Origin of the sequence: Devosia ginsengisoli, assembly GCF_024707105.1 — a bacterium.
Taxonomy (GTDB): Bacteria; Pseudomonadota; Alphaproteobacteria; order Rhizobiales; family Devosiaceae; genus Devosia; species Devosia ginsengisoli_A.
The window spans coordinates 343,248-397,583 of sequence record NZ_JANQAJ010000011.1 but is presented as its reverse complement, the minus strand read 5'-3'; the positions used below and the strand labels follow the sequence as shown (position 1 = coordinate 397,583).

The window sequence follows — 54,336 nt, the reverse complement described above, 5'->3', positions numbered from 1 at the left end:
CCCAGGTGGTGACGTCCGATTGCCGGAATTGTTCCGATGCTTTAGCCAAAGCCGCTATCCTGCAGGCGCAGTCGAATCAGGCGCTGCGCCAGCATCAACCATGGGGCCGTCATTATGTGTTCGCCAACGGTTGTGTGCCATAATCTTGTGAAAATGCGGCTCGAAAAGACCGCGCGCCGGAGAAACCCTCATGACTGAGCTGCTGTCGATCATTCTTGCTGCGGGCGAGGGCACGCGCATGCGGTCGGCGGTGCCCAAAGTGCTGCATCCCGTGGGAGGAATGCCGATCATCGGGCATGTGGCGCGTGCGGCGCGCGAAGCCGGCTCGACGCAGATCGCGCTGGTGACCGGGCCCAGGCATGACGCCATCCGCAAGGCGGTGACGGCCCTGCATCCGGACGTGGTGCATTTCGAGCAGACCGAGGCCAAGGGCACGGCCCATGCCGCCTCCATGGCGCGCGACCTGTTCAGCAAGGCCAAGGGCTATGTTGCCGTGGTCTATGGCGACCACCCGCTGCTGCGCGGCATCAACTTCCGCGCCGTGCTCGACCGACTGGATGCGGGACTGGATGTGGCCATTCTCGGTTTCGAGCCCAAGGACCCGAGCGGCTATGGCCGCTTCATCACCGATGGCGACACGCTGCTGGCCATTCGCGAGCACAAGGACGCGACCGAAGACGAGCGGCGCATCCGGTTGTGCAATGCCTGTATCCTCGCCTTCCGGGCGGACGTGTTCCGCGACCTTATCGACAAGGTCGAGACCAATAATGCGCAAAGCGAATATTATCTGACCGACCTGGTCGGGCTGGCCAATGCGGCCGGCAAGAAGGTTGGCTATGGGCTGGCGCCGGAAAATGACGTGATGGGCGTCAATGACCGCAGCCAACTGGCCCGCGCCGAAGGCCTGTTCCAGGAGGTGCGGCGCGAGGACTTCATGAAGGCCGGCGTGACGCTCAAGGATCCCAAAAGCGTCTGGTTCTCCTACGATACCGAGATTGCCCACGACGTGACGGTGGAACCCAATGTGGTGTTCGGGCCGGGGGTGAAGATCGAGGAAGGCGCGGTGATCCATGCCTTCAGCCATATCGAGGGCGCCCATGTGGGCCGCAATGCCTCGGTAGGGCCCTTCGCGCGGCTGCGGCCGGAGGCCAATCTGGGCGAAGGCGCCAAGGTGGGCAATTTCGTCGAGATCAAGAAGGCCGAGATCGGCAAGGGCGCCAAGGTGAGCCACCTGACCTATATCGGCGACGCCAGCATCGGCGCCGAGGTCAATATCGGCGCCGGTGTCATCACCGTGAACTATGATGGCTACAACAAGCATCGCACCGTGGTCGGCGACGGCGCCTTCATCGGCTCCAATGCCTCGCTGGTGGCGCCGGTGACGGTGGGCGCGGGGGCTTTGGTGGCCAGCGGCAGCGTCATCACCGAGGATGTGGAAGTCGATGCGCTGGCGCTCGGTCGCGCGCGGCAGGTGGAAAAGCCGGGACGAGCCAAGGAAATCTTCGCCGCTGCGGCAGCCAGGAAGCAGGCAAAGAAGGACAAGTAGCATGTGCGGAATTGTCGGCATCGTCGGCAGCGAACCCGTTGCGGTTCGCCTCGTGGATGCGCTCAAGCGCCTCGAATATCGCGGCTATGACAGCGCTGGCGTCGCCACGCTGGAAGAGGGCGGCATTTCCCGCCGCCGGGCCGAGGGCAAGCTGGGCAACCTGGCGCAGAAGCTGAGCTTCGAGCCGTTGGCCGGTCGTATCGGCATCGGCCATACCCGCTGGGCTACCCATGGCGCGCCGACCGAGCAGAATGCCCACCCTCATGCCACCGACCGCGTGGCCGTGGTGCATAACGGCATTATCGAGAATTACCGCGACATGCTGGCCGACCTGGCCAAAGACGGCTACCTGCCCAAGACGCAGACCGATACCGAGGCCGTCGCCCTGTGGGTGACGCGGGAACTGGCCAATGGCGCCGACCCCGAACTGGCCGTGGCGCGGACGCTCAAGCATCTCAAGGGTGCCTTCGCGCTGGCCTTCCTGTTCAAGGGCGAGGAGGGCCTGCTGATCGCCGCCCGGCATGGCGCGCCTTTGGCCATCGGCTATGGCACGGCCGAGATGTATCTGGGCTCCGACGCCATGGCGCTGGCCCCGTTCACCTCGCGCCTGACCTATCTCGAAGACGGCGACTGGGCTGTCATCACCCATCAGGGCGTGACCATCCGCGATGGCAAGGATGCCATCGTGCAGCGCGAGCTGCAGGTGTCGCAGGCCTCGGCTTTGCTGGTGGACAAGGGCAACCACCGCCATTTCATGGCCAAGGAAATCTACGAACAGCCCGAAACCATCTCGCATACGCTGAGCCACTATGTGGATATGGGCGCCGAAAAGGTCGCCATCCGCGAGGCTCTGCCCTTCGACTTCGCCGACCTGAGCCGGCTGACCATCAGCGCCTGCGGCACGGCCTATCTGGCTGGCGCCGTTGCGAAATACTGGTTCGAGCGCTATGCGCGGCTGCCGGTCGATATCGATGTGGCGTCCGAATTCCGCTACCGCGAGCCGCCGCTGGAAAAGGGTGGGCTGTCGCTGTTCATCTCGCAGTCGGGCGAGACGGCCGACACTCTGGCCGCCCTGCGCTATTGCGCCGGCCAGGGGCAGCATGTGGCGTCGCTGGTGAATACCCTGGAATCCACCATTGCCCGGGAATCCGGTGTGGTGTTCCCCATTCTCTGCGGACCAGAAATCGGTGTCGCCTCGACCAAGGCGCTGACGGCGCAACTGACGGCATTGGCGAGCCTCGCCATCGCTGCCGGCCGGGCGCGCGGCGTGCTGGATGCGGGCAAGGAGCAGGAATTCGTACAGGCACTGACCAGCTTGCCGGCGGCCGTCTCGCAGGCATTGGCCACCGAAGACCAGATCATGGACATCGCCAAGCGCCTCTCCAAGGCCAAGGACGTGCTCTATCTGGGGCGCGGCCCGATGTTCCCCATCGCCATGGAAGGTGCGCTGAAGCTCAAGGAAATCAGCTACATCCACGCCGAAGGTTATGCAGCAGGTGAACTCAAGCACGGCCCCATCGCCCTTGTCGATGAGGACATGCCGGTCATCGTGGTGGCGCCCTCGGACGAGCTGGTCGACAAGACGCTGTCCAACATGCAGGAGGTGGCGGCGCGCGGCGGCAAGATCATCCTGATCACCGATGCCGAGGGCGCGGAAACCGTCGGGCATGGCGTGGCGGATATCATTGTCATTCCACACGTTTCGAGCTTCGTTGCGCCGATCCTGGCCTGTATTCCCGTGCAGCTACTGGCCTATCATACGGCCGTATTCATGGGCACGGACGTGGATCAGCCGAGGAACCTGGCGAAGTCGGTGACCGTAGAATAATCGCGAACGGGTGGGGCGGGATAAGTTTTCCGCTATCCGGCCCGGATCAGCGGGATCGCCAGGTCTTTCCTGAACAAATACAACAGGGTACGCGCAGCGTCACCCTCCACCCCCGACAGGCCCGGGTTACGCGCGAGGAGCGCCTTGGCTTCGTCATGGGCGTAGTCGAGCAGATGCCGGTGCACGTCCGGGACGGCGAGGCGGTAGCCGGGCATGCCGGATTGCCTGGTGCCGAGCACGTCGCCCTGGCCGCGCAGTTCGAGGTCCTTTTCAGCGATCTCGAAGCCGTCTTCGGTCGATTTTATCGTTTCGAGACGGGCCTTTGCAGTTTCGCTGAGCGGGTCCTTGTAGAGCAAGAGGCAGGCCGAGCGGGCCGAGCCGCGACCGACGCGGCCGCGGAGCTGGTGGAGCTGGGCCAGGCCGAAACGTTCGGCATGTTCGATGATCATGATGGAAGCATTGGGCACGTCGACGCCGACCTCGATAACGGTGGTGGCGACTAGCAGCTTGAGTTCATTGGCGGAAAACCGCTGCATTACCGCCTGCTTGGCGGCGGTACTCATGCGGCCATGCACCAGGGCGACCTGGTCGCCGAAGACTTTTTGCAGTTCGGCAAAGCGATCCTCGGCGGCGACGACGTCGAGATGTTCGCTCTCCTCGACCAAGGGGCAGACCCAGAAGGCCTGGGCACCTTCGGCGAGACGGGCCTGGAGGCGGGTGATGACGCGGTCGTAATCGCCGATGGAAAGAACTGCCGTATCAATGGGTTGGCGGCCGCGCGGCTTTTCGCGGAGCACGCTGACTTCCATGTCGCCGAAATGGGTAAGGACCAGCGTGCGCGGGATGGGCGTGGCGGTCATGACCAGCAGGTCGGTGTGCTTGCCCTTGTCGGAAAGCGCAAGACGCTGGTGGACGCCGAAGCGGTGCTGCTCGTCGACCACGGTGAGGCCAAGATTGTGGAATTCGACGCCGGACTGGAACAGAGCGTGGGTGCCGACGACGATGTCGGTCTCGCCGCTGGCAATGGCCGCGAGCTTGGCGCGGCGCTCGGCGGCGGGCATCTTGCCTGTCAGCAATTCGCAGCCGAGGCCGGCGGAATCGCATAGCGGTTTCAAGGTCTTGAAGTGTTGCGCGGCCAGCAGTTCGGTAGGCGCCATCATGGCGGACTGGGCGCCGCTTTCGGCCATGGCGGCCATGGCCATGAGCGCGACGACGGTCTTGCCGGAGCCCACATCGCCCTGCAGCAGGCGCGACATGCGGTCGGGCGAGGCGAGATCGGCGCGGATTTCACCAATGGCCTGCAACTGTCCCTCTGTGAGGGAAAAGGGTAACACACTGCTAACCTTTGCCGTCACCTTCGAGGTGAAAGTGCGACTGATGCCGCGCGCCGCGACCATGGTCGAGCGGATCAGTTGCAGCGTAAGCTGGCCGGCAAGATATTCATCATAGGCAAGGCGTTGGCGCGCGGGCGCCCAGAGCTCGGCTTCGCCGGGACTGGTCGGCAAATGGACCATGCGCATGGCATCGTCGAAGCTCGGCCAGTTGCGCTCGGCCATTGTATCAGCCGCGATCCATTCGGGGATATCAGGCAGGCCATCCACCACCTGCCGCACCAGCTTGGCCAGAGCCTTGGAACTGAGGCCCTGAGTGAGCGGATAGACCGGCTCGACCAATGGCAGTGTGGCGAACTTGTCAGGTTCGACGATGTAATCGGGATGGGTGATCTGCTTTTCGCCATTGAAGAAGCCGATCTGGCCGGAAACGAAGCGCTCTTCGCCCACGGGCAGGGCTTTTTCCACCCAGCCGCCCTGGGCGCGGAAGAAGACCAGTTGCACATCGCCGGTGTCGTCATGGGCGAAGACGCGGTGCGGGATGTGTTCGCGACCGCGCGGCGGGGGCAGGTGGCGGTCGATATGCAGGCGCAGGGTGACGATCTGGCCCAGATAGGCCTCGGCTATGCCCACCTGCCGGCGCCGGTCGACCACGCCTGACGGCATATGCATGAGAATGTCGAGGGCGATGGCTTCCTGTCCCTCGGGCGCGCCGAAATAGCGCGTCAGCAGCGCGGCCAGCTTGTCGCCGACACCCTTGATGGAATGCAGCGAGCGGAACAGCGGCGAAAGGGCTTCGGGGCGGGACAAAGGCGGTGATTCTCCTCAAGGTGAGGGTGGCACAAGCGCGAAGGCTTTCGAACACCCTGAACGCTCAGTCGTTTTCCTTCCCTCTTGTGGGGAGGGAGGCCGACTGAGAGCCTCGCGCCATTGTCGCTGAACAGGGCGTGCATATAAGCTGTGAATGCTTGAATTTTAGCGAATTCCGCAAGCCGTCATTAGCAGAAATCCGCCACCCCTAGCAGGGTTACGGAGGTCGCCATGGAGCGCGTTTTTACCTGGTTGCTCGCTGCCGGCTATCCGGAGAAGGGCGTGGATTGGCTGCGCCAACGGCGCATGCTGGTGGTGATCGTGCTGGCCTTGCTGAGCTGGGCGCTGTTCATCGGCCTCGCCTGGCTGACACTGAACCTGTTGCTCTAGCGCAGCGGCTGAACCGGCGATTCCCGGGGCTGACACATCGGGCGAATGGGGCTAAACAGGGCGCTCAAATCAACCACCATTCGGAATCATGGCGTCAAATGACAGCCGGTGAAGACATTGCCATGCGCCGCAAGAAGCTGCGCTACCGCGCCTGGCACCGCGGCACCAAGGAAATGGACCTTATTCTGGGGCCCTATGCCGACGCTCATACCGAGGGCATGGACCAGGACAGGCTCGACCGGCTGGAAGCCTTGATGAGCGAGGAAGACCCGCCGCTGCTGACCTGGATCATGGGGCAGGCCGAGCCGCCGCCCCATGTCGACCGGGCGTTCCTCGACGAGGTGATTGCCGACCATTCCGCCCGGCTGGCCAAATGAACGAAATCGTCTCGCAGCGCCCGACGCGCACCATTGCCAATGTGCCTGATGGCATGCAGCCCATGGTGCTGGCGCGTCTGGTGCAGCAGCGCATCGAGGCGGCGCCGGAGGATGCGGCCAGCCTGGTTTTCGTGGCGCGCGACGGGCGGCGGATGCAGCGCATGGCCGACATTCTCGGCGCCATGCTGCCGGGGCACACCATCCTGACGCTGCCCGCCTGGGACAGCCTGCCCTACGACCGGGTGTCGCCCAACAACGTCACCATCGCCGCGCGGATGAATACGCTGGCGGCACTGACATCAGGTGCCAAAGGCGCCGTGGTGCTGACCGCGATCAACGCGCTGATCCAGAAACTGCCGCCGCGTGATGTGGTGGAGACGATGAGTTTTTCGGCGGCGACGGGCCGGATCGTCGATAGTGACAAGCTGATCGCCTGGGCGGCGAACAATGGCTATCTGCGCGTGCCGACCGTGCGCGAGAGCGGCGAATATGCCGTGCGCGGCGGGTTGGTGGACCTGTTCCCGGCGAGCGCCGAGGCGCCCTTGCGTTTCGATTTCTTCGGCAGCCAGCTCGAATCCATCCGCACTTTCGATCCGGACAGCCAGCGCACGACCGGCCAGCTCAAGCGGGTCGACCTGACGCCGATGAGCGAAGTGGTGCTGACCGAGACGACGATCCGGCGGTTCCGGCAGAATTATACCGCGGCATTCGGAGGCAATACGGTCGACGACACGCTCTATGCCTCGGTCAGCGGCGGGTCGCGTTATTCGGGCACAGAGCATTGGCTGCCGTTTTTCTACGAGCATCTCGATACGCTGGCCGACTATGTCGGTGACGCGCCATTCGTGTTCGACGAGCAGTCCGTGGATGCCTATGCCGAGCGGGTGACGCAGGTGCGCGACTATTACGAGGCGCGCGAAACGGCGCGGCTGGCACCTGTGGTTGCCGGGGCAGGGGCGCCCTACAAGCCGATCAAGCCGGAACTGCTCTATGAGGTAGACGCGCATCCCTATGCGCTGGCAGGGGCCTCGGTGATCCAGCTCAGCCAGTTCATGGCGCCGGAAACCCGGGCGAATGACGATGCCGGCGGGCATATCGCCCCCAGCTTTGCCGCCGAGCGGCAAGCGACCGACACCAACCTGTTCCAGGCGGTGGTGGACCGGCTTTTGGCCGAGCGGCGGGCGGGCCGGCGGGCCATCGTCGCCTGCTGGAGCACGGGTACGCGCGACCGCATGGTGCAGGTGCTCAAAGACCATGGCCTGACCAATCCGCGGCTGGCGGAAAACTGGCGCGATGCCGAGACGACGAGCGCCGCGACCACGTCGCTGGTGGTACTGCCGCTGGAGACCGGCTTCGAGACCAAGGACCTGCTGGTCCTGTCCGAGCAGGATATCCTCGGCGAACGCATCCTGCGGCCGCAGCGCAAGAAGAAGGCCAGCGATGCGCTGACCGAGGCGGCTTCGCTGTCGGCTGGCGACCTGGTGGTGCATGTCGATCACGGTATCGGCCGCTTCATCGGGCTCAAGGTGATCGAGGCGGGCGGGGCGCCGCATGAATGCGTCGAGCTGGAATATGGCGGCGACACCAAGCTCTACCTACCGGTGGAAAATATCGAGCTGCTGACCCGCTATGGCAGCGACGACGGCAATGTGACGCTCGACAAGCTGGGCGGCGTGGCCTGGCAGGCCAAAAAGGGCAAGCTCAAGAAGCGCATCCGCGAAATGGCGGAGCAGCTCATCAAGATCGCGGCGGCGCGGTTGCTGACGCGGGCCGATGTGGTCGAGATCAATCCGGGCGCCTATGACGAATTCGCCGCGCGTTTCCCCTATGAGGAAACCGAGGACCAGATGGCCGCCATCGAGGCGGTGTTCGACGACGTGACCTCGGGCCGCGTCATGGACCGACTGGTCTGCGGCGATGTGGGCTTCGGCAAGACGGAAGTGGCCCTGCGCGCGGCCTTTGCCGTGGCGCTGTCAGGCAAGCAGGTGGCGGTCGTGGTGCCGACGACCTTGCTGTCGCGGCAGCATTTCAAGACCTTCGCGGAACGCTTCAAGGGGCTGCCGGTGCGGGTGCGACAGGCGTCGCGCATGGTGCCGGCGGCCGAACTCAAGGCGACCAAGGACGGGCTGGCCGACGGGCAGGTCGACATCGTGGTCGGCACGCATGCGCTGCTCAGCAAAACCATCAGGTTCAAGGACCTGGGCCTTCTGATCATCGACGAAGAGCAGCATTTCGGCGTGGGCCACAAGGAGCGCCTCAAGGAGCTCAAGGCCAATGTGCATGTGCTGACGCTGACGGCGACGCCGATTCCACGCACGCTGCAACTGGCGCTGACCGGGGTGCGCGACCTGAGCCTGCTGGCGACGCCGCCGGTGGACCGGCTGGCCATCCGCACCTTCATTTCGCCCTTCGATGCCCTGTCGGTGCGCGAGGCCCTGCTGCGCGAAAAATATCGCGGCGGGCAGAGCTTTTATGTGGTGCCGCGCATCAAGGACCAGCACGAGATCGCCGATTTTCTCAAGGCGCAGGTGCCCGAAGTCAGCTTCGTCGTGGCCAATGGGCAGATGGCGCCGGGCGAGCTCGACGACATCATGAATGCCTTCTACGACAACAAGTTCGACGTGCTGGTGGCGACGACGATCGTGGAATCGGGGCTCGACATTCCCAATGCCAATACGCTGATCGTGCATCGGGCCGACCATTTCGGGCTGGCGCAGTTGTACCAGATCCGCGGGCGCATCGGCCGGGCCAAGGCGCGCGCCTATGCCCTGTTCACCGTGCCACCTGACAGAAAATTGACCGACACGGCCGAGCGGCGGCTGGGTGTGCTGCAATCGCTGGAAAGCCTGGGGGCAGGATTCCAGCTCGCCAGCCACGACCTCGACATTCGCGGGGCCGGGAACCTGCTGGGCGATGAGCAATCGGGCCATATCCGCGAAGTGGGCTACGAGCTTTACCAGGCCATGCTGGAAGAAGCGGTGGCCAACCTCAAGAGCGGCGAGGAGGAATACGAGGATCGCAACGAGTGGAGCCCGCAGATTTCGCTGGGCATGCCTGTCATGATCCCCGAGCATTATGTGCCCGACCTGCAATTGCGCATGCAGCTCTACCGCCGTCTGGGCGATTTGACCGATATCCGCGATATCGACGCCGCTGGCGCAGAATTGATCGACCGCTTCGGGCCGCTGCCGGAAGAGGTCGAAGCGCTGCTCAAGGTGATCCTGGTCAAAGCCTTGTGCCGGCAGGCCAATGTCGAAAAAGTCGATGCCGGACCGAAGGGCGCGGTGATCTCGCTGCGCAACAACGAATTCCCCAATCCGACCGCTCTGGTGCGGTTGGTAAGCGACCCGGCCAACCAGGTTCGCATCAAACCCGATCAGAAACTCGTGTTCGCCCGCAACTGGCCGACGCCCAATGATCGCCTCAAGGGGGCGGCCGCAATCCTGTCGCGCCTAGCAAAACTGGCAGAAAATGCGTCGTGACCGGCATGCATCAACCCTGTCCTGCCATAATGCTTTGGCAAGCAGTATCGGTCATGTTATTGCCCGAATTCAGCACTTGAAGGGCAGTTCAATTCTCAAGGTGGCACAAGGTCACCGGGACCGCCAAAGAAGCCAAGGAAATTCTATGAACATCAGGAAACCCCTCGTCGCCGGTTTCGCGGTGGCCGCGCTCATGCTGTCCCCCCTCGCGAGTTTTGCCCAGGAAGCCACGCCCGCCGAGGCGCCTGCTGCCGAAGCGCCTGCGGCCGCTGCCACCGACACTGCTGCGGCCAACCCGGCCAGCCAGAACTGGCTCAAGGTCTGCGACCCGCTGCCCGATGGCCAGCAGGCCTGCATCATGCGCCAGGTGGTGCTGGCCAATGGCCAGTTCCTCGGCTCCTTCCTGCTGCGCGACGATCCCGGCCAGGAAAGCCGCCTGCTGGCCGTGGCCGCCGTGCCGCTCGGCGTGCTGCTGCCCTTCGGCCTGACCTGGCAGATCGACGGCGCCAAGCCGATCCGCGTGCCCTATATGCTGTGTGACCCCACTTCCTGCGCCACCCAACTGGTCATCAATGAGCAGTATGTGAACTCGCTCAAGAAGGGCAACACGCTCAAGCTGACCGCCAAGAACCGGCAGAACCAGGACCTGACCATCGAAATCACCCTGGCCGGCTTCACCGCCGCCTATGATGGCGATGCCGCGCTGACCTTCGAGCAGTTCCGCCAGGAAACCTCGGGCGAGAACGCGCTGGAGCAGGTGCTGCAGGACCGCGCCGAAGAACTCCGCCGCCAGTTGGGCAGCGGCGCCGCACCGGCCGAAGGCGCTGCCCCGGCAGAGGGCGAGGCTCCGGCGGAAACGCCGGCCCAGTAGGGGCCTGCATTTTTAGATTATAAGGAGCGCGGGAAACCGCGCTCTTTTTGTTTGGGGATTGGTGCCACGCCCTCGTGGTTCGAGGCGCTGAAGAAGCGCACCTCACCATAAGGGCTACTCTTGGCTCGGTGTTCCAGTAGCCCTCATGGTGAGGCGGGAGCGCAGCGACCCTCGAACCACGAGGGCGTGGCACAGTATCAGCGGTTGCCCATGCCCACCGCAAAAGCCTGCCTGCGCAGACTCGGCGCCAGTTTCAGCGCCCACAACCCGCCGGCGCGCAGGGCCTGGGCGGGGAGCATGTCGGCCAGCAGCGAGCGGAACAGCGTGTCGACCATGCCGCCGGTACGGGCGAGGTCGGCGGCGCGGCGGGCGGTGTAGTCGGCGCTGACGCGGCCGGCCCAGTCCGGCGACGAGCGATCCGTGACGGCGAGGGATGCGGCGAGGTCGGCGACATCGCGCAGGCCCAGATTGAGCCCCTGCGCGCCGATCGGCGGGAAGGCATGGGCGGCTTCGCCCACCAGCACGACGCCATCGGTGCCGGCATGATCGACGCTGAGCGTGCTGAGCGGGAAGACGAAAGCGGGGCTGGCCAGCGTGATGGCGCCGAACAGGCGCTGCGATTTTTCGCGGAAAGTGGCGACGAGCGCATCATTGCCGCCTGACTTGGCGGCATCGAGCACGGCACGATCATCGATCCAGACGAGGTTGGCACGGTTGGCGCCGGCCGGGACCAGCGTGAACGGTCCCTGCGGATAGTGGAACTCGATGGAGGCGCCGCCGATGGGGCGGCCGAGATCGAGGTCGCAGACCAGGGCAGCCTGGGTGAAGGCATTTTCCCGCGCCGTGATGCCGGCAGCCGTGCGGACCAGCGATTTCTTGCCGTCGGCACCGACGATCAGCGGGGCGCTGAGGCGCGCGCCATCGGTGAGGGTGACGGTGGTGCGGGAGAGATCGGTAGCGCCTGCGTTACGGGTTTCGAGGTTGGGCAGGTTTGCCGCCACGGCATGGAAGCGCTCCATCAGCCGCAGATTGGCGAAATTCCAACCGAAGGCCGCCATGCCGGCCTCACTGGCGTCGAACAAGGTTTCGGGCGCACGGATGAGGCGGTTGGTAGCGTCGATGATGCGGATCTGCGTCAGCGCATGGCCGAGAGCGGCGGGATCGTCGATGAGGCCGGCAGTGCGGAGATAATCGACACTGGGCATCATCAGCGCCGAAGTGCGGCGATCGGGCGGGCCTGATGGCGCCAGGTGGATGGTCCTCAGACCGGCCTGGGCCACGGCGATGGCGGCGGCGACCCCGGCAAGCCCGCCTCCCACCACGATGGCATCGGCATCGACGGCGCTCATTGGGCATCCGCCAGACGGCGGGCATGGCCACTCGGTATGATGAGACTGCCGGCCAGCGAGCCGGCGAACATGGCCACAAGGAAAATCCAGAGATTTTCGGGCAGGAAGGCGATCAGCGAGATGGCGGGACCGGGGCAGATGCCGGCCATGCCCCAGCCGATGCCGAAGAGCACGGCACCACCGACCAGGCGGCGATCGACCTTGCGGTATTCGGGCTCGTGGAAGCTGGTGTCGAACAGCGGCGCCTGCCGCCCCTTGCCGATGCGGACGGCAATAAACATGACGATCAGCGCGGCCCCCATGACGAAGGCCAGACTCGGATCCCAGCCGCCTGATGGAATGGTGGTGAAATCGAGGAAGCGCAGGACCTTGAGGGGATCGACCATCTGCGAGACGTAGAGCCCGCTGCCGAAGAGGGCACCGCTCAAGGCGGCCGTGGCGAGATAGGGGAGCTTGAGATTGGCCATCATACGATTCCCGTAACGGTGACGGTGATGACGGCGACGCCGAAGAAGACCAGCACCGCCACCAGCGAACGCAGCGACAGCCTGGCCAGGCCGCAGACACCATGGCCGGACGTGCAGCCATTGCCGATCTTGGTGCCCAGGCCCGTCAGCAGGCCGGCAATGGCCAGCCAGACCGGCGTCGGTACGCCCCAGGCGGCAGGCGCTTCGACCAGACGGGCAGGGGTGTCGCCGCCCACGCCGAGCGTGGGGAAGAGCTGGGCTGCGGCAAAAGTAGCGGCAACTAGGGCCACGAGGAACACTACGCGCCAGACCACGGTTTGTGCTGGCGGAAGCAGTTGACCGAAAATACCGGATATGCCGGCAATACGGCCATTGCCCAGCCACAGCACGGCGGCGGCCAAGCCGATAAGGGCGCCGCCCAGGGCAGCGGTAAGCGGGGTGAACGATTCCATGGCTGTTACTCGCAAGCAGGTTGACCGAGGTTATCACCCGGCGCCGCGCCGAAGCCAGCACCGCCGCAGCGACTTTGTGCCGCCAGCCGCACGCTATGCGGAAAACTCTGCCATGCGGCCTTTTCTATGCGCCAAGGTCCGCTTAGATAGGCAGTCACAAGACTCGCATGGAGCCCACGATGCTTGAGCTGCTCGCCGATCCGAATGTCTGGGTCGCCTTCGCGACTCTCACGGTCATGGAGATCGTGCTGGGCATCGACAATATCGTCTTCATCTCGGTGCTGGTGTCGCGCCTGCCCAAGGAACAGGCCGATCGCGCCCGCAAGATCGGCCTGGCGCTGGCGCTGGTCTTCCGCATCCTGCTGCTGCTGGTCATTTCCTGGATCATCAGCCTGACCCAGCCAGTCATCTCGGCCTTCGGGCTCGACCTGTCGTGGAAGGACCTGATCCTGATCGCGGGCGGCGTGTTCCTGGTCTACAAGGCGACACATGAAATGCATGCGGCCATCGAGGAACCGCACGAGGCGGACATGGCGCAGAAGGCCACGGCCGCCTTTGCTGCCATTATCGGGCAGATCATCGTCATCGACATGGTGTTCTCCATCGACTCCATCGTCACCGCGGTCGGCATGGCCGAGCATGTGGAAGTGATGATCGCCGCCGTCATCGTGGCCGTGGGCGTGATGTTCGTAGCCTCGGGCCCGGTGGCCAAGTTCGTCGCCGACCATCCGACCACCAAGATGCTGGCTTTGGCCTTCCTGCTGCTGATCGGCGTGTCGCTGGTGGCCGATGGCCTCGGTTTCCATATTCCCAAGGGTTATATCTACGCCGCCATGGGCTTTTCGGTGCTCGTCGAGGCGGTCAATATCATCGCCAAGCAGCGCAAGCTGGCCCGTAAGGGCGCCCACGCGCCGGTGGCGCCGTTTACCGGGGCGGGCGGCTCGGTGACAGGCGGGGCGGGCGTGGCGGCAGTCAAGAGGCCGGGCGCCAAAGCCAGCCCCACCTCTCGCGCCCAGTCGCGGCCGAAATCGGCGCCGCGCAAGCCGAGGAGCACGAAATGACCCGGGCGGTTGTCGTCCACCACACCGGTGGCCCCGATGTTCTGACTGTCGAGGAGCGGACGCTGGGCGCTCCGGGACCGGGGCAGGTGGCTTTGCGCCAGACGGCTATTGGCCTCAACTTCATCGACACCTACCAGCGCTCCGGGCTCTATCCGATGCAGACGCCCTTCGTGGCGGGCAATGAAGGCGCAGGCGTCGTCACGGCTGTTGGCGAGGGTGTGACGGGGCTCAAGGTGGGCGACCGGGTGGCCTATCAGGGCCAGATCGGGGCCTATGCCGCCGAGCGGCTGATCGCCGCCGACCGCGTCGTACCCATCCCCGAGGGGATCGACGACCGCACGGCAGCGGCCATCATGCTCAAGGGGCTGACGGCCTATTACCTGCTGTTCAAGACCTGGGCCGTGGCCAGGGGCGAGATCCATCCTCTGGCACGCGGCGGCGGGCGGCACCGGGCTGATCGCCACGCAATGGGCCAAGGCGCTGGGTGCCACGGTCATCGGCACGGCCGGCAGCGCCGAAAAAGTGGCGCTGGCCAAGGCGCATGGCTGCGACCACGCCATCAACTACAACACGGAAGACTTCGCCGCCCGCGTGCGCGAGATCACCGACGGCAAGGGCGTCGACGTGGTCTATGACGGGGTCGGCAAGGCGACGTTCGAGAAGTCGCTCGATTGCCTGCGCCCCCGCGGGTTGATGGTGAGCTTCGGCAATGCTTCGGGCGTGGTAGCGATTCCTGACATCACCGTGCTGTCGCGCAAGGGCTCGCTCTATGTCACCCGGCCGACCGGCGTGCATTATCTTGCCAGCCGCGAGGAATTGCTGGAAGGCGCGGAACTGCTGTTCGCGGCGGTGAAGAGCGGCGCGATCAAGGTGGAGATCGGCCGGACCTTTGCACTGGACGAGGCGGCGGACGCGCATCGCGCGCTGGAAGGGCGGGAGACGACAGGCTCGGTGGTGCTCATCCCTTGAGGCATCGTGCCACGCCCTCGTGGTTCGAGGGTCGCTACGCTCCCGCCTCACCATGAGGGCTACTGGGAGCGCCGAGTTCGAAGTAGCCCTCATGGTGAGGTGCGCTTCTTCAGCGCCTCGAACCACGAGGGCGTGGCGCGATGCGAAAGTCTGCAGGTACGCCACTCTGGACAGCCCGACGCTCTGCCGCTAAAGCCTGAGCCCACGGAAGGGTGGCAGAGTGGTCGATTGCAGCGGTCTTGAAAACCGCCGATGTGCAAGCATCCGTGGGTTCGAATCCCACCCCTTCCGCCAGACCCACAAGAGGACGTGCCGTGAGCCGGAAGGAATTTGATGCGTCGCGGATGCGCCGGTTGAAGCGGCTGGCGGCGCGCTATGGGCTGACCATTCTCACCGATGAGAAGATGAAGGTGCTCGGGCATGCCGGCGGCCATGCCGTGCGCGACGACGAGAGCTTCAAGGTGATCTACGGGAATGAGCCGAAGCCCTTTTCGGCCAGCCTCGAAGACATCGAGATCCTGGCTTGAGGCAAACACGGCGCCGGAAGAGTAAGGCCCGCTGCCCTTTATGGCAATTGCCCGCAAACCGGGCAGAGGCCAATTTCCATTATTTATTCCGTAACGGGAATCGCCGCACACTCCTTCCATTGGCTAACTTGGAGGCGCGTTATTGTGTTCACTCTGATCAACGCCGACGCCGAAGACGACGACGCCGAAATCACCGATCCCCAGGAAATCGCAGAATTGTTCGCGGCCATCGCCGCCGTCGCCATCGAGGCGATCGGCGTGGGGCAGGCTAGGGAACTTTTCGATGCCGTGATCGAACAGGACGGCAAAGACCCCAACTGACGGACGAATTTTGATGGTCGCGCTTTCGAACCGCAAAGTGGTATCCACTTAGGCTGAAAGCGCTCCAGACGCCCGGCAGGTCAAATCCGGCCGCTGCCCGAGGGTAGTGGCGCTATCGAACGGTCTTCCGAGCGCGGCAGAGTTCCGCCGCTTATGGACCGGGTTGACTGATCCGGGCGGGTCCGACATGGACTGGCCGTGTGCTGCGGCCAAGGGCTGAACATGACCGGCTCGTCCGACCCCGAGACATTTCCCACGCCGACGATCATGCCGCTCGGCGATAGTGGCCTTCTGGTGCGCTTTGGCAGCGCGCTGACCGATGCAGCCAACCGGGCCGCGATTGTGCTGGCCGTGGCGCTGGAGCGCGACCCGATTGCGGGCGTGGTGGAAATCGTGCCCAATCTGGTCTCGGTGCTGCTGCGTTATGACCCGTGGGCTTCGGCGCCGGCGGCGATTGCCGGGGAATTGCGGCTGCGCCTGTTTGCGCTGGGCGACACGCCAGTGCCGGGGGCAAGCTGGACCATTCCGACGCGATTCGATGGGCCTGACCTCGATGAGGTTGCGGCTATGCTCGGCATGGCAGCCCCGGACTTCGTGGCGGCGCATAATGCCAAGCCACTGCGCGTGCTGGCGACCGGCTTTGCGCCGGGCTTTGTCTATTGCGGGCTGCATGGCGAGGGGCTGGTGGTGCCGCGGCGGACCGATGTGCGGCCGGCCGTGCCGCCGGGCAGCGTGCTGTTCGCGGCGGGGCAGACAGCGGTGACGGCCACGGAAATGCCGACCGGCTGGTATGTGATCGGACATACCGATTTCCGCAATTTCGATCCGGCCGGCGCGCCGCCGACCCGGCTGCGTCCGGGCGATATGGTGGCATTCGAGGCGGCACCATGAGTGCGATGCTGACCATTCTGCGGGCCGGGCCGCTGACCAGCGTTCAGGATGCAGGACGCTTCGGCATGTTGCGGCATGGCATCGGCGCCTCGGGGCCGATGGATGGTGGCGCCTTCGCGCTGGCAGGAGCGCTGGCCGGAGGAGGCTGCGGCAGTGTGGAATTCACCATGGCCGGGCTCGAAATCGGGGTGGCGAGCGGGCGATGCCGGGTCGGCTTTGCCGGTGGCGACTTTGTGGTGAAGCATAATGGCGTGGTGCTGGACTGGCCGGGCACGGCGATGCTGCGGGCCGGCGATACGCTGGCGGTGACGCCGGGGACCTGGGGCAATTACGGCTATCTTCGCTTCGACGCCGATATCGACCTGCCGCCGGTCATGGGCAGCATGGCGACCAGCAGTCGGGCCCAACTGGGCGGGCTCGATGGGCGGGTACTGCGGGCAGGGGACGCCGTCGCATTGCGAGGCGGCGGTGAATCTGCCACGCTGGCGACATTGCCTTCGGCCGAGCCGGCATCGGGACCGATCCGCGTGATCTGGGGACTGCATGCGGACCTGTTTCCACAGGCATTGCGTCAGCGTTTTCTCGCTGCGGAATTCGTCATCTCGTCGCGTCTCGACCGCATGGGCGTGCGGCTGGAGGATGCCGCGGGCGTCTTTGCCGAACCGGTGGCGCTGTCGCTCGTATCGGACGCCATCGTTCCGGGCGATATCCAGATATTGGGCGACGGCACGCCTATCGTGCTGATGCGCGATCACCAGCCGACCGGGGGCTATCCACGCATCGCCACCGTCATCAGCGCCGATCTCGACCGCTTTGCGCAGTTGCGGCACGGAACGCCGGTTGCCTTCGAGCCGGTCACTGTGGAACATGCGCACGCGCTGTTGCGGAGCCGCTGAACATGACGTCGATCGACCTCAACGCCGATCTGGGCGAGGGCATGGGGACTGACGAGGACCTGCTCGATATCGTGTCGAGCGCCTCCATCGCCTGCGGCGGCCATGCCGGGGATGCCCCGACGATCCGGCATATCCTCAAGATCTGCAAGGCGCGCGGCGTGCGGGCCGGGGCGCATCCGGGCTATGCCGACCCCAAAAGGTTCGGGCGCTTCCGCGTGGTCATGCCGCTCGATGAGCTGCTGGGGCAAATCCGCAGTCAGCTTTTTCTGGTGCGCTTCATCGCCGATGAGGTGGGCCTGCCGCTCAGCTATGTGAAGCTGCATGGGGCACTGGCCAACCAGACGGCGGAAGAGCTGGCCTTTGCCGTGGGGATTTTCGCCACCATCCAGGGCATGGACCCCAAAATGGCGGTGCTGGCGCTGGATAACAGCCAGCAGGTGCGGGCGGCCAAGGCGGTGGGCATGCCGCTGATCCGCGAAGCCTATGCCGACCGGGCCTATACGGCCGAGGGCTTGCTGGTGCCGCGGGCACAAGAGGGCGCGGTGATTCATGACGCCGAGGCGGTGATTGCGCGCTGCTTGCGTCTGGCCAAAGCCGGGGAGATCGTGGCGGTGGACGGCACGGTGCTCAAATCGGCGGCGCGTTCGATATGCCTGCATGGCGATACGCCCGGTGCGGTGGACCTGGCGCGGGATGTGCGCGATGCGCTGGAGGGCGAGGGGATCGAGATCAGGGCGAATGTGCCGGAAGAGGCTGACGCCGAGGGGTAGGGCTCTCCTCCCTCCGTTCAGCCAACGGAGGTTCCCGCTTTCGCGGGAATGACATCGTGTTTGCTGACGGTTAGCTGCCGTGCTGGGGAAACTTACCCTGGGCCTCTCTGGGGAGAGGTGAGATCGGCGGAATGCCTTGGTCGAAAGGCCCAGGGTAGCTTGGATCGCCGTTACCTAGATGGCCAGGTATTCGTGGCGAAGTTCGGTATTGTCGAGCACCTCTTTGGCGGTACCGGCGAAGGCGACTTCCCCGGTATCGAGGATGACGGCGCGGTCGGCCAGCTTGAGGGCGGCCACAGCGTTCTGTTCGACGATGATGGTGGTGATGCCCAGCGGCTTGATCGAGTGCAGGATGCGCTCGATCTCGTGGACGATGACGGGAGCCAGGCCCTCATAGGGCTCGTCGAGCAGCAGCAGCTTGAGGTCGCGCGCCAAGGCGCGGGCAATGGCCAGCATCTGCTGCTCGCCGCCGGAGAGGGTCACGCCCTCCTGCTTGCGCCGCTCGGCCAGGCGCGGAAAGCTCTCGTAGATCTGCTCGAGGCTCCAGCCATTGCCGGGCGCCACTTTGGCGAGGGCGATGTTTTCCTCGACCGTCAGGCCCGAAATGATGCGCCGATCCTCGGGCACGAGCTGGATGCCTGATCGAGCCGCTTCGTGCGACTTCATCTGGTGGATGGGCTTGCCGTCGAGCCAGATTTCGCCCTGCCGCATCTGCGGATCGTCGGTGCGGGCTATGGTGCGCAGGGTCGAGGTCTTGCCGGCGCCATTGCGGCCGAGCAAGGCCAGGATTTCACCCTGGCGGATGTCGAGCGAGACACCCTGCACGATATAGCTTTCGCCGTAATAGGCGTGCATGTCGCGGATCGAGAAGAAGGGCCGCGAGGTTTCGACCGAGGCGGCCTGACTATTGGTGACGATCTGGGTTTCCATGGCAATCGCACTCATCAATGGGCCCCTCCGAGATAGGCTTCCTGCACCTTGGGATTGCCGCGCACCTGGTCGGGCGTGCCGTCGGCGATGATCCGGCCCTGGGCCAATACGGAAATCTTGTCGGCCAGCGAGAATACCACATGCATGTCGTGTTCGATGATCACCTTGGTCATGCCGCGGCTCTTGATCTTCTTGAGCAGCTCGATCGTGGTGTTGGTGTCGTGGCGGCTCATGCCGGCGGTGGGCTCGTCCAGCAGCAGCAGGCGCGGATGCTGGATCAGGCACATGGCCAATTCCATGCGGCGCTTGTCGCCGCGGCTGAGGCTGCCCGCCGCCATTTCGCGACGGCTATGCATGCCGACATCTTCCAGCATGTCCTCGGCCTCCTGGCGGATGCCCGTCTCGCTGTCGAGCGAGCGCAGCAGGTTGAGCTTGAAGGCGCCGTCGCGCTTGGCCAAAGCCGGGATCATCACATTGTGCAGCACGCTGAGATCGGCAAAGATTTCCGGCGTCTGGAACACGCGCGCAATGCCGAGCTGATTGATCTCATAGGGCTTGCGGCCGGTAAGGATGGCGCCGTCGAACACCACCTGGCCGCTTGATGGCGCCAGCTTGCCGATGATGACATTGAGCAGGGTGGACTTGCCGGCACCATTGGGGCCGATAATGGCATGGGTCTGGCCCTCCTCGACCTGCAGGTCGATATCGGCCAGGGCATGCAGGCCCCCGAAGCGCTTGTGGACGTCGGCAACATGCAGGACGACATTGGGTGTGGTCATGGCTATCTCGTCCTATTCGGCAGGTTGCGGATGGGGCGTGGCCTTGCCCGGCTTGGTCGGCGAGCGGCGGGAGCGGTCGAACAGGTGCGCGATGCGGCGCACCCCTTCCATGATGCCACCCGGCAGGAACACCACGATCAGCACGAAGACCAGGCCCAGCGTGAGGAACCAGCCCTCGCCGACGAACTTGCTCGATATGGCGACCAGCACATTGTCGACGCCATCGGGCAGGAAGTCGAAGAAGCGGTGCAGGATATTCTCGTTGATGGCCGAGAAGATGTTCTCGAAATACTTGATCAGCCAGGCGCCGATGACAGGGCCGACCAGCGTGCCGGCACCGCCCAGGATGGTCATCAGCACCACTTCGCCCGAGGCGGTCCATTGCATGCGCTCGGCGCCGGCCAGCGGATCGGTGACCGCCAGCAACGCGCCGGCCAGGCCCGCATACATGCCCGAGATGACGAAGGCCGCCAGCGTATAGGGCTTGGTGTTGAAGCCGGTATAGTTCATGCGGGTCTGGTTGGACTTGATGCCCTTGAGCATCATGCCGAAGGGCGAGCTGGTAATGCGCTGCGCGATGAAGAAGGCCAGGATCAGGAAGCCCGCGCAGAAATAGAAGCCGGCAAAGCCGCCAAGCGACTGGCCGAGCAGGGTGGGCACCGGCTGGCCGGGCGCCGCCTCGAACATGGCGCGATCGAGATAGCGCGGATCGTTGAGGGTAAGCTGGAGGCCGGTTTCGCCATTGGTGATGGGCGTCAGCACCGAATAGGCGAGATTATAGCTCATCTGCGCGAAGGCCAGGGTCAGGATCGAGAAATAGATGCCCGACCGGCGCAGGCTCACATAGCCGATGATGAGGGCGAAGAGGCCCGAAATCACGATGGCGAAGATCATGGCCGGGATGGCGTCGAGGCTGAGCAGCTTGAACGACCACACCGCGGCATAGGAGCCCACGCCGAAAAAGGCGGCATGGCCGAAGCTGAGATAGCCGGTGAGGCCGAACAGAATGTTGAAGCCCACGGCGAAGATGCCATAGATCATGAAGCGCTGCAGCAGGTCCGGATAGGCCGCGCCGAATGGGTGCAGCCAGATCGGCATGGCCAGCACCACGACGGTGAATCCGAGGAAGAGCAGCAGGTCGTTGCGGGACATGACGGTCATATCAGGCCTCCATCACGCCACGCCGGCCGAACAGGCCCCGCGGCAATACGAGTAGAATGACGACGGCGACGAGATAGATGATGATCTGGTCGATGCCGGGAATGAGGGCCTTGACCTGCGTCATCGAGGCGAAGGACTGCAGGATGCCGAGCAGGAACCCGGCAGCCACAGCGCCGGGCAGCGAGCCCATGCCGCCCACCACGACCACCACGAAGCTGAGGACCAGGAAGTCCATGCCGATATGGTAGTTCGGCGGCAGGAGCGGCGTGTACATGACCCCGGCAAGCCCGGCGACCACGGCGGCCAGGCCGAACATGATGGTGAAGCGCCGGTCGATATTGATGCCGAGCAGGCCCACGGTCTCGCGGTCGGCCATGCCGGCGCGGACCACCATGCCGAAGGTGGTGAACTGCAGGAAGGCGAAGACCCCGCCGATGATGACGAACGAGAACAGGAAATAGATCAGCCGCCAGATCGGGTAGGTGATGACATTGGCCTGCATGCCCAGGAACGCGCCGATATCGGCAGCGCCGCGCAGGTCGGTGGGCATGGGCTGGGGAATGGGATTGGGTCCGAAGAAGGACTTGATGACTTCCTGCGCCACGATGGCCAGGCCGAAAGTCACAAGGATCTGTTCGGCATGCGGGCGTTTGTAGAAGTGCTTGATGATGCCGCGCTCGAGCGCGATGCCGACGAGCAGCATGATCGGAATGGTGATGATGATCGAGGCCGGGACCGAATAGTTGACCAGCACCGCGCCGAAATCGCCAAACCAGGCCTGCACCAGCGGCTCGCGTATTTCGAGCGGCGCGCCCCAGGGCGAGAGCTTTTCGGGATCAAGGGTGACGGTTTCCAGGGTCAGCAACTGGCGGAACATCACGGCGCAGAAGGCGCCGAGCATGAACAGGGCACCATGGGCGAAGTTGACGACGCCCAATGTGCCGAACACCAGGGTGAGGCCCAGGGCGATCAGCGCATAGGCCGCGCCCTTGTCCAGGCCATTGAGGAATTGCAGAAAGATGACTTCGAACATGGTGTGCTCCGATCAACCGCGCCGGCGAGGTGGTGCCTGCCTTGCGCAAGCGTCACCGCCAGGCTCGCCCGGCGGTCCATGCGATGGCTTGGCATCGGAATGGATTGTCCGGACGGACCGGGCAATGACGGTGGTGAAGGGGCAGGCGCGAGCCTGCCCCCGTCGCATCAGGCGCAGAGCGGTGCCGGTTCTGCCGGCCCAAGCTCGCCGCCGAACATGGCGGGATCATAGGCCACCTCGTCGCGCGGGATTTCCTGCACGATGTTGAGCACGTCATATTCGCTCGACGGGTTCTCGTTGCCCTGCACGACCAGCACGTTCTTGATGCACTGGTGGTCTTCGGCGCGATAGAGCGTGGGACCATTGCCCATGCCGTCAAATTCGTGGCCTTCCAGCGCCTTGATGACTTCGGGCGGATAGAAGGTGCCGGCACGTTCCACGGCATCCGCATAGAGCAGGGCCTGCACATAGGCGGTATGGGCGGCCTGGGACGGCGGGGAGCCATAGGCGGCGCCGAACGACTTGGTGAAGGCGATCGTGCCCGGATCCTGCAGGTTCCAGTGCCAGTTCGACGTCCCGAAAATGCCCTTGACGCTTTCGCCGGCGCCCTTGGCCATCAGCTCGGAGATGAGCGGGGTGACGATCTGGAAGTCCTTGCCGTTGGCCTGGCGGTCCCGCATGCCGAACTGGACCGCCTGGGTCAGCGAGTTCACCATGTCGAGCCCGTAGTGGTTGAGGATGAGCACGTCGGCGCCCGAATTGAGAATGGGCGTCAGGTACTGCGAATAGTCGGTGGAGCCGAGCGGCGTGCGAACGGCAGCCACGGTGTCCCAGCCCAGGGCCTCGGTCGCAGCCTTGATCGATTCTTCCTGGGTCCAGCCCCAGGTATAGTCGGCGGTCAGGTGATAGGCGCGGCGATCGCTACCGTATTCCTGGCCGAGTACAGGCGCGAGGCCGACGCCGGACTGGTAGGCGTTGAAGAAGTGACGGAAACCGTAGCGGCGCTTGTCCTTGCCGGTCGTGTCGTTGGAGTGGGTCAGGCCCGCCATGAAGATGACGCCCATTTCCTGGCACAGACCCTGCACGGCGATGGCCTCGCCCGAAGAGGAGCCGCCGGTGATCATGATGGCGCCATCGCGTTCGATCATGCGGGTGGCGCCGGCGCGGGCGACGTCGGACTTGGTCTGGCTGTCGGACGACACATAGCCGACCTTCTTGCCGAGAATGCCGTTGCCCTTGAGGGCCGTCGGGGCGAGCACGCTGATCAGGCCACCGTCGCCTTCGCCGTTGATGTGGGCAATCGCCAGTTCATAGGCCTTCTGCTCGTCGGCGCCTTCTTCGGCATAGGCGCCGGTCAGCGGCAGGTTGAGGCCGAAGGTTACCGTGTCGCCAGTGGGATTGTTGCAGAATTCCTGCGCCCAGGCGCCCTTGGTGAACATCAGAGGGGCAATGCCCGAGCCGATAATGCCGGCCATACCGGTCTGCAATACCCTGCGGCGAGACAAGCCACGCTTCAAAAGTGTCATTGATTTCCTCCTTTTGGCGCGGGGCGACTGATACTTGGCCAGCAGCTCACCGCAGCGGGATTATGGCCCCTAGAAGAAAATGGCGGCAATAGGGCATTGTAATTACAGCGATATTCTGTAAATTATTGTTCTTGAAAGACAGAAGATTAGTCAATTCGTTGACAGCAGGGAGGGCGTCATGCGCGCGCCAATCGGCTTTCGCATCAGCAACAGGCGGAAATCACTCAAGATTTCCCAGGCCGCACTCGCACGCCTGGTCGGTATTTCGCCGAGTTACCTCAACCTCATCGAGAACAACAAACGCGATATCGGCGGCGCTTTATTGAACCGCGTGGCCGCTCAACTGGACATCGACATCGATGAACTGGCCGGCCGGGCCGAACAGAAGCTGCTGCAGGACCTCGAAGAGGCCTTTGCCGACCCTATGGTCGAGTCGCTGCCGTTTCGCCCGGACGAGCGGCGCGAACTGGTGGCGCAATACCCGGCCAGCGCAGCGGCGCTGGCGCGCTTGCACCGGGCCTATTCGGGCGCCATCGCCAATGCCGATGCCTATGCCGACCGGCTGCGTTCGGACCCCTTACTGAGCCAGTTGCTGCACCAGATCCTGTCGGGCATTACCGCCGTGCGCTCCAGCGCCGAAATCCTGGAGGATGTCAGCGATCTTGACGAGGCCGAGCGGCGACGCTTCCTGGCCGCGATTGGACGCGACGCGCGAACGCTGTCGGATGTGGCGCGCAACCTGATCGGCCAGTTCGAGACCTCGAGCCGCAGCCGGCGCAGCGTCTCGCCGGCGCGGGAGATCGACGATCTCATCATCGAGCAGGAGAACCACTTTCCCGAGCTGGAGCAGGTTGCCGATGCGCTGCGGGCCGAGATTGTCGGGGCAGGGCCCTTCGGCATCGCCACGCTGACCGAACTGCTGGACAGCAAGTTTGGCGTGTCGGTGGTGGTGGGCGGTCCCCCGCCCGATCCCGATTTTCCCGGCCAGCACCGGTTCGACGCGGCGCGGCGGGTCATGTGGTTCCAGGGAGCATCCACGCTGGCGACGCGGCAATTCCAACTGGCCCGGCTTTATGGCGAACTGGCCGCGGCCGACGCCATCGCCCACACGCTGGAAAGCGCTACCCTGTCGACCCCGACGGCGCGGCGGCTGGCAGCGCGGGCCGTGGGCTCCTACCTGGCCGGGGCCATGGTCTTTCCCTACAGCAAGGTGCTGGAGGATGCCGAGGCCGCAGCCTATGACATCGACCATATCAGGCAGGTCTACAATGCCAGCTTCGAGCAGGTGGCGCATCGCCTGGTGACCCTGCGGCGCAAGGGTGAGGAGGGGCTGCCCTTCGGCTTCCTGCGCTCGGACCCGGCCGGAAGGCTGACCAAGCATTTTCCGCTGCCCGGCCTGCTGCTGCCCAATAGCGGCCATGCCTGCCCACTCTGGGCGATCTACGGCGCCTTCCGCAAGCCCGATTCCCTCCTGCGGCAGGTGGTGCGTTTCTCGGACGGGTCGCGCTACCTGTTCCTGGCGCGCACCGTGCAGAAGCGGGCCGGCTCGTTCCGCGAGCAGCCGGCTTTGTCCTCGGTGATGCTGGCCTGCGACGTGCTGCATGCCGACCGGACGATCTATGCCTCGGGCCTCGACCTGCTGGACCTGTCGGCGGATATTCCCGTGGGGCCGAGCTGCCGGCTCTGTACGCGGCGCAACTGCGCCAGTCGGCAGGAAGAGGCGCTTTCGCCCGGCGGAAACCGCGTCGAAATCGGTGCCCCGCTGCTGCCGGCCGATTTGGCCCTTGGCGATCCGGCGTGATTGCGATTTAGTGGCATATCGCTCGCGGAGGGGAGACCGTAGGCGTTTGAGGGGGGATTTTGGCAGTCGATATACTCATCGCCGAGGATGAACCGAGCATTCTCGAATCGCTCGACTTCATCCTGCGGCGCGCAGGCTGGACGATTAGCGCCGTGACCGATGGCGAGGCGGCGATCGAAGCGGTGCGCCGGCTCAAGCCACGCGTGCTGGTGCTCGACGTCATGCTGCCCAAGCGCAGCGGCTTCGAAGTGCTCAAGCAGATCAGGGCCGATGCCGAGACCCATGCCTTGCCGGTGCTGATCCTGACGGCCAAGGGCCAGCAGCAGGATCGGCGCATCGCCGAGGAATTCGGCGCGGACGAATTCGTCACCAAGCCCTACGCCAATGCCGAAGTGGTCGGCGCAGTGCGGCAATTGCTGAGTAGAAATGGCGGAACGGCCTAGGCTCCAGGGCGGCATGCTGCTGCTGACCGTGCTCGGCGCCGCACTGATGCTGCCGCCGCTGGTCTATGTGTTCGACCAGCCCATCGCCCATTTCGGCATTCCCCAGATCGTCGTCTATCTGTTCGCGCTGTGGCTGCTGCTCATCGTCGGCACGGCGGTGCTGACCCATGCACTGCCGCGCGAGGAACCCGGCAGCGACAAGGGCGAGGGTGAACGCTGATGCTGTCGGCCGATTTCGTCATCGCCACGGCGGTCGGCTATGTCGGGCTGCTGTTCGTGCTGGCCTATTTCGGCGACCGGCGGGCGCGGGTCAACACCCGCTCGTTCCTGCATTCGCCGGCGGTCTATACGCTGTCCATCTCGGTCTATTGCACCAGTTGGACCTTCTATGGCGCGGTCGGCAATGCGGCGCGCAGCGGGCTCGAATTCCTCACCATCTATCTCGGGCCGACGCTGGTTTTCGTCGGCTGGTGGTTCCTGTTGCGGCGCCTGGTGCGCATCAGCCACAACCAGCGCATCACCTCCGTCGCCGACCTGTTGTCGTCGCGCTTCGGCAAGTCCAACCGGCTCGCCATACTCATCACCTGCATCGCCGTCATCGGTATTGCGCCCTATATCGCGCTGCAACTCAAGGCCGTGACATCGTCCATCCAGGCGGTGGCCGGCTCATCCGAATTCGGCCGCGGCAGCCTCAAGGGCATCGACGATGTGGGCCTGGCCTTTGGCGTCGCGGCGGCCATGGCGCTGTTCACCATCCTGTTCGGCACGCGGCATGTCGATGCCAAGGAGCAGCATCATGGCGTGGTCGCCGCCATCGCCTTCGAGGCGGTGGTGAAGCTGGCGGCCCTGGTAGCGGTCGGCGTCTTCGTCGTGTTTGTCGGCGGCGGCTTCGAGAACATCTTCAGCAAGGCGGCCGAGGCCGGCGTTACGGTGGATGCCAGCAACACCTTCGACTCGCGCTGGCTGACCACGCTGGCGCTGTCGGTCGCCGCCATTGTCTGCCTGCCGCGCCAGTTCCAGGTGACGGTGGTGGAGAATTCCGATGAGAACCACCTGCGCGTCGCCAGTTGGGCCTTCCCCGCCTATATGCTGCTGATGAGCCTGTTCATCCTGCCCATCGCCATCTTCGGGATGACGACCATGCCGGCGGGCTCCAATCCCGACATGTTCGCGCTGACCCTGCCCATGGCCTTCGGGCAGGACGCGCTGGCGCTGTTTGCCTTTATCGGGGGCTTTTCCTCGGCCACCTCGATGATCATCCTCGAATCCATCGCGCTCTCGATCATGGTCTCGAACCACATCATCATGCCGCTGATCCTGCGCTTCAGTTCGGGGGGCGGCGGCGATGGGCAGGGCGTGACCAGCATGGTGCTGATCGCCCGGCGCTTTTCCATCGTGCTGATCCTGTCGCTGGGCTTCTTCTATTTCTTCTTCACCCGCGATTCCGATGCCCTGGCGCCTATCGGGCTGATTTCCTTCACCGCCATTGCCCAGTTCTTCCCGGCTGTCATCGCCGCCCTGTTCTGGCGCGATGCCTCGCTCAAGGCGGCCACGGCAGCCATCGCGGCGGGCTTCGTGTTCTGGGTGTGGTGCAGCTTCCTGCCCTCGTTCGAATCGGTCTCGCCGCAGGTGGCGATGCTGCTGGAGAGGGGGGCCATGGGGTATTTCCTGGCTGCGCCCCGAAGCCATGTTCGGGCTCAACGGGATCGATCCGCTGGCCCATGCCGCGTTCTGGAGCCTGCTGGTCAATGTGGTGACACTGACGCTGGGTTCGCTCCTGACCAACCAGTCGGCCCTCGAACGCATCCAGGCCAGCGTCTTTGTCGATGTGTTCAGGCGGGGCCAGACCACGCGCGGCAATTTCGTGCGCGGCTCGGCCACCGCCAATGACCTGTTCTTCGTGGCCGAGCGCGTGCTGGGCGAGCGCCGCGCCGCGGCACTGTTCGAGACCGAGGCGCGCGACAGCGGCGTCGAACCCGACATGCTGGAGCCGTCGCCCCAGTTTATCGGCCGGCTGGAGCGCGAACTGGCCGGCTCCATCGGCGCGGCGTCGGCCCATGTCATGTTGTCCAAGGTGGTTTCGGGCAGCGAAGTGTCGCTGGAAGAAATGATGCAGATGGCCGACGAGACCCAGCAGGTCATCGAATATTCCCAGCAGTTGGAAAAGACCTCGGCCGAACTGCGCTCGACCGCGCGCCAGCTCGAGGATGCCAATGCGCAACTGCGCGAACTGGACAGCCAGAAGGACGAATTCCTGAGCCAGGTGAGCCACGAGGTGCGCACGCCGATGACCTCGATCCGCTCCTTCTCGGAAATCCTGCTCGACAGCGACGATATCGAGGTGGGGCAGCGCCAGCATTTCGTCTCCACCATCCACCAGGAAAGCCTGCGCCTGACCAAGCTGCTTGACGAAATCCTCGATCTGTCGGCACTGGAGCGGGGCGAGCGAACCTGGGACAATGTGCCCATCGATGCCGAAGCCGCACTCGACCGGGCGCTGGCGGTCTGCGAGGCGCTGCTGCGCCAGCGCGGCATGAAGGTGGAACTGGGCGACCGCGCGCAGCCGACCATGGTGGAGGGCGATGCGGACCGGCTATGCCAAGTGTTCATCAACCTCATCTCCAATGCGGTGAAATACAATGACTCGGACAAGCCGGTCATTCGCCTATCCTCGTCGGTCAAGGCGGGCAATTACGTGGCCGAGATCGCCGATAATGGGCCGGGCATCGCCAAGCGCGAGCGCAAGCTGATCTTCGAAAAATTCTGGCGTGGTCCCGGTGGCGTGGCCGATCAGGGCGGGGCGGGCCTGGGCCTGGCCATTTCGCGGCAGATCGTGGCCCGCATGAATGGTTCGCTCGACCTCGTGCCGGGGCCGCTGCCCGGCGCCTGCTTCCGCATCCGGCTGGCGGTGATGAAGTAGGGGTTAGTGGTGCCCCTCATCGGGGATGTTGAGCAGGTGGCCGCAGGCTTTGCAGTGGACGGCGTCCGGCTCATGCTTCTGCAGGCCGCATTGCGGGCAGGGGAAATGCACCTTGGCCGGCCGGAAAATCGCCTGCGCCAGCCGGACGAACAGCGATATGCCTGTAATCATGATGGCGATCGACGCCAGCTTGCCCCAGGTGCCCGGCAGCACGATATCGCCGAAACCGGTGGTCGTGACGGCGGTGACGGTGAAGTAGAGGGCATCGATATAGCCCTCGATGCTCGGCGCGTTGCCGCGATTGGCGAAGGCCGTATAGACGAAGCCGGTCACCACGAAGAGGAAAACCAGCAGGTTGATCACCGCCTGGACCGGTTCCTGATAGAGGCCGAGCCCGCGCTTGCGCAACGGCCGCCAGAACGTGTTCATGCGCGTCAGCGTCCACAGGCGCATGATGCGCAGGAAGCCCAGATTGACCAGCCAGGTCGGCGCCAGCAGTGTGGCCAGGATGAAGATGTCGATGATGACAGGCATCTGCCGCAGCCAGCGCAGGATATCGGTGGATGCCAGCGCCCGCGCCACGAGGTCCGCCAGCAGCAGGGCGGCGATGGAATAGTCGATCCACAGGAACGAGTCGTCATTGCGCAGCAAGGGTGTGGCGATGAAGAAGGCGATGATCGCCAGGTCGACCACCAGCACCGCGGCCTGGAAGCGCTGCGCTCCGGGCGCCTGGCTATGGTAGAGCAGCCGCAAGGTCGAGCGCAGCCGCGCAAAGCCCCCGATTTCCTCGTCATTGTCGCCGTTCACCGGCTTGTCTTGTTGCTTGCTCATACAACCGCCTTGCCAGCCATCAATGGCGGGCGCAGAACACTGTTCCCGTTCGGGGCGCGACAATCAAGGTGACTTTGCGATGACCATCTCCGTCTACGGCATGACCGTGCCGATCTTTACCCGCATGCTGACCAACCTGCTGGCCGTCATGGACAAGGCCGAGGCCAATGCGGCCGAGCGCAAAGTCGATATGCTGGTGCTGTCCAATATGCGGCTGGCGCCCGACATGATTCCGTTCCGCGGACAGGTGATGATCGCCACCGACCATGTGAAGGGCTGTGTGTCGCGCCTGGCGGGCAAGGAGGTTCCGTCCTGGCCCGATACCGAAGAGACGTTCGATGAACTCCGCGCCCGCATCCGCAAGGCGCTCGACCTGCTGGCGACGGTGCAGCCCGAAGATCTCGACGGTGGCGACGCGCGCGAGGTGACACTGAAGCTGGGCGGCAAGGATGTCGCCATGTCGGGCCAGGCCTACCTGACCGAGCGGGCGCTACCGAACTTCTTCTTCCACGTCACCACGGCCTACGCCATTCTCCGCCATGCCGGGGTGCCGATAGGCAAGCGCGATTATATCGGCTGAGACTCAGGGACGGGTCGTGGGGTTCCCTGGCGTCGGTGTCGGCGTTGTTGTCGGGGGCGTTGGGGTCGTGGTGGTGGGATTTGTCGGGCGGGTGGTCGGCGTCGTGCCGCCGCTCGAGCTTTCGTCACTCGATTCCTCCAGCGGCGGCTCGGCGCAGAGGGCAGCGCCGCTGACCCTGAAGGGCGGCAGCAGGGGCGCCTGGAAACGCGCATAGCGGAATTCGTAGCTCAGCGGCAGGCGCAATGGGTCGTTGCGCACGAACAGGTTCACCTGATCGCGGGCCGCCACGGCTACTTCGCAGCGCCGCGTCAGTTCCTCACAGACGCCACCGGCGTTGCAGATCTGCAGGGCGCCTTCATAGAGCATGACCCTGGTACTGGCCGGCTCGGCGATGATGTCGAATTCGGTGCCGCGCACGGCGATGGCGGCGGTCGGCGTCTTGATGGTATAGGCCGGTTTCGCGCTGTTGCCGGTGATGAAGCGGAACGAACCACCCAATGCGTTGATGGTCAATTGCTGGGCGGTATTGCTGCTGGCCATCAGATAGGTCTCGATCAGCAGCGCGCTGCGCGGACCGACGACCAGCCTGGTATCGTCGTCGAAGATGATCTGCACCTGTCCGGACGGACCGGTAACGATCCTCTCGCCCACCGATACATCGGCGCCGACCGCCAGGATGCGATCGGTCGAGTTGATCTGTGCCACCGCATCGGGGTTCACCCCGACAGCCGTGCCCTCATTGGCGGCAAAGGCGGCGGGCGCCGCGGCCGACAGCAGAAGGACAAGCAAGTGTCTGAACAGAAGCTGTTTCATCATGGCCCGCTTGTCGCAATCCGCAACTGAACACTGAATGAACGAGAATACTGCCCGGCCAGCCTAGCAAAGCCGGACGATCTCGGAAAGCAGGCGATTTTGTCCGCCGGCCGCGCCTAAGCTGCGGGAAACCCGCCGCCGTCTGTTGCCGTTGCGTCGGGCAGGGGCTATTTGCTGGCGATTGGGCAATCCGCCCTCGGCCCAGCAAGAGGCAGCCATGAGAAAACTGGCTTTCGTCATACCCGCCTATAATGAAGAGGCGCTGATCGGCAAATGCCTAGAATCGGTGGTGGCGGAAATCGCCCGCTCCGGCGCCGATGCCGAGATCATCGTGGTGAACAATGCCTCGACCGACCGGACGGGTGAAATCGCTCGCGGCTTCCCCACGGTGCGGGTGGTGGACGAACCCAAGAAGGGCCTGGTCAATGCCCGCGACGCCGGCTTTGCCGCCAGCGAAGGGTTCGAGCTGATTGCCAATATCGACAGCGACACCATCGTGCCATCAGGCTGGCTCGACACGGTGCTCGGCGAATTCGCGCGCGACCCCAAGCTGGTCTGCCTCAGCGGGCCCTATGTCTATTACGACATGAGCGCCTGGAGCCGGTTCCTCGTCAGCATGTTCTACGGGCTCACCTGGCTGATCTATGTGCTCAATCGCTATGTGCTGCGCGTCGGCTCGGTGGTGCAGGGCGGGAATTTCGTGTTCAAGCGCGCATCGTGGCAACAGGTCGGCGGCTATGACCGCTCCATCGAATTCTTCGGCGAAGATACCGACGTTGCCGTGCGGCTCTCCAAGGTCGGCGGCGTCAAATGGACCTTTGCGCTCAAGATGATGACCTCGGGCCGCCGGCTGGAGAAGGAAGGCGTGTTCCGCACCGCGGGCACCTATACCCTGAATTTCTTCTGGGTGACCTTCCGCGGCAAGCCGGCCACCAAGCAATATACCGATATCCGCCCCGACTGACGCGAGTGTGGTCGGCCGGTTTGGTCACTACGGCCTGGCTAGCGTGACGCCGCGGACCGCATTATCAATGTGGTGAGACAGACCGGGACCGAACGCATGGCCGACGACGATCCGACCATCCGCATTGGCCACGTGCCGCCGCCCGACGGCGCTGATCGGCTTTCCGCCATCCTGACCGCCATCGCCAAAGGCCAGCATCGCGAGCGCATTTCCATCGCCGACCTGCTGCATGCGCTGGAGCACCGGGCCATCGGCGCGCTGATGTTCATCTTCGCTGTGCCCAATGCCATCCCGGTGCCGCCCGGCGTATCGGCCATATTGGGCGCGCCGCTGATCTTCCTGTCGTTCCAACTGATGATCGGCCGCCGGCCCTGGCTGCCGCGCATCATCACCGACCGCTCGCTGTCGCGCGTCGATTTCGAGAAGGTGGTGGACCTGGCAGCGCCCTGGCTGGCCAAGGCCGAGCGCCTGATGCGGCCGCGCTTCGAATGGCTGGCCATGCCGCCGGCCGAATATCTGGTGGGCGCCATTTGCCTGGTGCTCTCGATCATCCTGTTCCTGCCGATTCCGCTGGGCAATATGCTGCCGGCCTTCACCATCTGCGTGCTGGCGCTGGGGGTGCTGGAGCGTGACGGCATCTGGATCGGCATCGGCGTCGCCTGCGCCATCGCTGCGGTGGCGATCGTTTGGGGCGTGATGCTGGCTTTGCTCTGGGGTGCGCTGTTCGTGCTCGGCAATCTGTTGGGAATCACGCTGGCCTTTGCTTAGCTCGTGTTAAGTTTCCTGGCAGGCGGGAATCATCTGGTGTTTCCGCTGCGCTAGAATGGGTTGCCGCATGGTGCGGCAGAGGGCCGGAACGCCATGTCGATCCCCTCGCAATTGCCCCAGTTCGTCACGGCGGCCCGCCCCGGCGTGCTGCAGGCTTTGGCTTTGCAGTCGGGGCAGGTGCTGGACGCAAGGATTGTCGGTGCCGGTGCCAATGGCCTGACCCAGGTCGAAATCCGCGGACAATTGCTGAACCTGATGCTGCCGACGCCGGCCAGGGCTGGGGAAACCATCCGACTGGAAGTGCAGGGCGCCGGTACGCAGTTGCGGCTCGCGCTGCTGCCGGCAACAAGCCCGGCCGCCACGCCACCCGCGCAGTCCATACCGGCCACGCAGGTGAGCGTAGCCGTGCCGCAAGGCAATCCTGCGCCTGCGCCGCCGCCGGGGAATGCTCCCGTGCCGCCTGCTGCCACTATCGCCCGGCCAGTTCCGCAAGCGGTGATGCAGGCGCCGCCGCAGCCTGTCGCGATGCAGACCACCATTCCATCCGCACCAGCTCCGGCTGCCCCGCCCGCGGTGACGGCGTCGCCTAGCGCCGCCGCCCCCGCGGTTCTGGCATCTCAGGCGCCAATTCCGGCAGCCACTGCCCAACCCGTTGTCGCCCAGCCTGCCGGCATGCCAGTGGCGCCAGTGCCGGCTGCGACCTATCCACAAGCGGCCATGCCCGCTCCACCCAATCCGCTGGCCGCAGCCGCTGCCGCCACGGCGACGGCGCCGCCACAACCGGCTGCGCCTGCTGCCGTCGCCGGCCCGGTGCGTCCGGTCGTGGCGACGACGGTCACCGCCAATGCGACGGCTCACGCGCCGCCGGGAAATGCCGCTCCACAACCCTCCGCGCCGCCGCCGGCAACGCCGCAATCGGCTCTGGCTCAAATGGTGCAGGCCGCCGTGCCGCGGCAGGGTTCGATCACGGCTTTGACCACGGCGCTTTCCGCCATTGCCGGCCGGGTGATCCTGCCCGAACCGGTAGCGCGGGCGGCACAGCAGGTGCTGGCCGGGCGGGTGGCGATCGATGGCGCACGCTTCGACGGCACGGCGCTGCAAGCAGCCATGCGTGGATCGGGCGTGTTTCAGGAGGCCAATCTGGCCAGGGGGCAGGGCCTCTTGCAGCCGGACATGAAATCGGCCTTGCTGACCTTGCGGAATGCGCTGACCTCCTGGCTGGGCCAGCAGGCGCCTGTGGCTCCGGTGGCCCAGATTCCGCCCCGCTGCGCGGCAGCATCCCGCGGGCACGCGGCAACGAGGCGCCGCCGCTCGATCCGAATGCGGCACCGGACGAGATCGGCCGGCAATTGCTCGAACGCACCGAATCGGCGCTGGCCCGGATGCGCCTGCACCAGCATGCCTCCTTGCCCGACCCGACGGGCCGCACGGCGGATCTGAGCCTGGACCTGCCCGTCACGGTGGGGACGCACCAGACATTGATGCAGCTCCAGATCCATCGCGACCAGCACAATGAGGCCGAGAGTGCCGCCGAGCGTGGCTGGCAGCTACGCTTTGCACTGAATCTGCCTGACATGGGCGAGGTCGGCGCGCAGGTCACGCTGCGGGCCGGTTCCGTTGGGGTGATGCTCTGGGCGACCGAGCCCGCGGCGTCGGCCGCGCTGGATGCCGAGATCGGGGCGCTGCGGGAGGCATTGGCCGGTGCGGGCCTGCAACCGGGCGCCGTGCTGGTGCGGCATGGCGAGCCGCCAGCGGCACCAGCGGCGGCATCGGGCCATTTCGTGGATTCGCGCACATGACCGATGAGATCAAACCCCGCGCGCTGGCCGTGGCGCTGCAATATGAGAAGGGCACGCGGGAGGCACCGCGCGTTATCGCCAAGGGCCGCGGCCTGCTGGCCGATCGCATCGTCGAACTGGCGCAGGAAAACGGGGTCGTCATCGAGACCAATCCGGTGCTGGCCGAAGCGCTTGCTGGCGTCGAACTGGACGAGACCATTCCGCTGGAGCTTTACGAGGCCGTGGCCATCGTCATCGGCTACGTTCTGCGGGTCAGCACACAAAAATAAGCCCAGCAAACCAGAGGCTTGCGGGGCTTATTTAACACGTAACGTCGAGGTTACTGAACGCCAAGCATCTGCTTGGTGGCCTGCTCGGCCATGTCGCCGGCCTGCTTGACCTGCTCGTCGGTGAGACCCTGCGCCTTGGCGGCATCCTCGGCGGCCTTGCGGGCGGCGGCGATGGTCTCGGTCTTCTGCTCGTCGGTCAGGGTTGCGGCCTGGGCCTGGACAGCCTGCATGGCCTGTTCCGGCGTCATCGTGGTCGCGTCGGCGGCCGGGGCCATGGCGGGCTCGGCCGGAACTTCCGGAGCAGCCTCGGGGGCGGCTTCAGCAGCCGGTTCGGCCGGCGGAGCGACTTCGGTAGCAGGCGCGGTATCGGTCGCGGCATCGTCGGCCGATTCAGGGTTGCTGCAGGCGGCAAGGGCGAGCAGGGCGGCGGCGGCAAAAGGCAGGAGGAGCTTCGTGTTCATGATTTTTCCCTGTGATGTCGGCAGTTTACCGATCACGACCTCGTTACACCGGCAGTTCAGGCAAAGTTTTGGCGAAGCGATGGCAATTGTGAGGCAGCCAAAGGATTACCCGCCCATTGCAACGAAGCGATGGCTTTCCCACTTCTTCTGCATCACCAGCCACCCGGGAGTGAGCACATGCCGAACCAGCAAGACCAGCAGGCCATCAATGGGCTGTTCGACCGCATCGAGGACGTGGCGCGCAAGAGCCCGCCGCGCGACCGCGACGCCGAAGCGCTGATCCAGCAGCGGCTGCGCGACTATCCTCCGGCGCCGTATTACATGGCCCAGACCATCCTCGTGCAGGAACAGGCGCTGTTGCAGGCGCAGGAGCGCATCGAGCAGCTCGAGGCCAGCCAGCGGCCATCCGGTGGCTTTCTCGGCGGCCTCTTTGGCGACAATGACGAGCCGAGGCGGCGCCCGGCGCGCTCACGCGGCCCGTGGGATCGCCAGCAGGACGGGCAGGGCGGTGGCTTTCTTGCCGGCGCAGCGCAAACGGCCATGGGCGTGGCGGGCGGCATGCTGCTCGGCAGCGCCATTGCAGGCATGCTGACGGGCGGCGCGCATGCGCAGGATTATAGCGGCGGCGATCCGTCGGCCGATCAGGATTATGACGCCGGTGGCGACGATTTTGGCGGGGATGACTTCGACATCGGCGGCGATTTCTAAACCGCGGCTGAACGGGCGTTCCAGCACCGGTTCAGGCCGGTGCTGCCATACGCATGCTCATTGCAACGCCAATGAGGGTCATGGCCATGCTCACCACTACCAGACGGCGTCGCGCCTTGCTGCGCAATTTGCTGATTTTCGCCGGCTTCGCAGCCCTGGCTGTGCTGCTGGGCGTGCCGGCCAAGGCCTATGAGGCTCAGCAGTTCTTTGCCAATGACCAGGGGCAGGTCGAATTCGTCATGCCCTCGGGCAATATCGGCTGCATCTACACCCCGATCGGCGGGACGTCGGTCTACGAGACGGCTGACGGGCTGGCCGAAATCCAGTGCGACCGGGTCGAACCCAGCTATATCAGGGCCATTCTCGGCGGGCAGGGCGAGGGCTATCTGCTCGACAATGTCGGCGACGCCGGCTGCTGCTCGCTGACCCAGCAATTCGACTATGACCATGTGGTCACGCTCGGGCCGTTCCAGTGCCTGTCGGAACGCCGGGGACTGACCTGCGCCCGCCAGGACGGGCACGGCTTCTTCCTGAGCCGCGCCCTCGTGCAGGCCCGGTAATCAGAAGGTGCCGGGCGTGCGCTTCTCGTAGAACTCGTTGCCCCCCGCTTCGAGCACGTAATACATGTTGTTGTAGGGAAAGCGCAGGCCGGCCGTGTGGAAATGCTGGGCATTCTGCACGCCGGGATGCCGCGCGCCGCGCAACACCTGGTCGGCCACCTGCGATGCCAGGATAGCGCCGCTATCGGTCATCTTGCGGGTGAGCACGCCCTGGGCAAACTGGTTCTTCTGGCCCACCACGCCGCAGACGGACTTGGGATAGCGCGGGTCGTTGAGGCGGTTCATTACCACCGTGCCGACGGCGAGCATGCCTTCCGAGCTCGAACGGTTGGACTCGAAATACATGGCGCGCATCATGCATTCCTTCTCGGAAAGCTGCGCCATGCCGAAATTGAGGCCCAGGAAACTGCAGCCGCCCAGGCTCGTTGCGGCCACGGCCAGTGCGGCTGCGCGCAATATGGCTTTGGTAAACGCCATGGGGCATCTCCGGTCTGTTGCAATTGTGCAAGTTTGACCGAAAATGCCCCAACAGACTTAAGGAAGGTCTGACCGGGAAGGTTAACGAAACGTCAGCGCTGGTCGCGCATGAAGACCAGTGCCGAGAGCAGGGCGATGGTGCCGAGCGCCACGATGACCGGCACCGGATTTTCCCGATCGCCTTGCCGGCCACGCTGGCCTGGCGGTTGACTTCGCGCGCCACGACGGCGCTCTGGTGGCGCACTTCCTTGGCAAGGGCGCGTGCATTGTGCTGCACGTCGCCCAGCGTATCGCCGCCATAGTCGCTGACGGCCTCGGATATGGCCGCGATTTCCTTGCGCAGGGCGGCAAGCTGGTCGAACAGCGCATCCGAGACGCCTTCGCCGGTGTCTTCGATGGTTTTGATTGCACGTTTGGCGGCACTGGCCATGGGGACGCTCCGGATTGGTTGAAACTTGCTGGCTCAACTCGCCCATTGGCCGGAAGTTCCGGTGAATGGTGCGCGGGCATGCGTTTCAAGCCCGGTTCCCGCGAAAAAAGTGAGTGCGTCACCCTTGGACTGGCGTTTTCGCCATCCCAGATGCATTCTTGGAAAATAATCAGCCGAGGGGACCCGCCATGGCATCCAAGAGCCGTGCCCGCCTCAATCGCCAGTTCGACCGCCTGCAGCGCCGCATACCCCAATTTGCTGCACGCTGGCTGGAGCGCATCCGCCGCCCCGAGGCGCGCTGGATCCGCATTCCGCTCGGCCTGTTGCTGGTGCTGGGCGGCATTTTCAGCTTCCTGCCGGTGCTGGGCATCTGGATGCTGCCACTCGGCCTGTTGCTGCTGGCGCTCGACCTGGTGTTCCTGCAGGGACCCGTGAATACCGCCGTGGTGCGCGGCACGCGCAAATGGTCCACCTGGAGCCGTGCCCGCCGCGACAAGAAGGCCGCCGGCGGCAAGTCACAGTAACGCCAGCTCGGCAGCGTTCTGCGCCTCGATCAGATCGATGGCGGCGGCCAGTTTCTCATCGATGATATGCAGGTATTGCCGCCAGTCATCGACATGGCTGAGGTCCTCTGCGCCATCGGAAATGCCCCGCAGCGCCAGCAGGGGCACGCCAAAAGCCTGGCAGGCGCGCATCACGGCATAGGTTTCCATATCCACCATCTCGGCTTCGATACCGTCATAGGCGGTGCCTGAAACGACATTGGCGCCGGTCGACAGCGTGGCCGTGGGCAGGCCGGCAATGGTGTGCAGGGGCAAAACGGGCGGCAAGTCGAGCAGGGGCGTCTGGCCCTTGGGAAAGCCTAGGGCGGAGGCATCCATGTCCCGATAGGAGACGCTGCTGGCCTGATAGAGGCCGCATTGCTCCAGCACGCGCGAACCGGCCGATCCCAGGGAGACGACCATCTCGGGCAGGGCGCCTGCATGGCGCGCCTCGGCCAGGGCACGCGTCGCGGCGACGGCCGCCTCGACTGGGCCGATGCCTGTTATCAGGGGGGTGATGCGCGACCGCAGATGCGGTCCATATTCGGCCTCGACGGCCATGACATAGAGGATGCTCATGGTCGCGGAACCTAGCATGACGCCCCCGCCTGCCAAGCGGTTTCGTTACCGGTTCCGTAACGGAACCCTGGTAATCTGAGGCAATGGAGTAACCATCAGGGGACCGAAGTGCGTTTCGCGGAGATCGAGGAAAGCAGGGAATGGACGGAGCCGGTACGGCTCGTGATCAAGCCTGCACCGCCAGCCGTTCTCGTCGAGGATGTCGAAGCCGAGGCCCGGCGTCGCCTGCGCGCCTGTCGTCTCGATGAGTGGCGCACCCGCGAATTCATCACCGGCCGCCCCATGCCCCACGAAATCCGGCACTTCGCCCTGCAGGTGGAATTTGCCGCCAATGCCATATCGCAATTGTCGCCGATCCCCGACGATTATGACAGCGACGTCTATTGGCCGAAATTCTGGGCCTAGCCTCCCCATTCGCGGCCGAGTGGGGAGGCTGCGGCGCTTAATTTGACAGCGCCTCGGCCACGACTTCGAGGAAGGCCAACTGGCCACTCGGCGAACCATAGACCATCTCCATCTCGAACGGCACGATATGGCCCTTCCGGACGAAGTCCAGTTGCGCCCATACCGGGTTCCTGGCAGCGTCGGCCATCCGCTCCTCATGATCGGCCATGCCCGTTTCGCCGACGCCGACAGTGGTGAAGATGTAGTCGATGCCGGCGAATTCCCCGGCCTGCTCGGCGCCCAGCGACACGCCGTCGCCATCATTCGACAGGGCGCCCTCGAAGATGGTCAGCCCGAGGTCGCGGAAGACGGTACACTCGACGCCCGCATAGCAACTGGCGTTGAAGTTGCCGTCCCAATAGCTCAGTGGCGCGACGACTGCAGTGGCATTGTCCCCGATGGCTTCCTTCACCTCGGCGAGCCGCGTCTCGTAGATATCAAGCCAGGCCTCGTAACGGTCGAGGCGCCCTAACGCTTCGGCCGTTTCCCTGAAATGCTCCTGCCAGGAGCGGCCGTCGAAGGCGTTGACGCTGTAGGTCGGCGCGATCTGCGGCAGCCGCTCATTGACGGCCTCGTCATAACCCAGGCCGTTGAGGATGAAGTCGGGCTCGGCGCGCAATATCTGTTCGTAGCTGTATTCGGGATAATTGCCGAAGGTGGTTATCCCCTCGAGCGGCTCCGGCGGGAAGAAGCAGGGGAAGGTCTGGTAGCCACTGTCGCCGCGGATCGGCTGGCTGCTGGTCAGCGGATAGCCGAGCCAGATCAGAATATCGACATCGGTCGTGTACATGCCGAGCGCCGCTGCCGGGGCGGTGGGGAGTTCCACCGCGCCAAATTCGGAGGCAACAGTGGCAATGCCTTCGCCAGCCACGGTCGGCGTAAGGTCGGGAAAGGCAGGCGCCGCATAGTCGCCGCACTGGGCGGCACTGGCCTTGCCTGAGCCGGTTTCGGCCGCGGCTGCCGCTATCGGTGACAGGCAAAGAGCGACCGAGCCGAACAAGGCGAGCACCGGGCGGAGGGGCGAAGCTGCGAACATGGGTGGCTTTCATAAAAGATGAGTCTAAAAATCATCTTATTATGATCAGGCAGTTTCCGGCAATAAGCGTGCGAGCGGCCGGTCAATTTTGGCGGGCCGCTTCTGTCGGATCGAGCCGCTCCGGCGCGTCCTCAGGCGACGGCCACTGCTGACACGAATTGTCGGCGCAGCGCGTCATGGATTGAACTAATTTCGATTGCCAATAGTTTGGGCCGCCCGAGGAGCCGCGATGACCAAGCCATTCCATCAGATACTGGCCAACAATCTTGTGGCCAACATCACCAATTTCACCGTCTGGTTCGCGCTGACCTTCTGGGTTTTCATCGAAACACGCTCGGTCTTCGCCACTGGCATGATCGCCGGCGTCTACCTGGTGTTCACCGCCGGATTCGGCTTCTGGCTGGGCAGCATCGTCGATCACAATCCCAAGAAGCTCGCCATGATGGGATCGAGCGTCGTCTCTTTCGCCTTCTACGGGCTGTCGCTGGTCATGCTGCTGCTCGAGCCGGAGGGCGCCTTTACCGACCCGTACGGCTGGTATCTCTGGGCCTTCGTGTTCCTCGTCATGCTGGGCGTCATCGCCGGCAATATCCGCAGCATCGCCCTGCCGACGCTGGTGACGATCCTGATCCCCGAGGATGAGCGGGACAAGGCCAATGGCCTGGTCGGCATGGTCAGCGGCATCGGCTTCCTGACGACATCGGTGATATCAGGGTTCCTGGTCGCCTGGGGCGGCATGTATGCGACCATACTGCTGGCTTTGGCACTGACGCTGCTGGCCTTACTGCACCTCAATTTCGTGCATATCGACGAAGGCCGCGTCGAAGCTGTGCCGGGCGAACCGGCTGCGCCGAAGACGGTGGACATCAGAGGCACGATCCGCGTCATCGCGGCGGTGCCGGGGCTGTTCGCGCTGATCTTCTTTGCCACTTTCAACAATTTCCTCGGCGGCGTCTTCATGGCGCTGCTCGACGCTTATGGGCTCTCGCTGGTGTCGGTCGAGGTCTGGGGTCTGCTGTTCGGCGTGCTGTCGACAGCCTTCATCATCAGCGGCATCGTCATTTCAAAGACCGGGCTGGGCAAGAATCCGCTCCGGACCCTGCTCATGGTCAATGTCATCACCTGGTCGGTCTGCTGCATCTTCACGCTGCAATCCTCGATCTGGCTGCTGGCGGGCGGCATGTTCGTCTGGATGTTGCTGGGGCCTTATGCCGAGGCGGCCGAGCATACGACGCTGCAGAAGGTGGTGCCGCTGGAGCGGCAGGGGCGCGTCTTCGGCTTCGCCCAGTCCATCGAGCAGTCGGCCTCGCCGCTGACCGCCTTCCTGATCGGCCCGCTGACCCAGTTCTACTTCATTCCGCTGATGACCGACGGCGCCGGCGCGGACGTCATCGGCAGTTGGTTCGGCACCGGGCCGGAGCGCGGCATTGCCTTGGTGTTCACGCTGGCCGGCGTCTTCGGCGTGCTGGTGACCATCCTGGCGTTCAACTCGCCGCAATACCGCCAGCTCTCGGCCTTTTACGCCAAGGGCTCCGATGACGACGACGCGGCCGGAGGGGATGCCCCGGCCGCCAGTCCTGCTTAAGCCGGTTGCAATTGGCCTTCCTGCGGTGCCGATGGTCGCGGGAAGGTCAGCGCCACCAGTGCCGCGGCCAGGCCAATGCCGGCCGAGCTGATATAGAGCCACTGGTAATCGCCGAACGTATCGAAGATCCAGCCGCCGCCCACCGGGCCGAAGGCCATGCCGATGCTCGACGTCATCGTGATGCCACCCAGCACCGTGCCCATGACATGGGCCGGGAAATAGTCGCGGGCCAGCACGGCATAAAGCGGCATGACGCCGCCATAGGCCAGGCCCAGCACCATGGCCAGCATGTAGAACTGGGTCAGCTCGCCGATATAGATATAGGTGTAGATGCCCACGGCCTGCAGCACGAGCCCGCCGACGATGACCCGTTTGACGCCCAGCCGGTCGGCCAGCACGCCGAATAGCAGGCGGCCGAACAGGCCCGCCACGCCTTCCACGCTATAGATGCTGGCCGCCGCCAGTGCCGAGGCACCGCACAGCATGGCATAGCTCACCGTGTGGAAGATCGGGCCCGAATGGGCGGCGCAGCACAGGAAGAACACGCCAGCCAGCACGATGAATTGCGGCTTGCGGAACACGCTGGCAATGGAGGGGGCGTTCGGCCGGAACGGCCGCCGTACCATCCGCGGCTACAGCCTCACCCACCGCAGCAGGCGGGCGACGGATGAGCATGGCAGTCGGCAGGATCAGCACCGTCGCCACCACGGCGGTCGTCATCATCGCATTGCGCCAGCCCATCTGCTCGATGAGTACGGTAGCCAGCGGCGTGATCACCATGGGCGCGACGCCGCCACCGAGCGAGACCAGCGAGACGGCAAGGCTCCGGTGCTTGTCGAACCACCCGATGACAGTGGCCATCAGCGGCGCGAAAAAGGCGCCACCCGAGGCGCCGACCAGCCCGCCATAGGCGATCTGGAACACCAGCAGGTCATTGGCCCGGCTGGCGATGAACAGGCCCAGGCCCAGCGTCGTCGCCGCGATGAGCACCACCGGCCGCGCGCCGATGCGGTCGGTCAGGGTTCCCCACAGGAAACCCGCCACGCCCATGACGATGAAACCGATGGTCATGGCGCCGGAAATGCCGGCCCGTGTCCAGCCGGTCTCGTCGGCCATCGGTTGCAGATAGACGGGCAGGGCGAACATCGCGCCCATTGCCAGACAGGTGATCAGCGCACCGGCGCCGACGATGACCCAACCGTAATTCCGTTCCATTTTGCGTATCCCTCGCGCAGCATTCTATCTGCTAGACGAGCGAAGGGTAGCCGGCACGACAGCGCTGCGAGATTTATTTGTGCGACCGACCATTTGGCCCGCAGCGGTTTACATCTGAGCCTCAGTCCCTACATTGGACCCTCGCTGTCGCGCGCCGAAAGCGCGGCCTCACTGGAAGGGCGTCGAGCAATCCGCCCGCATTCACAGAAGGAAACAGCCATGACGGAAGCCAAGATGGGCGACGTCGTCCGTATCAACTATACCGGGCGCCTGACCAATGGGACGCAGTTCGACAGTTCCGAAGGCCGGGAGCCGCTGGAATTCACCATTGGCCTGGGCCAGGTGATCAAGGGGCTCGAAGCCCATGTCGCCGGTATGGAGCCGGGCAGCAAGAGCACCGTGACCATTCCCTGCGCCGAGGCTTATGGTCCGCATCGCGCCGAAGCCATCCAGACGCTGGACCGCGCCAAGGTGCCCTCGGGCATCGATGTGCGCCCCGGCACCCAGCTCCAGGCCCGCACCGCCGATGGCGGCGTGCTGCCGATCACCGTGGTGGAGGTGGACGAGCAAAGCGTCAGGGTCGACGCCAACCACCCGCTGGCCGGTCAGGACCTGGTGTTCGACGTCGAACTGGTCGAGATCGTCCAGGCCGCCTGATCGCGCCGGACACAATGCCAATGGCCCGTGACGCCCCGCGTCGCGGGCCCTATCATGCCTGCATCAAGACAGGAACAGACCAGTGAGCGTCGCCTTCACCAAGGAAGACAGTGCCGAGACAGCCTCGGAAACCATGCTGCCCGACCGTCCCATCCCGCAGGGCCCCAACCTCGTTACCGCTGGTGGCCTCGCGGCGCTGGAACGGCAGTTGGCCGAGGCCCGGGCCGCCTATGAAGCCGCCATGGCCATCGACGACATCAACGAAAAACGCCGCCAGGCTGCCAATCCTTTCCGCGACCTGCGCTATTTCACCGAACGGCTGCGCACTGCGCAGGTGGTGCCGGCGCCGGAAAGCAACGCCGTGGTGGCCTTCGGCAGCACGGTGACCTTCGAACGCGACGATGGCCGCATACAGACCTACCACATCGTCGGCGAGGACGAGGCCGATCCCAAGGCGGGCACGCTGTCCTTCGCCTCACCCATGGCGCGGGCGCTGCTGGGCAAGGGCGTGGGGGATGGCGCGAGTGTCGGCGGGAGCGAGGTGGAGATCGTGACGATCGGCTAGATCTCGCCCTCCCGCGCGCTGTCATCCAGCCGCTATTTCAGCGGCAGAAACAGCTCCAGCACGACTTCATGCGCCTCGACATTGGGGATGAGAGCGAGCTGGCGCCGGCTATACATCGGGAAGTCGCGCGCTTCCTCGCCGCTGGCCGGAAGCCAGTCGCGATAGAGAAAGAGCGCGGCCGGCTCGAGATTGGTGGTATTGCCGGGATAGCGCAGCACCGCACAGCGCCCGCCGGGAATTATGCCGGGCTTCATCTGGTCGTCATCGGGCGCAATCGGCAGGTCGGTGCCGATACACAGGTCCATGCTGTAATCGGCCGGCACCGCGGGCGTTCGTTCCGAGCGGAAGATCATGAAGGTTGGGCTGGTCTCGGGTGACAGGCCGGCCGCCTTGCGCCAGGCGGTAAAGCGCTGCCTTGTGTCGGGGATTGTCGACCGGTCGCCCCGATGCTCCAGGATCGCCACCGGCGTCGGGGGCACGTCGCGGATGGTTACGTCGTCATTGTCAAAGATGACCTGCATGAGTTTGCTTCTCGCATTGTCCAGAGGCCCGAAGGCGGTCAACCACGGCTCCCAGTCGGGAGATTTCCGGAACGAGGACGGTGATTGCCCCAGCCTTTGCCGAAAGGCGCGGGCGAAGGCATCGGGCGCATCGTAACCGGCATCCATCGCGATATCGGTGACGCTTTGGGCGCCCCTGACGGCCAGCCGGTGGGAAGCCCGCTTCATGCGGGCAAGCTGGACATAGCGATGCACGGACAACTCGAAAGTCGCCGTGAACTGCCGGTGGAAATGGAACTTCGAAAAGGCGGCGACCTTGCTGACCGTTTCCAGGTCCAGATCGCCATCGAGATGCTGGTCGATATAGTCCAGCACCCGCTGCATCCGGGCATGGTAGTTTTCAAGCGCTGCCGTCATTCTCGGTTCCTTCGTGGCAGCCTCATCTAGCCGCCCGGACCCATACCGCGCTCGACCGATCTTGCGGTTTAGCCATGCCTGAAGAGTACAGGACGAAGCCATATTATTCACCGGGCGGGGGCTGGCCGCGCCGAGACGCGTCGAAACGGGCAAGGCATGCCAAAACGCCGCCCGGCCAATTGGCGTCGCGGTTATACGGTAACGGGCGGCCATCGGGCCTTCCGAATAAGGGTAGAACGGTCCAATGGCCGCCCGTCACGAGCCGGTTTTGCGCAGGGTATGGTTCAGGCGACACCGTTATTGCAGGCGCGGCTGCCGTATTTCCCCCACTGGACAGGCGCCCCCATCCCCCGGTCCTCCCCCGCCCGGCCCTGCGTCGGGGCCGCGTGTATGGCGGGAATGGAAGAATGATGACATGGCTCCGACAGGCGGGGACAAGTTTTTCGCTTGAGCCTAATTGCCGTTGCCCGGCAGAGCTTTGCCCGCTTCCGTCAAGTGGGCATAACGCTCCTCGAAGGCGATCGAGGCGGCGCTCAGGCGAGCAACGATGATGACGAAATCGGCCATGCTGATCGAGTCGCGCGGATCGAACATCGCGAAGCGCGAAATGCCGGGCTCGCGCCGATAGAGGCGGTTGGCGAGATGCAGGGCCTTGTTGAGACTGCGCAGCGTGATCTCGCTGAGCGGGCCGGACGGCTTGGCGACGCGGGTGACATAATTGAGCGCGGCTACCTCCCGCGAAAGGCGATTATAGGCATTGATGGCGCGCGGGCCGAGGCGTGGTTTGTCCTGCATGTGGGGTCTCCCTGGTTGGGAGTGAGGATAAGGCAGGATGGTGGGGCGGGGAGAAGTTTGGCACCCGGGAGTTGAACGCGGCCCACAGCGATGCTCTTCTGCCGCGGAGGAGACACGACGATGCGACATATGCCGATGGCCCTGCTGCTGGGTGCGATCCTTGCCAGCAGCCTGGCTCCGGGGAGCATGGCGGCGCCGACAGACCTGGTCATCCACGGCGATAGCACGGGCCGGGGCGACGGCGCCCAGACCCGCTGGCCCGATCGGCTGCTGGCCGTGCTGGGCGAGCCCCGCGCCATCGAGAACCTGTCGGTCAGCCGGCAGGACATCCGCCGCATCGTGCGCGGCATGCTGACGCTGGCGCCGCATGATGGCGTGACCATCCTCTATGACCGCCGCAATGCCGGCGAAACGCCCGAAGCCTATCTCGACTACCTCAAGCAGGGCGTGGCCGCGCTGGGCTCGAACCGCTTCCTCATCATGCCGCAAGTGCCCGTTTCGGGCGGCGGCGAGGATCGCCTGACGCTGGAAGTGCTGCTCGCCATCAATGTCCTGCTCCGCGAGTCTTTCCCCGACAATACGCTCGATGCCGAGACCGAAGCGCGGCTGCTGGAGGCATTGCGCAGCGACGAGACAAGGTCCGACCGCGTGCATCGAAACGATATCGGCCAGCAGATCGAGGCGGAGTTTATTGCAGCTTGGCTAAAGCAGCGAGGGTGGTAGCACCTGTGATGCGGCCGATCTCTACGGCTCGATGCGGCCATCACGCGGCTCGACGGCTTTGTGGAAACCGGGGCAGGGGCCAACAACCTCGCCTTTGGCGCGCATGGTTTCGACATGCTGGCCGGGATTGTCGGTGTCAGCGCCCAATATGCGCGGAACTTTCGAGGCGGAGACGCGGTCGGACCGCGTGCATGGGAATGATGTCGGCCGGTAGGTCGAAGCTAAGCAAAACAGTACCGCATCAGCGAGTTTCCGTACCAGCGGAACCTGTTAGCTGATGATTGAAAGTATTGGTCAGATGCAATTACAGGAGTAGCGTAGCTTAGCTTTTGTTCAAGTCTTCGCGAGTCGAGATAGATCGTGACCGATCCAGTTCAACAGACCCCACCCAACCCGCGGCGTGATCCTTCGAAAATGGCGCTTGGGATGATGGAGGTGTGCTTGCTTTTTGGCTTTTATGGTCTGGCCATCATCGTTAGCGGTTATCTTTTGGTAGAAAGCATGCTTTCGCTGGATGTTCCAGATAAAATAACAGAAACCGCAACGGTCTTCCTTTTGATGCAGTCGGCAGTCTGTGGCGCGAGTATATACTATGCGCGAAAACTTTATAAGGCGGGGATTAATCAGGAATATAACTTCAGGGTTTCTGGTCTTGATGTGTCTCGGATATCAACCTTGGCGTACTACGTAATACGTGTTCCGGTGTCGGCGTTAGTCGCCCTTGTTGTCTTTGCCCTCTGGCACCTAAGCGTAAACCTTGCCTCAGAGGGCACTGTTACAACCGCCATATCGTCCAAGTATCTGTTCTTGGTAATGGGATTTTTCAGCGGTTTCTCAGCTGGAAAATTCATAGAGTTCTTCGAAAAGGAGGGGTTCCGGCTTGCCCGAAACGCGCAACAAGGCGACGACAACGGCTCAAACTGATCGTCACATTAAGGAACTGGAAAAGCTAGCTTCCCAGGTACTCGAGCTAAAGCGCCGCGTTCGTCCACGAAGGCCAATCGTCATTGAGTTTGCTGGGTCACCAAAGGCAGGCAAGACCACCGCTATCAATTCTCTTGAGATATTCTTGCGTCGTAACGGGTTTAGGACGAAGGTCCTAACCGAGCGTGCGAGTGTATGCCCGATTCCAAATAAGTTCGATGAGCTGCTGCCGGTTCGGTGGACACGAAGTTAGGCTAGCTTAGCTTGCTCTTCGTATTCCACGGGGCTCAGATAGCCCAGCGTCGAGTGTCTGCGCCTCGGGTTGTAGAAGCGCTCAATATAGTCGAACACATCGGCCTTGGCATCATCCCTGGTGCGATAGACCTTGCGGGCGGTGCGTTCGGTCTTGAGCGATGAGAAGAAGCTCTCCATCGCCGCGTTGTCCCAGACATTGCCGGACCGGCTCATCGAGCAGGTGATGCCATGATCGGCCATCAGCCGCTGGAACTGCTCGCTGGTATATTGGCTGCCCTGGTCGGAGTGGTGCAGCAGGCTGTCGGGTTTGCCGCGACGCCAGATGGCCATGATCAGCGCATCGGTCACCAGTTGAGCGGCCATCGATGAGCTCATCGACCAGCCCACCACCCGGCGGGAGTAGAGGTCGACCACCGCCGCCACATAGAGCCAGCCCTGGGCCGTCCAGATATAGGTGAAGTCAGCGATCCACTTCTGGTTCGGCGCCGACGCCACGAACGACCGGTCCAGGATGTTGGGCGAGGCCGCATGGCGCTGCCCGCCATCCTTGGGCAGGCCCCGTCGGCGCGGACGAGCCCGCAGACCTTCCTGGCGCATCAGCCGCTCAATGCGATGCAGACCGGCGTCGAGCCCTTCGGCCAGCACGTCGTGCCATACCCGTCGAGCGCCATAGGTGCGATCACTTCCGGCAAAGCTGGACCGGATCCCGGCGACGAGCACCTCGTCATACTGAGCCCGTCTACTCGGCGAGCGGTTGAGCCAGGCATGGAAGCCCGAGCGAGACACACCGAGCGCCTCACAGATCCACGAGACCGGCCAGATCCCCCGGTGCTTCGCCACGAAAGAGAACCTCATATCGAGTCCCTGGCGAAGTAGGCCGCGGCTTTTTTTAGGATATCGCGCTCCGCCTTGAGCTTGGCGACCTCGCGGCGCAGCTTCTCGATCTCGAGCTGCTCGGGCTTCATCTGCCCATGACCGGGGAAGGCCTGCTGCGGATCGGCCGACTGCTCGCGCACCCATTTGCGCAACACGTTCACATGCAGGTCCAGATCACGGGCCGCCTGCGCGACCGCAACGCCCCGTTCCCTGACCAGCTTAACAGCCTCGAGCTTGAACTCCCGGCTGAACTTGCGTCTCTCCATCAAAACTCTCCAGTTCCAAAAACACCTTAACTCGGTGTCCTCAAAACCGGCAGCAGCTCAAAGTGTTGAACGGACACGCTGAGGCTGAACGGAAACGGTCAGCGGAAGCGCAATGCCAACCACATCCGCTGCATAAGAAGCGGCAGTCTTCCCTTCGGACGTTTTCGAGTTACCTATCGACGGGATGACAACAGCGGCGTGGCCCGCAGTCACTTCTGGTGGCCTCGGAATGTCAGCGAGGCTGGTGTCTATTATATCCTTGTTCTCTTCGTCGAGGATTAGGCGAGTAATCGTTGGTCGGATGCCTCGTGCCTGGATCAAGTTCATATCAGGATTGTCCCTGTGCCAGAGACGATTTCCCGGAAGGTAGGTTTGGAACGGTTCTGCAGCGGCGGCCGTCGCAAGCAGTTCCATCGCTCTGAACATGAGGGTGAGGTATGCCTCGTGGTTCGGTGGTGCGTAAAGCTGATCAAAGGCTGCGTTGATCGTCTCCATGGCAAGGAAAGACAGCGGTGCACTTTTGCCCCATGCTGCAAGATAGATGCGACGACGGAGTAGAATGATGTCGACAAACTTTTGGACCCTGGTCGATGGCGAGGCGCCATCGACAGCAAGGCCTAGGTTCTCGACTCCTCCATGGAGGGGGAAATCGCGAGCTCGTTCAACGCGATCTGCAGAGGATAAAGACCCAAAGACCCTGCCACGGTCACAGATCGGTTGGCAAACTCACGAACGTCGCCCTCTAGCTCGCCGCCATAAAATGGCATTCCGTAGATCAGGTCTTCGACCGTCGGCAGATGCACTTTGCGTAGCGCCGCTTCTCGCCTCCGGTCAAACGATGTCGCTATCTTTCGCAAGTTTGGTTTCCGGGATCTGTTTGGCATTTCAGCCTCGCCGTGCCTGCTCTCCCAGACGATAGTATCGCGAAAAAGTCCTTGCCCAATTCTGCCTGTCTTCGATCAGGAACAACTGAGACGTCACTATCTCGCCGTCCATTAGCTTAGGGTGACCGCTGACATTTCCGACCAGGACGGGGAACGGCGCAGGCCTCACCGACCAGTTCTCCAGAATAGGAGCAGCCCGCAACAGCTCCTCATCGGGCACAACGCCGTTCATTATGTGCCTCAGATCACCGGAAAGCGCCTCCAACTTGGTGACTGTTTTGATCATCTCATGACGTGGAAAGCGGGCCATTTTCGACTCCTGCCGCAGTGATTCGCGGGTTGACGACAGCAACTGACATTGTTGCTTGCCTAAAATAGGCATGAACGTGCCTATAATGAGTCGCATCTTGCCGCTAGTAGGCAAGGATAATAACTACTGGAAGCAAAGGATTACGCGTGGCATTCGTAGCGAATGCTGACGTCACCCGAACTCATAGCTGCCGCACGTGAGGCTCTGGGCATGTCCCAGAGTGAGCTCGCCCAAGCTTCGAAACTGGGTCTCAGAACAATCCGGAACATTGAAACGCGCCAAACGGTTGGCACCGACGTTTTTGAGCTCTGTCAAAAAGCACTCGAGGCCCGCGGGGTCGAATTTTTTCAGACTAACAACCGGGCCGGGTTTTCGATACCGGCGGCATGGGTGAGGCCCAAAAAAAGGCGCCCGGCAAACCAGCCGGGTTCCACCTAGCAGGCGGAACTGCCGAAGCAGCATGACGGCGCTGCGTTTCAACTGCCCATTGTTGGTCTAGGCGTTCCAATCCTGCTCCGTGAACAGTCCCGGAATTTTGCCGAAGAACGGAGCCAAAGCTATTCATCGGCCTACATTTGCCGCTCGTACGTCGGAGAAGGAGACGCCGTTCTTATGACTTCGTGTGATCGGGATGTGTTTGTGCATTTCAAGCTCGAGCCGTCTGGAGAATGGATAGCTACGCGGACGGCATCGGCGCCTGAAATCGGAAACACCGGACCCGATCGGGACTCTCTGGCCATCTCAATTGGCAAGTGCTCGGTGATTGCGCCATGAAACTGGTCGACGACATCATCGAAGAGGCTATCGGATCGACCGACAGCGTGGCGCCGCTGCTCCGCAAGTGCTTGGTTCTGTCTTATAAGCTCAAGAACACACCGTTGCGGACCTGGGTCGAAGCGGAACTCAACGGTTACACCGCAGCCGACGATTTGCCGGACTACCGGAAGTCGACCGGCGTCGCCATGGGGCACTTCAGTGGACCGCTGGGGGCGAGTATCCGTAACCAGCCGCTCGCTGCCAGCATCCTGGAAGAAGAACACCAGCACCACGCCCGCGAAATCTACATGATGCAGTCCATCGCGACGTATGAAGACGCCAAAAAAGACGAGACGTACCAGATGCCATGGCAGGCAGACCTGACTGCCTACTATCAGTCGAAGTTCATCCGAGGATATGCCCTGCATTCCGCCTGGATGCCGATCCCCGGCACCATGATGGTCGGCCTGGTCGATGCCGTACGGACCAGGGTGCTGACCTTCGCGCTGGAAATTCAGGCCGAGCTGCCCGCCGATGACGAAACCGCCGTCGAGAAGCTATCACCGGAGACTGTCGACAAGCTCGTCAACGTGACGATCTACGGCGGCAACGTCGTCGTGGGCAATGTCGAAACCATGAACGCGCCGACGGTAGTGGCGGGCGACAAAGCGAGCCTGGAAACGGCGTTCAAGGCGCTGGGGCTCGGTGCCGACGACGTGCTGACGCTGGAAGCGTCGCTCCAGGAGGACGGCACCTACACCATCGCCGACGGGCAGAAGAAAACCGTCGGCAAGAAGACGCTCGAATGGATCGGCGGCGCTGCCAAGAAGGTCGGTAACGGTGCCTTGGCCGTCGGCGGTGCGGTGGCGGAGGAAGCCGTCAAGCGCGCGGTCTTCGGATACCTGGGGCTGTAGGCTAGAACGACCGCGACTTCACCCGGCCGCCGTAGCGGAGCCGTCCCGATTCCCCGACCTGCAGTCCGCCCGAGCGCGACTGGAGGTCGGTGGCTTCGTGTGGGTGCCCCTACCACCGCAGCCACGGCCAATCCCCGCCTGAGGGTACCGGCGGCGAGCGGTGCAAGAACGAGCGTCGCCATTTTGCCGGCGGCTAAACTGCTCAGGAATTGGGCCACCGTTCGCCTTTCTTCTGTATCAAGTCTCATGGTTCATCTCCCTGTTGTGCGCCAGGATAGGTCCTCTGGCGCAGGCGGGGATAAGAAGGCTAGGTTCACTGCTGAGAGGTGGTGGCGATGATGAAGGAATTGGTGGATCAACTGAGCTCCGAACTTTCGGAACGATACGTCCAGTATCTCGAGACGTTCATGGTCGACTTGTGGAGCGACCACGGAGTCGTCGAGTTCAAAGCCGGATATACCCTTCGCCGCGACCACGTACTGCGATCGTACACCGTCAAGGTGGAGGCCGACGGCGGTCAAACCGATGCCGAACGCGAGTTCCTAATATCGGTGGTGTTCGACGAGATCGAGGAAAGGATCGACCTGGCGATTGCCGACAACAAGGTGGACGCCAATTGAGCTGGCGGCTCCCATCGATCAATACGGCGCGCGATAAGGAGATCGCTCGGCTCAAGCGCCTGCTGGCAGAGTTCGAAGCCGTTCCACCGCAACGTCGCGAGGACGAGCTGGCCGACATTCGGGCAGAATCTGTGAGGGCGTTGCTGGCGGATCTAGAGGGGAAGCAGTGGCGTGTGTAATCTTTACTCGATGACCACCACGACCGAGGCAATCCAAAAGCTGGTCGCCGAGTGGGAAGACGCGATGCGCAACATTCCCGTGCTCCATGCGATCTATCCCGACTATACCTCGCCCCTGATCAAGCAGAGCGGCGATGATCGTGTGCTTGGGTTCGGGCGTTGGGGGCTCCCATCATTGAAAGACCCAGTCACCGACAAGCCGAACCGCGGCACGACCAACATTCGGCATCCATGGTTCGATGACTGGAAGGGGTACCTCGGGGTCGAGCACCGTTGCCTGGTACCGCTTACCAGGTTTGCTGAACCCACCAAGCTTGACGATGGCGCCAACGGCAACGCGTGGTTCGCCATGGACGAGACCGAACCGCTGATGTTCTTCGCCGGCCTGTGGACCGATTGGCATGGCACGCGGCGCAAGGACGAAGGCCCAATGGACCACAAGCCTTTCGCGTTCTTCACGACAAAGCCGAATGACGTTGTCGGCGCCATTCACGAGAAGGCAATGCCGGTCATCCTGGCGACAGAGGAGGAGCGGGATGTCTGGCTGCGAGCGCCCTGGTCCGAAGCCAAGGCATTGCAGAGGCCGCTGCCTGATGGCCATCTCCAAGTCATTGCGAGGCTGCCGCTCAAGTATGTGCCCGGCCTTGATGAGATCCCCGATCCGGGCGATCCGCTCAGATTGTCGGCTTGAGATGGCAAAGTCGAAACGCCCGCTGCTGATCATCGATGGAGACTCCCTCGCACATCGCGCCTATCACGGCTTGCCCAAGGCCATCCGTCGCAAGGGCGACCGCCAGGCTGGCGCCATTGTCGGGTTCGCGAACTATCTGCTGCGACTCTATGCCGATGAGCAGCCCAGAGCCGTAGTGGTGGGATGGGACACGCTGGAGGTGCCGAACTTCCGCGCCGAACTCTTTCCCCACTATCAGGGCGGGCGGGAGTTCGACGACGACATCGTCGAGCAACTTGCGGTGCTCCCTGAGCTCGTCGAAGCCTTCGGCTTTGCCATCGGAAAGGCGGCAGGTTTTGAGGCCGACGACTTCCTCGCCACAGCCGTTGCCGCGGAGGAAAAGGCCGGAGGCAGCGCCATCGTCGCCAGCGGCGATCGGGACGCCTTCCAATTGGCGTCAGCGAGCACCGTCATTCTGCATCCCGCCAAAGCGGGCGAGATGGCCCGCATCGGCCCGGCGGAGGTGCGCGAACGCTATGGCGTCGAGCCCCGGCAGGTGCCCGATTTCATCGCGCTTCGCGGCGACCCCTCGGATAAGATCCCCGGTGCCAGGGGGTGGGTGAGAAGACCGCTGCCAGTCTGTTGAAGCGGCACCTTGATCTTGAGGCCATGATCGCCGATGGCCACTTCACAGCGGCGGCCGATGACCTCCGCCTCTACAAGCGCCTTGCGACCATGGTGACCAATGCGCCGTTAGGCAGTATCCCGGATCAAAATCCTGATTGGCGTCGCGCTGCCGAGCTCACCCGCCAATGGGAGCTCAAGGCGCTAACCGAACGTCTCGAGCAACTCGCTGCGACTTGATATCGGTAGTGCTGTCGTCTTGCGTCCGCAGGCGAGGCAAATCCAAGGGCATACCCCCGCTTGTGGTCTCGTCGCCGTAGGGCACGATCGCATCCCACTGATCCGCGTGCACGACCAACGTTATGCACCGGTTATCCACTTTTCTTCCCACGCGACGAAACCGCATTGA

General features: G+C 63.9%; 58 protein-coding genes, 1 tRNA gene and 3 pseudogenes (1 of these 62 cut by a window edge). 40 read left to right on the top strand and 22 right to left on the bottom strand.

Annotation, left to right across the window (positions count from 1 at the left end):
- Positions 1-49, bottom strand: the 5' portion of a protein-coding gene (locus NVV79_RS15935) for a hypothetical protein (protein WP_303991358.1). 740 nt of this gene lie to the left of the window's left edge; only the first 49 of its 789 coding nucleotides appear in the window; it begins with the start codon at positions 47-49; its stop codon lies beyond the left edge, outside the window.
- A 141-nt stretch (positions 50-190) separates the two neighbouring features.
- On the opposite strand from NVV79_RS15935, the gene glmU reads away from it, so the two are divergent.
- A complete protein-coding gene (glmU, locus tag NVV79_RS15930) occupies positions 191-1,546 on the top strand; it encodes a bifunctional UDP-N-acetylglucosamine diphosphorylase/glucosamine-1-phosphate N-acetyltransferase GlmU (RefSeq protein WP_303991357.1) in 1,356 nt (451 codons plus the stop codon).
- 1 nt (position 1,547) lies between these two features.
- Positions 1,548-3,374, top strand: a complete 1,827-nt coding sequence (glmS, locus tag NVV79_RS15925; protein ID WP_303991356.1) for a glutamine--fructose-6-phosphate transaminase (isomerizing) — start codon at positions 1,548-1,550, stop codon at positions 3,372-3,374.
- 32 nt (positions 3,375-3,406) lie between these two features.
- Here glmS and recG read toward each other — a convergent pair whose 3' ends face one another.
- Complete coding sequence (recG, locus tag NVV79_RS15920; RefSeq protein WP_303991355.1) at positions 3,407-5,515, bottom strand: ATP-dependent DNA helicase RecG; 2,109 nt, start codon at positions 5,513-5,515, stop codon at positions 3,407-3,409.
- A 231-nt stretch (positions 5,516-5,746) separates the two neighbouring features.
- On the opposite strand from recG, the gene NVV79_RS15915 reads away from it, so the two are divergent.
- The 4 genes from NVV79_RS15915 (at position 5,747) to NVV79_RS15900 (ending at position 10,635) form a co-directional block, all read left to right on the top strand.
- The gene (locus tag NVV79_RS15915; protein WP_303991354.1) at positions 5,747-5,905 is read left to right on the top strand and encodes a hypothetical protein; all 159 of its coding nucleotides are present in this window, start codon (positions 5,747-5,749) and stop codon (positions 5,903-5,905) included.
- A gap of 98 nt (positions 5,906-6,003) precedes the next feature.
- On the top strand, positions 6,004-6,282 hold the full coding sequence (locus NVV79_RS15910; RefSeq protein ID WP_303991353.1) for a succinate dehydrogenase assembly factor 2: 279 nt from the start codon (positions 6,004-6,006) through the stop codon (positions 6,280-6,282).
- Positions 6,279-9,764, top strand: a complete 3,486-nt coding sequence (gene mfd / locus NVV79_RS15905) for a transcription-repair coupling factor (RefSeq protein WP_303991352.1) — start codon at positions 6,279-6,281, stop codon at positions 9,762-9,764. The genes NVV79_RS15910 and mfd overlap by 4 nt, the downstream gene beginning before the upstream one ends.
- A 145-nt stretch (positions 9,765-9,909) precedes the next feature.
- Positions 9,910-10,635, top strand: coding sequence for an invasion associated locus B family protein (locus NVV79_RS15900; protein WP_303991351.1), 726 nt, complete (start codon positions 9,910-9,912; stop codon positions 10,633-10,635).
- A gap of 197 nt (positions 10,636-10,832) precedes the next feature.
- Here NVV79_RS15900 and NVV79_RS15895 read toward each other — a convergent pair whose 3' ends face one another.
- From NVV79_RS15895 to NVV79_RS15885, 3 genes are read right to left on the bottom strand one after another with little or no spacing between them, the layout of a single operon-like run.
- Positions 10,833-11,984: an FAD-dependent monooxygenase gene (locus NVV79_RS15895; RefSeq protein ID WP_303991350.1), complete on the bottom strand. Its 1,152-nt coding sequence runs from the start codon at positions 11,982-11,984 to the stop codon at positions 10,833-10,835.
- Positions 11,981-12,451, bottom strand: coding sequence for a DUF6691 family protein (locus NVV79_RS15890; protein ID WP_303991349.1), 471 nt, complete (start codon positions 12,449-12,451; stop codon positions 11,981-11,983). Before NVV79_RS15890 ends, NVV79_RS15895 begins: the two co-directional genes overlap by 4 nt.
- A complete protein-coding gene (locus tag NVV79_RS15885; protein ID WP_303991348.1) occupies positions 12,451-12,903 on the bottom strand; it encodes a YeeE/YedE family protein in 453 nt (150 codons plus the stop codon). The genes NVV79_RS15890 and NVV79_RS15885 overlap by 1 nt, the downstream gene beginning before the upstream one ends.
- Before the next feature lie 179 nt (positions 12,904-13,082).
- On the opposite strand from NVV79_RS15885, the gene NVV79_RS15880 reads away from it, so the two are divergent.
- The 8 genes and pseudogenes from NVV79_RS15880 (at position 13,083) to NVV79_RS15845 (ending at position 18,338) form a co-directional block, all read left to right on the top strand.
- Complete coding sequence (locus NVV79_RS15880) at positions 13,083-13,964, top strand: TerC family protein (RefSeq protein WP_303991347.1); 882 nt, start codon at positions 13,083-13,085, stop codon at positions 13,962-13,964.
- Positions 13,961-14,933, top strand: a pseudogene (locus NVV79_RS15875) (quinone oxidoreductase). Before NVV79_RS15880 ends, NVV79_RS15875 begins: the two are co-directional and overlap by 4 nt.
- A 206-nt stretch (positions 14,934-15,139) precedes the next feature.
- Positions 15,140-15,227, top strand: a tRNA-Ser gene (locus tag NVV79_RS15870).
- A gap of 20 nt (positions 15,228-15,247) precedes the next feature.
- Positions 15,248-15,460, top strand: coding sequence for a hypothetical protein (locus tag NVV79_RS15865; RefSeq protein ID WP_303991346.1), 213 nt, complete (start codon positions 15,248-15,250; stop codon positions 15,458-15,460).
- 144 nt (positions 15,461-15,604) lie between these two features.
- Positions 15,605-15,781: a hypothetical protein gene (locus NVV79_RS15860; RefSeq protein WP_156460475.1), complete on the top strand. Its 177-nt coding sequence runs from the start codon at positions 15,605-15,607 to the stop codon at positions 15,779-15,781.
- Between the two features lie 222 nt (positions 15,782-16,003).
- On the top strand, positions 16,004-16,672 hold the full coding sequence (locus NVV79_RS15855) for an allophanate hydrolase subunit 1 (RefSeq protein WP_303991345.1): 669 nt from the start codon (positions 16,004-16,006) through the stop codon (positions 16,670-16,672).
- Positions 16,669-17,568: a biotin-dependent carboxyltransferase family protein gene (locus NVV79_RS15850; RefSeq protein WP_303991344.1), complete on the top strand. Its 900-nt coding sequence runs from the start codon at positions 16,669-16,671 to the stop codon at positions 17,566-17,568. The genes NVV79_RS15855 and NVV79_RS15850 overlap by 4 nt, the downstream gene beginning before the upstream one ends.
- A gap of 2 nt (positions 17,569-17,570) precedes the next feature.
- Entirely contained in the window at positions 17,571-18,338 is a 768-nt protein-coding gene (locus tag NVV79_RS15845) for a LamB/YcsF family protein (protein WP_303991343.1), read from the top strand.
- A 174-nt stretch (positions 18,339-18,512) separates the two neighbouring features.
- On the opposite strand, the gene NVV79_RS15840 is transcribed toward NVV79_RS15845, so the two are convergent.
- From NVV79_RS15840 to NVV79_RS15820, 5 genes are all read right to left on the bottom strand, one after another.
- The gene (locus NVV79_RS15840; protein WP_246132874.1) at positions 18,513-19,268 is read right to left on the bottom strand and encodes an ABC transporter ATP-binding protein; all 756 of its coding nucleotides are present in this window, start codon (positions 19,266-19,268) and stop codon (positions 18,513-18,515) included.
- Between the two features lie 14 nt (positions 19,269-19,282).
- Positions 19,283-20,047, bottom strand: a complete 765-nt coding sequence (locus NVV79_RS15835) for an ABC transporter ATP-binding protein (protein ID WP_303991342.1) — start codon at positions 20,045-20,047, stop codon at positions 19,283-19,285.
- A 12-nt stretch (positions 20,048-20,059) separates the two neighbouring features.
- Complete coding sequence (locus NVV79_RS15830; protein WP_303991341.1) at positions 20,060-21,208, bottom strand: branched-chain amino acid ABC transporter permease; 1,149 nt, start codon at positions 21,206-21,208, stop codon at positions 20,060-20,062.
- 1 nt (position 21,209) lies between these two features.
- Positions 21,210-22,241 carry a branched-chain amino acid ABC transporter permease gene (locus NVV79_RS15825; protein ID WP_303991340.1) on the bottom strand — a complete coding sequence of 344 codons (1,032 nt, stop codon included), beginning with the start codon at positions 22,239-22,241 and terminating at the stop codon, positions 21,210-21,212.
- A 167-nt stretch (positions 22,242-22,408) separates the two neighbouring features.
- Entirely contained in the window at positions 22,409-23,767 is a 1,359-nt protein-coding gene (locus NVV79_RS15820; protein WP_303991339.1) for a substrate-binding protein, read from the bottom strand.
- A gap of 178 nt (positions 23,768-23,945) precedes the next feature.
- Between NVV79_RS15820 and NVV79_RS15815 the strand changes: the two genes are divergently transcribed.
- From NVV79_RS15815 to NVV79_RS15795, 5 genes are all read left to right on the top strand, one after another.
- The gene (locus tag NVV79_RS15815; RefSeq protein ID WP_303991338.1) at positions 23,946-25,568 is read left to right on the top strand and encodes a helix-turn-helix domain-containing protein; all 1,623 of its coding nucleotides are present in this window, start codon (positions 23,946-23,948) and stop codon (positions 25,566-25,568) included.
- Positions 25,569-25,627: 59 nt separating this feature from the next.
- Positions 25,628-26,011: a response regulator transcription factor gene (locus NVV79_RS15810; RefSeq protein ID WP_303991337.1), complete on the top strand. Its 384-nt coding sequence runs from the start codon at positions 25,628-25,630 to the stop codon at positions 26,009-26,011.
- Positions 25,995-26,231 carry a hypothetical protein gene (locus NVV79_RS15805; protein ID WP_303991336.1) on the top strand — a complete coding sequence of 79 codons (237 nt, stop codon included), beginning with the start codon at positions 25,995-25,997 and terminating at the stop codon, positions 26,229-26,231. The genes NVV79_RS15810 and NVV79_RS15805 overlap by 17 nt, the downstream gene beginning before the upstream one ends.
- Positions 26,231-27,901, top strand: coding sequence for a hypothetical protein (locus tag NVV79_RS15800; RefSeq protein ID WP_303991335.1), 1,671 nt, complete (start codon positions 26,231-26,233; stop codon positions 27,899-27,901). Before NVV79_RS15805 ends, NVV79_RS15800 begins: the two co-directional genes overlap by 1 nt.
- Positions 27,902-27,992: 91 nt before the next feature.
- Complete coding sequence (locus NVV79_RS15795; protein ID WP_369684748.1) at positions 27,993-28,931, top strand: ATP-binding protein; 939 nt, start codon at positions 27,993-27,995, stop codon at positions 28,929-28,931.
- A 3-nt stretch (positions 28,932-28,934) separates the two neighbouring features.
- Here NVV79_RS15795 and NVV79_RS15790 read toward each other — a convergent pair whose 3' ends face one another.
- Entirely contained in the window at positions 28,935-29,762 is an 828-nt protein-coding gene (locus NVV79_RS15790; protein WP_303991334.1) for an ion channel, read from the bottom strand.
- A 79-nt stretch (positions 29,763-29,841) separates the two neighbouring features.
- On the opposite strand from NVV79_RS15790, the gene NVV79_RS15785 reads away from it, so the two are divergent.
- Entirely contained in the window at positions 29,842-30,342 is a 501-nt protein-coding gene (locus NVV79_RS15785) for a DUF1993 family protein (RefSeq protein ID WP_303991333.1), read from the top strand.
- A 3-nt stretch (positions 30,343-30,345) separates the two neighbouring features.
- Here the strand turns inward: NVV79_RS15785 and NVV79_RS15780 are convergent, their stop codons facing one another.
- A complete protein-coding gene (locus NVV79_RS15780; RefSeq protein WP_303991332.1) occupies positions 30,346-31,158 on the bottom strand; it encodes a FecR domain-containing protein in 813 nt (270 codons plus the stop codon).
- A gap of 214 nt (positions 31,159-31,372) precedes the next feature.
- On the opposite strand from NVV79_RS15780, the gene NVV79_RS15775 reads away from it, so the two are divergent.
- The 5 genes from NVV79_RS15775 to NVV79_RS15755 all read left to right on the top strand — a co-directional run bounded on the left by NVV79_RS15775 (position 31,373) and on the right by NVV79_RS15755 (position 34,955).
- Positions 31,373-32,119, top strand: coding sequence for a glycosyltransferase family 2 protein (locus NVV79_RS15775; protein ID WP_303991331.1), 747 nt, complete (start codon positions 31,373-31,375; stop codon positions 32,117-32,119).
- 96 nt (positions 32,120-32,215) lie between these two features.
- Positions 32,216-32,887, top strand: coding sequence for an exopolysaccharide biosynthesis protein (locus tag NVV79_RS15770; protein WP_303991330.1), 672 nt, complete (start codon positions 32,216-32,218; stop codon positions 32,885-32,887).
- A 93-nt stretch (positions 32,888-32,980) separates the two neighbouring features.
- A complete protein-coding gene (locus NVV79_RS15765) occupies positions 32,981-34,327 on the top strand; it encodes a hypothetical protein (RefSeq protein ID WP_303991329.1) in 1,347 nt (448 codons plus the stop codon).
- On the top strand, positions 34,294-34,686 hold the full coding sequence (locus tag NVV79_RS15760; protein ID WP_303991328.1) for a flagellar hook-length control protein FliK: 393 nt from the start codon (positions 34,294-34,296) through the stop codon (positions 34,684-34,686). Before NVV79_RS15765 ends, NVV79_RS15760 begins: the two co-directional genes overlap by 34 nt.
- Positions 34,683-34,955, top strand: a complete 273-nt coding sequence (locus NVV79_RS15755) for an EscU/YscU/HrcU family type III secretion system export apparatus switch protein (RefSeq protein ID WP_303991327.1) — start codon at positions 34,683-34,685, stop codon at positions 34,953-34,955. The genes NVV79_RS15760 and NVV79_RS15755 overlap by 4 nt, the downstream gene beginning before the upstream one ends.
- A 50-nt stretch (positions 34,956-35,005) precedes the next feature.
- On the opposite strand, the gene NVV79_RS15750 is transcribed toward NVV79_RS15755, so the two are convergent.
- Positions 35,006-35,416 (bottom strand): hypothetical protein, encoded by a 411-nt coding sequence (locus tag NVV79_RS15750; protein ID WP_303991326.1) that lies wholly within the window; start codon positions 35,414-35,416, stop codon positions 35,006-35,008.
- A gap of 177 nt (positions 35,417-35,593) precedes the next feature.
- On the opposite strand from NVV79_RS15750, the gene NVV79_RS15745 reads away from it, so the two are divergent.
- A complete protein-coding gene (locus NVV79_RS15745) occupies positions 35,594-36,124 on the top strand; it encodes a DUF2076 domain-containing protein (protein WP_303991325.1) in 531 nt (176 codons plus the stop codon).
- Positions 36,125-36,210: 86 nt separating this feature from the next.
- A complete protein-coding gene (locus NVV79_RS15740; protein ID WP_303991324.1) occupies positions 36,211-36,684 on the top strand; it encodes a hypothetical protein in 474 nt (157 codons plus the stop codon).
- An 18-nt stretch (positions 36,685-36,702) separates the two neighbouring features.
- Here the strand turns inward: NVV79_RS15740 and NVV79_RS15735 are convergent.
- Positions 36,703-37,056, bottom strand: a pseudogene (locus NVV79_RS15735) (cell wall hydrolase); the annotation flags it as partial.
- A 723-nt stretch (positions 37,057-37,779) separates the two neighbouring features.
- On the opposite strand from NVV79_RS15735, the gene NVV79_RS15730 reads away from it, so the two are divergent.
- Positions 37,780-38,115, top strand: a complete 336-nt coding sequence (locus tag NVV79_RS15730; protein WP_303991323.1) for a hypothetical protein — start codon at positions 37,780-37,782, stop codon at positions 38,113-38,115.
- On the opposite strand, the gene NVV79_RS15725 is transcribed toward NVV79_RS15730, so the two are convergent.
- On the bottom strand, positions 38,107-38,712 hold the full coding sequence (locus tag NVV79_RS15725) for a 5'-methylthioadenosine/S-adenosylhomocysteine nucleosidase (RefSeq protein WP_303991322.1): 606 nt from the start codon (positions 38,710-38,712) through the stop codon (positions 38,107-38,109). The two genes, NVV79_RS15730 and NVV79_RS15725, sit on opposite strands and share 9 nt — an antisense overlap.
- Positions 38,713-38,820: 108 nt before the next feature.
- On the opposite strand from NVV79_RS15725, the gene NVV79_RS15720 reads away from it, so the two are divergent.
- Positions 38,821-39,117, top strand: coding sequence for a hypothetical protein (locus NVV79_RS15720; protein WP_303991321.1), 297 nt, complete (start codon positions 38,821-38,823; stop codon positions 39,115-39,117).
- A gap of 37 nt (positions 39,118-39,154) precedes the next feature.
- Here the strand turns inward: NVV79_RS15720 and NVV79_RS15715 are convergent, their stop codons facing one another.
- The gene (locus NVV79_RS15715; RefSeq protein ID WP_303991320.1) at positions 39,155-40,192 is read right to left on the bottom strand and encodes an ABC transporter substrate-binding protein; all 1,038 of its coding nucleotides are present in this window, start codon (positions 40,190-40,192) and stop codon (positions 39,155-39,157) included.
- Positions 40,193-40,421: 229 nt separating this feature from the next.
- Here NVV79_RS15715 and NVV79_RS15710 point away from each other — a divergent pair, with 229 nt between their 5' ends.
- On the top strand, positions 40,422-41,777 hold the full coding sequence (locus tag NVV79_RS15710; RefSeq protein ID WP_303991319.1) for an MFS transporter: 1,356 nt from the start codon (positions 40,422-40,424) through the stop codon (positions 41,775-41,777).
- Here NVV79_RS15710 and NVV79_RS15705 read toward each other — a convergent pair.
- Positions 41,774-42,992: pseudogene (locus tag NVV79_RS15705) on the bottom strand (MFS transporter). The gene NVV79_RS15710 and the pseudogene NVV79_RS15705 overlap by 4 nt on opposite strands.
- Before the next feature lie 219 nt (positions 42,993-43,211).
- On the opposite strand from NVV79_RS15705, the gene NVV79_RS15700 reads away from it, so the two are divergent.
- Both NVV79_RS15700 and greA read left to right on the top strand, forming a co-directional pair.
- Positions 43,212-43,649, top strand: coding sequence for a peptidylprolyl isomerase (locus NVV79_RS15700; RefSeq protein ID WP_303991318.1), 438 nt, complete (start codon positions 43,212-43,214; stop codon positions 43,647-43,649).
- An 82-nt stretch (positions 43,650-43,731) separates the two neighbouring features.
- On the top strand, positions 43,732-44,214 hold the full coding sequence (gene greA, locus NVV79_RS15695; RefSeq protein WP_303991317.1) for a transcription elongation factor GreA: 483 nt from the start codon (positions 43,732-43,734) through the stop codon (positions 44,212-44,214).
- A 32-nt stretch (positions 44,215-44,246) separates the two neighbouring features.
- Here the strand turns inward: greA and NVV79_RS15690 are convergent, their stop codons facing one another.
- Both NVV79_RS15690 and NVV79_RS15685 read right to left on the bottom strand, forming a co-directional pair.
- The gene (locus NVV79_RS15690) at positions 44,247-45,131 is read right to left on the bottom strand and encodes a GyrI-like domain-containing protein (protein WP_303991316.1); all 885 of its coding nucleotides are present in this window, start codon (positions 45,129-45,131) and stop codon (positions 44,247-44,249) included.
- Between the two features lie 453 nt (positions 45,132-45,584).
- The gene (locus NVV79_RS15685) at positions 45,585-45,926 is read right to left on the bottom strand and encodes a hypothetical protein (protein WP_303991315.1); all 342 of its coding nucleotides are present in this window, start codon (positions 45,924-45,926) and stop codon (positions 45,585-45,587) included.
- A gap of 120 nt (positions 45,927-46,046) precedes the next feature.
- Here NVV79_RS15685 and NVV79_RS15680 point away from each other — a divergent pair, with 120 nt between their 5' ends.
- Entirely contained in the window at positions 46,047-46,649 is a 603-nt protein-coding gene (locus tag NVV79_RS15680; RefSeq protein ID WP_303991314.1) for a hypothetical protein, read from the top strand.
- A gap of 360 nt (positions 46,650-47,009) precedes the next feature.
- Positions 47,010-47,573, top strand: a complete 564-nt coding sequence (locus NVV79_RS15675; protein ID WP_303991313.1) for a hypothetical protein — start codon at positions 47,010-47,012, stop codon at positions 47,571-47,573.
- A 249-nt stretch (positions 47,574-47,822) separates the two neighbouring features.
- On the opposite strand, the gene NVV79_RS15670 is transcribed toward NVV79_RS15675, so the two are convergent.
- The 3 genes from NVV79_RS15670 to NVV79_RS15660 all read right to left on the bottom strand — a co-directional run bounded on the left by NVV79_RS15670 (position 47,823) and on the right by NVV79_RS15660 (position 50,164).
- Positions 47,823-48,970, bottom strand: a protein-coding gene (locus NVV79_RS15670) for an IS3 family transposase (protein WP_303986880.1) whose coding sequence is annotated in 2 segments (ribosomal slippage) — positions 47,823-48,712 and positions 48,712-48,970 — 1,149 coding nt in all. Because the reading frame shifts where the segments join, the coding sequence is not laid out codon by codon here.
- 57 nt (positions 48,971-49,027) lie between these two features.
- Positions 49,028-49,465, bottom strand: coding sequence for a hypothetical protein (locus tag NVV79_RS15665; RefSeq protein ID WP_303991312.1), 438 nt, complete (start codon positions 49,463-49,465; stop codon positions 49,028-49,030).
- A gap of 390 nt (positions 49,466-49,855) precedes the next feature.
- Positions 49,856-50,164, bottom strand: coding sequence for a DUF6634 family protein (locus NVV79_RS15660; RefSeq protein ID WP_303991311.1), 309 nt, complete (start codon positions 50,162-50,164; stop codon positions 49,856-49,858).
- Between the two features lie 162 nt (positions 50,165-50,326).
- Between NVV79_RS15660 and NVV79_RS22670 the strand changes: the two genes are divergently transcribed.
- The 6 genes from NVV79_RS22670 (at position 50,327) to NVV79_RS15635 (ending at position 54,167) form a co-directional block, all read left to right on the top strand.
- A complete protein-coding gene (locus NVV79_RS22670; RefSeq protein WP_369684738.1) occupies positions 50,327-50,602 on the top strand; it encodes a multiprotein-bridging factor 1 family protein in 276 nt (91 codons plus the stop codon).
- Between the two features lie 332 nt (positions 50,603-50,934).
- Positions 50,935-51,834, top strand: a complete 900-nt coding sequence (locus tag NVV79_RS15655; RefSeq protein ID WP_303991310.1) for a hypothetical protein — start codon at positions 50,935-50,937, stop codon at positions 51,832-51,834.
- A gap of 329 nt (positions 51,835-52,163) precedes the next feature.
- Positions 52,164-52,454: a hypothetical protein gene (locus NVV79_RS15650; RefSeq protein ID WP_303991309.1), complete on the top strand. Its 291-nt coding sequence runs from the start codon at positions 52,164-52,166 to the stop codon at positions 52,452-52,454.
- Between the two features lie 171 nt (positions 52,455-52,625).
- Positions 52,626-53,324 (top strand): SOS response-associated peptidase family protein, encoded by a 699-nt coding sequence (locus NVV79_RS15645; RefSeq protein WP_303991308.1) that lies wholly within the window; start codon positions 52,626-52,628, stop codon positions 53,322-53,324.
- Position 53,325: 1 nt separating this feature from the next.
- Positions 53,326-53,949 (top strand): hypothetical protein, encoded by a 624-nt coding sequence (locus tag NVV79_RS15640; RefSeq protein WP_303991307.1) that lies wholly within the window; start codon positions 53,326-53,328, stop codon positions 53,947-53,949.
- Positions 53,919-54,167, top strand: coding sequence for a hypothetical protein (locus tag NVV79_RS15635; protein ID WP_303991306.1), 249 nt, complete (start codon positions 53,919-53,921; stop codon positions 54,165-54,167). Before NVV79_RS15640 ends, NVV79_RS15635 begins: the two co-directional genes overlap by 31 nt.
- The last annotated feature ends 169 nt before the right edge of the window (positions 54,168-54,336 follow it).

What these genes read in the sequence shown, in the direction of transcription:
- NVV79_RS15900 (WP_303991351.1), top strand. Translation starts at nt 9,910, where the DNA reads ATGAACATCAGGAAACCCCTCGTCGCCGGTTTCGCGGTGGCCGCGCTC.
- NVV79_RS15730 (WP_303991323.1), top strand. Translation starts at nt 37,780, where the DNA reads ATGGCATCCAAGAGCCGTGCCCGCCTCAATCGCCAGTTCGACCGCCTG.
- NVV79_RS15845 (WP_303991343.1), top strand. Translation starts at nt 17,571, where the DNA reads ATGACGTCGATCGACCTCAACGCCGATCTGGGCGAGGGCATGGGGACT.
- NVV79_RS15830 (WP_303991341.1), bottom strand. Translation starts at nt 21,208, where the DNA reads ATGACCGTCATGTCCCGCAACGACCTGCTGCTCTTCCTCGGATTCACC.
- NVV79_RS15785 (WP_303991333.1), top strand. Translation starts at nt 29,842, where the DNA reads ATGACCATCTCCGTCTACGGCATGACCGTGCCGATCTTTACCCGCATG.
- NVV79_RS15725 (WP_303991322.1), bottom strand. Translation starts at nt 38,712, where the DNA reads ATGAGCATCCTCTATGTCATGGCCGTCGAGGCCGAATATGGACCGCAT.
- NVV79_RS15715 (WP_303991320.1), bottom strand. Translation starts at nt 40,192, where the DNA reads ATGTTCGCAGCTTCGCCCCTCCGCCCGGTGCTCGCCTTGTTCGGCTCG.
- NVV79_RS15815 (WP_303991338.1), top strand. Translation starts at nt 23,946, where the DNA reads ATGCGCGCGCCAATCGGCTTTCGCATCAGCAACAGGCGGAAATCACTC.
- NVV79_RS15820 (WP_303991339.1), bottom strand. Translation starts at nt 23,767, where the DNA reads ATGACACTTTTGAAGCGTGGCTTGTCTCGCCGCAGGGTATTGCAGACC.
- NVV79_RS15770 (WP_303991330.1), top strand. Translation starts at nt 32,216, where the DNA reads ATGGCCGACGACGATCCGACCATCCGCATTGGCCACGTGCCGCCGCCC.
- NVV79_RS15745 (WP_303991325.1), top strand. Translation starts at nt 35,594, where the DNA reads ATGCCGAACCAGCAAGACCAGCAGGCCATCAATGGGCTGTTCGACCGC.
- NVV79_RS15890 (WP_303991349.1), bottom strand. Translation starts at nt 12,451, where the DNA reads ATGGCCAATCTCAAGCTCCCCTATCTCGCCACGGCCGCCTTGAGCGGT.
- NVV79_RS15850 (WP_303991344.1), top strand. Translation starts at nt 16,669, where the DNA reads ATGAGTGCGATGCTGACCATTCTGCGGGCCGGGCCGCTGACCAGCGTT.
- NVV79_RS22670 (WP_369684738.1), top strand. Translation starts at nt 50,327, where the DNA reads ATGCTGACGTCACCCGAACTCATAGCTGCCGCACGTGAGGCTCTGGGC.
- glmU (WP_303991357.1), top strand. Translation starts at nt 191, where the DNA reads ATGACTGAGCTGCTGTCGATCATTCTTGCTGCGGGCGAGGGCACGCGC.
- glmS (WP_303991356.1), top strand. Translation starts at nt 1,548, where the DNA reads ATGTGCGGAATTGTCGGCATCGTCGGCAGCGAACCCGTTGCGGTTCGC.
- NVV79_RS15655 (WP_303991310.1), top strand. Translation starts at nt 50,935, where the DNA reads ATGAAACTGGTCGACGACATCATCGAAGAGGCTATCGGATCGACCGAC.
- NVV79_RS15750 (WP_303991326.1), bottom strand. Translation starts at nt 35,416, where the DNA reads ATGAACACGAAGCTCCTCCTGCCTTTTGCCGCCGCCGCCCTGCTCGCC.
- NVV79_RS15660 (WP_303991311.1), bottom strand. Translation starts at nt 50,164, where the DNA reads ATGGCCCGCTTTCCACGTCATGAGATGATCAAAACAGTCACCAAGTTG.
- NVV79_RS15895 (WP_303991350.1), bottom strand. Translation starts at nt 11,984, where the DNA reads ATGAGCGCCGTCGATGCCGATGCCATCGTGGTGGGAGGCGGGCTTGCC.
- NVV79_RS15855 (WP_303991345.1), top strand. Translation starts at nt 16,004, where the DNA reads ATGACCGGCTCGTCCGACCCCGAGACATTTCCCACGCCGACGATCATG.
- NVV79_RS15840 (WP_246132874.1), bottom strand. Translation starts at nt 19,268, where the DNA reads ATGGAAACCCAGATCGTCACCAATAGTCAGGCCGCCTCGGTCGAAACC.
- NVV79_RS15665 (WP_303991312.1), bottom strand. Translation starts at nt 49,465, where the DNA reads ATGGAGACGATCAACGCAGCCTTTGATCAGCTTTACGCACCACCGAAC.
- NVV79_RS15795 (WP_369684748.1), top strand. Translation starts at nt 27,993, where the DNA reads ATGCTGGAGCCGTCGCCCCAGTTTATCGGCCGGCTGGAGCGCGAACTG.
- NVV79_RS15825 (WP_303991340.1), bottom strand. Translation starts at nt 22,241, where the DNA reads ATGTTCGAAGTCATCTTTCTGCAATTCCTCAATGGCCTGGACAAGGGC.
- NVV79_RS15765 (WP_303991329.1), top strand. Translation starts at nt 32,981, where the DNA reads ATGTCGATCCCCTCGCAATTGCCCCAGTTCGTCACGGCGGCCCGCCCC.
- NVV79_RS15640 (WP_303991307.1), top strand. Translation starts at nt 53,326, where the DNA reads ATGGCAAAGTCGAAACGCCCGCTGCTGATCATCGATGGAGACTCCCTC.
- NVV79_RS15835 (WP_303991342.1), bottom strand. Translation starts at nt 20,047, where the DNA reads ATGACCACACCCAATGTCGTCCTGCATGTTGCCGACGTCCACAAGCGC.
- NVV79_RS15755 (WP_303991327.1), top strand. Translation starts at nt 34,683, where the DNA reads ATGACCGATGAGATCAAACCCCGCGCGCTGGCCGTGGCGCTGCAATAT.
- NVV79_RS15700 (WP_303991318.1), top strand. Translation starts at nt 43,212, where the DNA reads ATGACGGAAGCCAAGATGGGCGACGTCGTCCGTATCAACTATACCGGG.
- NVV79_RS15740 (WP_303991324.1), top strand. Translation starts at nt 36,211, where the DNA reads ATGCTCACCACTACCAGACGGCGTCGCGCCTTGCTGCGCAATTTGCTG.
- NVV79_RS15800 (WP_303991335.1), top strand. Translation starts at nt 26,231, where the DNA reads ATGCTGTCGGCCGATTTCGTCATCGCCACGGCGGTCGGCTATGTCGGG.
- NVV79_RS15915 (WP_303991354.1), top strand. Translation starts at nt 5,747, where the DNA reads ATGGAGCGCGTTTTTACCTGGTTGCTCGCTGCCGGCTATCCGGAGAAG.
- NVV79_RS15880 (WP_303991347.1), top strand. Translation starts at nt 13,083, where the DNA reads ATGCTTGAGCTGCTCGCCGATCCGAATGTCTGGGTCGCCTTCGCGACT.
- NVV79_RS15680 (WP_303991314.1), top strand. Translation starts at nt 46,047, where the DNA reads ATGCGACATATGCCGATGGCCCTGCTGCTGGGTGCGATCCTTGCCAGC.
- NVV79_RS15805 (WP_303991336.1), top strand. Translation starts at nt 25,995, where the DNA reads ATGGCGGAACGGCCTAGGCTCCAGGGCGGCATGCTGCTGCTGACCGTG.
- NVV79_RS15685 (WP_303991315.1), bottom strand. Translation starts at nt 45,926, where the DNA reads ATGCAGGACAAACCACGCCTCGGCCCGCGCGCCATCAATGCCTATAAT.
- NVV79_RS15710 (WP_303991319.1), top strand. Translation starts at nt 40,422, where the DNA reads ATGACCAAGCCATTCCATCAGATACTGGCCAACAATCTTGTGGCCAAC.
- mfd (WP_303991352.1), top strand. Translation starts at nt 6,279, where the DNA reads ATGAACGAAATCGTCTCGCAGCGCCCGACGCGCACCATTGCCAATGTG.
- NVV79_RS15790 (WP_303991334.1), bottom strand. Translation starts at nt 29,762, where the DNA reads ATGAGCAAGCAACAAGACAAGCCGGTGAACGGCGACAATGACGAGGAA.
- NVV79_RS15690 (WP_303991316.1), bottom strand. Translation starts at nt 45,131, where the DNA reads ATGACGGCAGCGCTTGAAAACTACCATGCCCGGATGCAGCGGGTGCTG.
- NVV79_RS15780 (WP_303991332.1), bottom strand. Translation starts at nt 31,158, where the DNA reads ATGATGAAACAGCTTCTGTTCAGACACTTGCTTGTCCTTCTGCTGTCG.
- NVV79_RS15885 (WP_303991348.1), bottom strand. Translation starts at nt 12,903, where the DNA reads ATGGAATCGTTCACCCCGCTTACCGCTGCCCTGGGCGGCGCCCTTATC.
- NVV79_RS15775 (WP_303991331.1), top strand. Translation starts at nt 31,373, where the DNA reads ATGAGAAAACTGGCTTTCGTCATACCCGCCTATAATGAAGAGGCGCTG.
- NVV79_RS15910 (WP_303991353.1), top strand. Translation starts at nt 6,004, where the DNA reads ATGACAGCCGGTGAAGACATTGCCATGCGCCGCAAGAAGCTGCGCTAC.